The organism is Thalassolituus pacificus, assembly GCF_025318105.1.
Taxonomy (GTDB): Bacteria; Pseudomonadota; Gammaproteobacteria; order Pseudomonadales; family Oceanobacteraceae; genus Venatoribacter; species Venatoribacter pacificus.
The window spans coordinates 314,525-372,195 of record NZ_JAOANI010000019.1; the positions used below are offsets into that span (position 1 = coordinate 314,525).

Here is a 57,671-nt window from a genome sequence, read left to right on the forward strand (position 1 = left end):
CCCGGCCGACCGGGTGATTGTGATGGGCGACATGAATATTTCACCGGAAGATACCGACATCGGCATCGGCGAACCGAACCGTAAGCGCTGGCTGAAAACCGGTAAATGCAGCTTCCTGCCGGAAGAGCGCGAATGGTATCAGCGCTTGCTGGGCTGGGGCTTGCAGGATACCTATCGCAAACATTACCCGGCCAGCAACGATACGTTCAGCTGGTTTGATTACCGCTCCAAAGGTTTTGATGACGAACCCAAGCGCGGACTGCGTATCGACCATATCCTGGTGACGCCAGCGGTCTATGAAGAATGCACCGCCGCCGGTGTCAGTTACGATATTCGTGGATTGGAAAAACCCTCAGACCATGCACCGATCTGGGCGACCTTTTCCTGAGGAGGCTTTGCCTCGGGTAATAAAAACGGCGCTTTATGCGCCGTTTTTTATTTAAATCCGCATGACCAAGATTAGCCCGGATACTGCTCCAGCGCATCCAGGTATTCCAGCCATACCCGAGCATTGGCTGCAACGTCGGCCAGTGTCAGCGCTTGCTGAAAATAACGCCGGGCGGTCGTGTAGTCGTTCAGTTCGTAAGCACAGCTGCCAGCCAGCATGAGCGCCCGCGGTTTATCCCGTTCGGACAGGCCTTTTTTCAGCGCGGCTTCAGCATCGGTCAGGGCTGTTTGGTATTGGGCATTTTGCTGCTGCATTTGCGCTGCGCGATACAGCAGGCTGCCATCATCCATAAATGTGCTGGCTTCGCGCATAGCCGCAACAGCCTTATCGCGCTCGCGCCCCTGCTGCCAGGCCGCGGCCAGTACCCGCCAATTGCGCTCGCTTAATTCGACACTCTGATCCTGTAAGTGCGCCTGTAAAATGCGTCCGGCGCGCTCGGGAATGTTTTCGCTGATTAACAGCTGCACCAGCAGCAGAATACTGTCGGGTTTTGTCAGATAGTCTGCGGCATACCCCAACTCCAGCGTACGCAACGCCAGCGCAGGTTGCTCCAATAGCTGATAAACCGCAGCCTGCTGCTGCCAGTAATCTTCTTTGCCAGGATTGATACGCAGCAAGTCATCGAGGACTGCGGCGGTTTTCGCATACGATTTTTGCTGATAATGACCGGCCATCAGCATCTGCAGCCAATTTTCTTTCGGTTGGTCGCCGCGACTGCGTGCCCGCTCAATACCACGGATCAGCCAGGGAACGGACGCTGCGTAGTTTTTTTCCAGCTGATACGCCGATGCCAGCGTAATAAAGCTCAACGGCTGAATCCAATCGACTGGCTTGTCGTCAGTGCCGCGTTTTTTGTCGCTGTTCTTGTCTTTTTCCAGTGACAGAATGTTATTCAGACGCGGCTCAAGCTCGGCAATAGCTGCGTTATTATTCTCAGCAGCCAGATGCAATTGGGCAATGGTGGTCGACAGTGCGGATTCCTGCGCCGGAGCCAGTACATTTAACGCCAGCGCCTTGCTGTACCAGAGCATGGCTTCTTTGTTTTTTTCCTGCAGCAGATTCAGCTGACCATGCAACTGGTAGGTCAGTGCCAGGCCGAAGCCTGGGTTTAAATCGTCTTCCAGTTCCAGTAAGGCTTCTTCGGCTTCGCGGTATTGCTGCGCCGCCAGTTGTTCCTGGATGGCATTAAGTTCTTCGTAAGTCGACGGCGACAGGCTGTTGTTCGCCGCCCAGGTCAGCGAGGTCAGCGTGCTTAGCAGCAGTGCAATAAGAAAACGCATCAGGAACTACCCAATTTAAATTCGATGGTCTGAGTTGCCTGCTGTGCAACCGGGCGGCCATCGGCCATTTTTGGCTTGAACTTGTATTTGTACAGTGCGCGAATGGCTTCACGTTCAAACACGCCGCGCGGTTCCGCTTCGATAATTTCCACATCGTCGACGGTGCCTTCCGGGTTGATCGACAAACGAGCAACCACATAGCCTTCGATTTTCTGCCGCACCGCTTTTTGCGGATACACCGCATTCATCCGCACCAGCGGGATAACGTCGGTGTCGCCAAAGCCCATACCGACCACGGCATCACCCAGCAATGAGCTTTGTGCCAGCGATAAATCAGGATTTACGTCCGGCATATTAAAAGGCAGTTGTTGCATTGGTGTATTTTGCTCAGCCACCGATTCTTTCGGCAGTTGTGGCTTTTTCGGCTTCGGCGGCTCCTGCTTTCGGCGTTCTTTCAGCTGGGTTTTGCTTTCCTGTTTTAAGCGCACAAAGTCGATGTAGGTGTTGTCGCGATGATCGCGCTTCAATTCACCCGGACCAGACACCATCTGGTGCATCGCCCAGAACAATCCGAGACTGACGCCGCAGGCCAGCAATAAGGCTATGGCCAGACGTGGCATCAGTTAGCGGCCTCTGCAGAAATGGAGATATTGCTGATGCCGGCCAGGCGCACCTGATCCATCACCTTCACCAGCAGGCCGGTCGGCGAGTACTCGTCAGCCTGAATGATCACGGCCCCTTCGGGATTTTCTGCTTTCATGCGTTCAATATTCGGGCGTACCGCGCGCACATCAATGGCGCGGCGGTCGATCCAGATTTCACCATTGGCGCGAATGGCGACCAGAATATTACTGCCCTTTTTCTCTTCCGCCGTTTGTGCGCTGGGACGGCTGACGGTTACACCGCTTTCTTTTACAAAAGAGGTCGTAACAATAAAAAAGATCAGCATGATAAAGACGATATCCAGCATCGGGGTGATGTCGATATCGTTGCCATCGGCTTCACTATCGGTGTGACGACGTGCCATAACTAATAATCCGTATAATTCAGTCGGTCGGTAGCCATTCGGCGAGCTGATGCACGCCGCGCTCACTTAAACGTTTAAACCGGGTGCGAAAGTACAAGCCGGTCAGAGCCACGACCAATCCGGCCATGGTCGGAATGGTTGCCTGAGAAATGCCCGATGCCATTGCCCGCGCATTACCGGTACCGGTGACGGCCAGCACATCAAACACGCTGACCATGCCGGTTACCGTGCCCAGCAAACCCATTAACGGGCAGATGGCGATCAGAATACCGACCAGTGATAAATATTGCTGTGTCGCTTGTTTTTGCTGACTGAGCCAGGCCGTTCGGATTTTGCGTGCCGTCCAGCTCTGGTGTTCGCTGCGCTGTGCCCAGCGCTCAGCCAGCGCCCGGTTAAGACGCGGCAGTTCGCGGTAGAAAAACCACAAGCGCTCAATGATCAGGCTCCAGAGCAGTACGCACAGCACCAGTATGCCGTAGAGTACCGGCCCGCCCTGGGCCATAAAATCCAGCAGCCACTGCATCTCAGTTGCCTTTTGGGTTCTGGCTGGAGCGGTTTTCCAGCGCCTGCGCAATCAGTCCGGCGGACTGTTCATCCAGCAGCTGAATCAGGGCTTTACTGCGTGATGCCACCCAGTTGTGTGCCAGCAGCAGAGGGATTGCAGCCAGCAGGCCCAGCACCGTCGTGATCAGTGCCTGGGAAATACCGGAAGCCATCAGCTTAGGATCGCCGGTGCCAAAGTTGGTGATTGCCTGGAACGTTGCGATCATGCCGGTCACCGTCCCCAGCAGACCCAGTAACGGGGCAATGCCGGCAAACAGTTTGATAATGGTCTGTCCACGTTCCAGTGCCGGCAGCTCGCGCAGAACCGCCTCATCCATTTTGGCTTCCAGCACATCCACATCCAGTGGCTGCGGCAGATCACGATAACTGGCCAGCACACGCCCCAGCGGGTTATCCCCGGATACAGTGTCGATGTTGTCCAGTTGCTGGCGCACTTTGCGTCCGATGCTGCCCAGTACCAGCAAACGCCAGCCGGATAATGCCAGACCAATCAGCCCAAGGCCGATAATGATGTAACCCACCAGAGCACCCTGCTGCACCCGCTCCAGCAAGTCCGGGCTTTCCAGTGACAGGTTCAGCAAAGCACCGCGGCTTGGGTCGAGGGCAAACGGCGCGACCGTGGCGTTTGCATTCAGCCAATCAGGAATCATGCCTGCCGCACCAGGTTGGCGACCCAGCATCTGCAGCTGTTTCAGTTCGGCGTCATAAGCCAGATAGCCACTGTCATCCACGGCATTGAATACGCCAAGACGGGTCACGTTGCGCGTCTGTGGCTTGCCATCGGCACCAATCACAACGCTCTCGAACGATGACACGGCACCGTTAATAGTCATCTCTTGCTGCAGGCTGAACCATAACGCTTCCAGTTCGGCGATATTGGGCAGTTCTTTGGCTTCAGCCAGTTTGTTCAGATCGGCTTTGCGCTCAGGAATTTCTACCGAGGTCAGGCTGTCGGCCAGTACGGTGTTCAGATCGTTGGCTACCTGACGCACTACGCCGAACATTTCACCCAGATTGCCCACCCGCAAACGCAACTCTTCTTCGCGTTCGGTCAGGGCCTGCTCGTTATTGTCGAAGCGTTCTTTAAGCGAGTCGGCCAGTTGCTGTTCACGCTTAAGGGCTGCGCGAGCATCGCTCAGCATGCGCTTCTGGGTATTCAGGTCGCTGAGGAATCTGGCCTCACGGGCCTTGTTCTGAGCGGCTTCTTCACGGCTGTATGTGCCGATCTGATTCAGCAGCTTGGCTAATGGGTCGGCCGCCGGAGTGGCAGGTGCAGCAGTGCCTTCCGCTAACACGCTGGCGCTGAAAGTGATCCCAAATAACACAGGGAGAGCAGCCGAGGACAGTAAACGCATCATTGTTGCGCCCCCTTCTGTTGAGCGGTGGGTATTGTCGTTACAGACTTAAGAGAGGCCTGAGTGGGTAATGGCAGCACCATCAGCTCCGGCGCAGCAATCTGCTGGGCCACTTTTAACGCTTTGCGCAGGTCTCGCATGTAGCCGTCATCCAGCGCCAGCCATTGGCTTTCACCCTTGTGCCAGAGCCAGGCATGCTGACCATCATTGCTGATGCGATACAGGGCCAGGCGGCCAACGCGCAGGAAGTCGTAGGAAATGCTATCCATCTGGCCACGATAGGCTTCGATGTTGCGGCCGTAATCCACTTCCACCTGATACGCTTCGAGCACGCGGCGGAATTTTTCCGACACGGTGACATCGGCACGGGTCAGTAAGTCTTTCAGCAACGCGATACGGGCGCTGCGCTCCTGCGGCAGAAACGGTGTATCCAGCGCCACAAACTGTTCCAGTGAATCAAGCATGCGGCTCATCAGCGGCAGAATGCCACGCTCAGTGCGCTCAATTTCGGTGATCTGACGCGCCAGCGATTCCAGTTCTTTGTCCTGGTTATACACAATGGCGGCCATCTGGCGGTTGTAGAGGCTCAGTTGCTCAGTTTCGGCACGTAACTGGCGATATTCAGTCAGTAACTGCTGAGTCTGATCATCCAGTTTTTCAACATTCTGCTGGCTGCTGCGGCCGCTTTGGTCGGTGGCGCTGATCTGCCCCTGGGCGCTGGTTAAATTATCAGCCTGGACGCTCAATGTGCTGCTTAACAGCAAGGCGGCGATGGTGTGCGGAGTTTTCATGACCGGTCGTTGTCCCTGTCAATGTGAAGTGGTATCTCGTGGGGAAAGAGTCTAACGGCGTTGTATTAACGTTAACTGAATGCCACTAAACGAGTTGAAGCAAAAAGCCGGCTGCATTATGCCGCCGGCTTGGCAATCAATCAATAATCATTCGCAATTAAACCAAGATTGCTGGCCAGCTTATCGCTGCCGCGGGGGGCAATAACGGCTTTACTGCCTGGCTGATTGCGCAGGTACTGCTCCGCCACGCGCTGTACATCGTGCCATTGGGTGGCCAGTACCCGTTCACGGAACTGCTGTCGCAGCGCTTTGCTGCGTCCGCTTTTGTCCTGATGAAAGCTCTGCTTGGCTTCGCCTGCCGGTGATCCCGGACGATCCATGCCGCCGATCAGGCCCAGTACCGATTGTTCAATCAGGTCATCCCCACTCTTGCGCGCCAGCAACCAGTCAATGGAGGCGGCGAAGTCTACGAACGTGCCTTCCACCCGTGGGTCGCGGTAGGAATAGAATTTAAAGCAGGCCAGTGCCGAATCCTGTGTCGCCCCGGCACCGTAGGCACCACCGCGCTCACGGATGGCGGTATGCAGGAAGGCATTACGCAGCAGCCCGGCCATAACCGCCAGCGGTGCAGCATCGGCGTGATCCATGGTGACGGTGGGCAACGCCCAGGCGCAGAAATTCACCTGCGAATCGACCATCCAGTAAGTAGCGGTTTTTGGCATATCCCAGCTCAGCGCTGATGCCGGTGCAGTGGCCTGTGGCGTCCAGCAACTCTGCAGACTGGCCAGGTGCGCTGCTGCGCCCTGTTCGTCATGCACCAGCAAAGCCTGTTGTGGCTGGGCAATCTGCTGATAAATATCCTGCAGCGCGTCAGAAAGGAAACCCGCGCCTTCTTTCTGTGCTCGCTGCAGGCGTTCTTTCAGGCGTTTTACCTGCGGCAGACCGCCGAGTCCATTGGAGACATTCGCCGTGCGGTTCAGTGGTGCCGCCGCCAGAGACATGGCCAGGCCATGGCCGCTGCCGGTAATGCCCTGCTCACGGCGGGATTTGGCCTGCGTCAGCAGATCCAGCAGGCGGGTCTCTTCGGTAAAAGTGGGGGCCTGCCAGGTTTCCTGCATCAAAGCGCTGAATTCATCGGCTTTAGCGGTCAGTGCCTTGCCGCTCATCACCAGATAGCCTTCCAGCTGATTGGTGTCATCCACCTTGCCTTTCAGGCTGGCGTAGGCTGAAAGGCTGCCTACTACTGCAGTCTGCTTCTGCTGCTGGTACAGGTAATCGTTGCCACCGGCACCGACCTCACTCCAGGCCTGGGTGAAGAATGGCACCCAGCTCAGCTGCTCGGCACTGAAAGCCGGCAGGTCCGCCAGTAACTGCTGATAGATCAGGCCGTTGGTGCCAGCCACGTATTCCGTTGCTGGCAGTCCGTCCTGATGTTGCTGACTTGGCGCCACGTAACTGACTTGCGGGCGCACGTCAGCCAGTGTCACCTGCGGCAGCAGACCCGGATCATCTTCCTGCTCCTGACGTTCTTTTAAAGCCTGCGCCTGATCCAGAATGGCCTGAGTCTGCTCGGCGCTCAGATTGGCTTTGATTTCGGCCAGACGTTGTTCTTCCAGGCGTTTCATTTCATCGTTCATGCCACTGTCCGGACGCAGGGTAAAGCGCACCCGATGGCGGTTGTTCAGCAACAGACGCTGCACCGCCTCCTGCATAAAGCCTGGCTGGCTGGCTTTACTGCGCAGCCGTTCCAGTGCCGGATCAAGGTTCAGCAAGGCGGCCGGATCGCCGTAATGGGTTGCCGCAGGTAATGAATTGAAGATAAGTTGCAGGCCATACGGGTAGTGATCACCACCGATTTCACGCTGATGCAGTTCCAGCTGATGCAGCGCGGCATCGATCATGCTTTGCTCCACGCCGTTATCGGCCACCGCCTGCAGGGTGTCGAGAATCAGCTGCTCGGTTGCTTCGGCATGTTCCGGTTCGCTGCCTTCGATGCCGCACATAAAACTCATTTCGCGGTTGGAATCTTCCAGCCCGCACAGCGGTGACGGTGAGCCGCCCAGATCGGTTTCTTCCAGCGCGCGGCGCAGTGGTGAGGCGCTGTTGTCGAGCAGCACCTGACTGACCAGATGGGCTTCCAGCTGGGCATCCAGATCGGTGGATTCCCCCAGCAGCCAGCCCAGTACGTGGTGGGTCTGGGCGCTCAGGTCTTCGCTGTCGATGCCATAGCATTGCTCAACTGCCAGAGGCGCGGCGTAGCGTTTCTCCGGCTCCACGCGCCATTGTTTATCCTGACGTTCAAAGCGGCTCAATGCCTGGCTTTCAAGGGTGTCGTGCAGTTCGCTCACATCCATGTTGCCGAAGGTCATAAAGATGGCGTTGGATGGGTGATAATGGGTTTTATAGAAGCTGACCAGTTGCTCATAGGTCAGGTCGGTGATTTCCGCCGGCTCACCACCGCTGTTGTAGTGGTAGGTTGTGGTCGGAAACAGATAACTGCTGATGCCCTGCCACAACTGGCTGACGGTGGACGACATCGCGCCTTTCATTTCGTTGAACACCACGCCTTTGTATTCCAGTGGCGAATCAGCATTGCCCTCTTCGCTGAATTCAATGCGATGGCCTTCCTGGGCAAAATCCAGCTCATGCAGACGCGAGAAAAACACCGCATCCAGATATACGTCGAGCAGGTTTTTGAAGTCTTTATCGTTCTGGGACGCAAAGGGGTATGCGGTCCAGTCGCTGCTGGTCATGGCATTCATAAAGGTATTCAGCGAGCGGCGCGTCATCATAAAAAAAGGATCGCGTACCGGGTACTTCTCGCTGCCGCACAGTGCGGTATGTTCCAGAATGTGCGCCACCCCGGTGGAATCGTGAGGCATGGTACGCAGGGCGACCATAAAGGCTTTTTCATCGTAGTCGGTAGCCAGATGATAATGCACCGCGCCGGTGGCGATGTGCTCATAGTGAAGAATATCGATATTCAGCGATTCAACGCGCGTGCTGCCGAGGTGACGAAAAGCGTTTGATGATGACATACAGCTCTCTGTTATCCTGATGTGTAAACTCAGGTATGTTATCAGTTGTCTGACAGGCACAGAACCTCAGTCGCGCAAAGTGCTTGCACCAGCCTGTTCTTTCTGTGCACTAATCAGCCAGCATGCCGACCACAAACCGCAGGAGCCTTATGAATACCGAACCGCGCTGGGACGATGAATTCCCGGTCAACCACGAGTGCCTGTATCTGAATCACGCCGCCGTTGCGCCCTGGCCGGAACGCGCGCGGATTGCTGTCAGCGATTTTGCCGCCGAAAACACCGCCCTCGGCGCCAGTCGCTATCCGCACTGGAGCGCAATGGAGGCTGGCCTTAAGCGCAACCTTGAGACATTAATTGATGCCCCGAAGGGCTCTGTCGCGCTGGTGAAAAATACGTCCGAAGCATTATCGTTCGTGGCGAATGGCATCGACTGGCAGCCGGGCGACGTGGTAGTGATCAGCGATCAGGAATTTCCATCCAATCGCATCGCCTGGGAAGCGCTGGCGTGCAAAGGCGTCAAGGTTATTGCCGTTGCTTTGCCCTGGGATGACCCGGAATCCCTGTTGCTGGAAGCCCTGGCGCAGAAACCACGATTGTTGTCGATCAGCGCCATTCAATATGCCACGGGGCTAACGCTGGATCTGGTCCGGTTGGGCGAAGCCTGTCGGGCGGCGGGCACCCTTTTCTGTGTTGATGCCATTCAGGCGGTGGGCGCCCTGCCGTTTTCGGTTCAGGCGATTCAGGCCGATTTCGCTATGGCCGACGGCCACAAGTGGTTACTTGGCCCGGAAGGTCTGGGGTTTTTCTATGTCCGCCCGCAGGTGATGGATCAGTTGACGCTGTCAGAGTACGGTTGGCACATGGTGGAAGACATGGGCAATTACGATCGGAAAGACTGGCAACCGGCAGCCGATGCGCGTCGTTTTGAATGCGGCAGCCCCAATATGCTGGCAGCATCGGCATTGAAAGCCAGTACTGATCTGCTATTGGAAGTGGGTATGGATCAGGTAGCTACCCGCGTGGTAACTAACGTGCTGTATCTGAAAGAATTGCTGGACGACAAAGGTGCCACCTTTATCAACCCACTGCTGCATCAGCGTCCGTCCGGCATTCTGACTTTCCATTTTATGGGGAAAGACAGCGCACAGCTGTACAAACTGCTGATGCAGGCAGGTGTCATCTGTGCCAATCGTGGTGGCGGCATCCGCTTCTCACCGCATTTTCACACCACTCAGGAAGTGATGGAAGACGCCGTAGATGCCGTGGAGTGCCTGATCGAAGCGCTCTGAATACAAAGATGACAGGCACAAAAAAGAGCGCCTGAGCGCTCTTTTTGTGCCTGCCGAATGGCTATATCGGCCATCTGGCTACATCGTATGGGTAATGCGATCCGACTTCAGGGCACCGGCCAGGTAGGTTTCGATCTTGTCGCGAGCCATGCTTTCGTCGCCGGTAAACTGCACGCCAATACCGGCGACTTTGTTGCCTTGTGCACCTTTCGGCGTTACCCAAATGACTTTGCCAGCCACCGGGATTTTCTCGGCTTCATCCATCAGCTTCAGCAGCATGAAGACTTCATCGCCTAACTGATACTGTTTGTTGGTCGGAATAAACAAACCGCCTTCTTTGATAAACGGCATATAGGCGGCGTAAAGAACCGATTTATCTTTAATGGTCAGCGACAAAATGCCGCTGCGGGCACCTAAATTGGCGGTCATGCATGCTCCCCGCGATGACTGTCCTGAACGATCTGCTGCCAATCCAGCAACAGGGATTCAAGCAGCAACTGCTTATTATAGTTACCGCCACCGGACAGCAACTGCCCGAGTACGGCCTGAACTTTATGCTGCAAGGTTATCAGCTTTGCCGGATTCAGGGTAGCGCACGGCAGCAACTGAAAAACCTGATCGGTAAACACCAGTTGCTGCGCGCTGATACCCAGTTTCGCCTTCAGACAGTCCGACAAAATTGAATAAAACCAGGAGGTTACATCCTGAAACTCAAGCTTATTCCAGCCTTCTGCAGCGGCTTGTAGTGGAATCTGGCCCAAGCTCCACTGGCGCAGCAGATCAAACCAGCGCTGCTGCTGGGTGCTTTGCTCGCGCGTCAGCCAATCCAGTGCTTTTAACGGTGCCTGATGATTCATGCGCAACGCCGGCTCTGCCACGTCAGCGGCAAAACCCTGCTGCTGCAGCCAGCTCAGCGCTTCAGACTGTCCCGGCGGACTGAGCTGCAGGCGCTGACAGCGACTGCGGATGGTTGGCAGCACCGAGCCGAAACGCTCGGTTTCTAACAACAAAAAGCTTTCACCGGCCGGTTCTTCCAGAGTCTTCAGCAGTGCGTTGGCGGCGTTGGTGTTCATCACTTCAACCGGACGCAGGCTGACCACCTGACAGCGACTGATCTGCGGTGTCTGGGCGAGGAAGTTATTGATTTTACGAATGGCATCAATGCGGATCTGGCGACTGCCGTCTTCCGGCTGGCACAGCATAAAGTCCGGATGACTGCCGGCTGCCCAAAGCTGGCAGCTGTGGCATGCGCCACAGGGTTCGGCTTCATCGCGCAGGCATAACAGCCATTGCGCGGCATGCAAAGCCAGTTGATGCTTGCCGATGCCTTCAAGGCCCGTCAGCAATAGCGCATGGGGCAGCCCGCTGCTTTGCTGGCGGCGCACCAGTTCATGCCATACGTCCTGATGCCAGGGTTGCACGCTCATGAATCAGCTCCGGGTAACAGCGTTAGCAAAACCTGTTCGATCTGCTGCTGCACCGCCGTTAATGGTTGTGCGGCATCAATACGGCGGAAGCGTTCATGCTGAGTGGTCAGCCAGTCAAAGCCCTGCTGTACGCGCTCAAAGAAATCCAGCTGCTCCTGCTCAAAACGATCAACCGCTTCGCCGGCCTGGTCAGCACGGCCACGGGCGCGCCCCATACCCACGGCGAGTGGCGCTTCCAGCAGCAAGGTGCAGTCCGGTTCCAGCCCCTGCTGTACCAGTGCTTTCAGCTGTTCAATTTGTGCCAGTGGCAGCTGGCGACCAAAACCCTGATAAGCAATGGTGGAGTCGGTAAAACGATCACACAGTACCCAGGCACCGCGCGCCAGCGCCGGTTGAATGAGCGCCTGCAGATGCTGAGCACGGGCTGCAAACACCAGCAGCAGCTCAGTCAGGGGTTGCATGGTTTCAGCGTGATGGGCTTTTAACAGCCGCTCACGGATGGTTTCGGCGATTTCAGTACCGCCCGGCTCACGGGTAACGACGACTTCAATGCCACGGGCGCGCAGCCACTCAGCACAGAAGGCGATATTGGTGGATTTACCCACCCCTTCTCCGCCTTCAAAGGTAATAAACAAGCCTGGTTGCGGCTTTGTCATACGGGATGTTCCTGCTCAGGATTCTGGCGCAGCGGCTTCTGCCGGCGCCGATCGGTAATCTTTTTTGCGACGGAAAATCTGATATTTCCGCACTGCTTTGTTGTGCTCTTCCAGCGTTGCCGAGAATTGATGGCTGCCGTCGCCGCGGGCCACAAAGTACAATTCATCGCCTGCGGCCGGATTCAGCGCCGCATCCAGTGCGGCCCGGCCCGCCAGTGCAATGGGTGTTGGTGGCAGGCCTTTCTGGCGGTAGGTATTGTACGGATTTGTCCGGTCCTGCAGATGTTTTTTACGCAAATTGCCGTCAAATTGTGGGCCCAGACCATAAATAACCGTTGGATCGGTCTCCAGACGCATGTTTTTCTGCATCCTGCGTACGAATACACCCGCAATCACCGGGCGCTCGGCAATGACCCCGGTTTCTTTTTCCACGATGGAAGCCATGATCAGGGCCTCGTAAGGACTGTGGTACGGCAGGTCGGCAGCGCGTTGCTCCCAGGCCTCCGCCAATTGCCCGCGCATGCGCTGGTAAGCCTGACGAAGAACCGACGACACCCCTTCGCCACTGTGATAAACGTAAGTGTCGGGGTACAACCAGCCTTCAGGGTTCCCTTGCAGGCCGAGCACCTCCGCCACCCGCTCCGGCGTTAGTGGGGTCAGATCCTGGGTCAGACGCGGCGCCTGTGCCAGAGCCGTGAGAGCATCCCGTAACTGCAGCCCTTCAATCAGGCTGACGCGATACGTCACCGGGCTTGCGGTTGCGAGAAATGACAACAATTCACCGCCGCTCAGTTCTGGCGGAATTTCGTACTCGCCAACCCGCAACACCCGCTCCTGCCCGGTCAGGCGTGCCTGAATGCGCAACAGCAGCGCCGAAGGCAGCCAGCCATCGGCCTGCCAGCGTCGGCTCAGACTACTGATGGTATCGCCACTGACCACTTCAATGCGCACCGGTTGCTCGTTATTGGTCGGCAGTTGCCAGATGGCCAGCAACGTGGCGCTGAGTAATAAAAAGGTAAGGGAGGACAAAGCCAGCAGGCGTTTGCTCAGACTCATGCGTAAAGATTCTCCAGATCCTGCTGCAGCGCGGCAATCTGCTGTTGCGCTGACGAATGTTCGAATGCCTGCCCGTTAATCTGGGCGGCGCTGATAATGCCCTGCAGGCTATTGCAAAAAAACACAGCGTCCGCTGCCAGCAGGCGCACCCGGTCAATCGTGGTGACCGTAACATTGTACTGACTCAACAGCCAACGCCGGACGACGCCATTAACGCCGCTGCCGCTCAGGTCGGGGGTGATTAACCGGCCCTGCTCCAGCAGAAACAGATTACTCATGCAGCCTTCAATAACCTGTCCTGCGGTATCCAGCATGACCGCTTCCTGCCAGTCAGATTCAAAGCGTTGACGGGCCAGCACCTGCTCCAGCCGGTTGAGGTGCTTAAATCCGGCCAGTGCGGGCTGAATCGCCAGTGCAATATCACTGAAGCCGGCGGTTAAGCCTTGTGGCAAGCGGTGACAGGCCCAGTCCTGTGGCACAAAAGGTTGCCATTGAATCAGCAGTTCAGGCGTGGCCGGTGGCGCATAACCACGTGGGCCACAGCCACGGGTAACGATCAGTTTTCCAGCTTGCAGTGGAGAGTCTGACGCAGCGTCCGGCCGCTGCGCCAGGGTCTGCTCTATTTGCTTCAGACTGTCGATGGGGAAGTTCAGTGCACACAAGCCCTGCAGTAAACGCTGTCGGTGGTATTTCCACAGCGGAATATGGCCACCGGGCGCAAAGCGGATGGTCTCAAACAGACCATCGCCGTACTGTAAGCCGCGATCGGTTGATGGCCAGTGGGTTTGCCACTGACCATCAACCAAGGCGTAAGCGCGGGCAGACTCAGGCATCGTAACGGCGAAATAACAAGCTGCCGTTGGTTCCGCCAAAGCCAAAGGAGTTGGAGATGGCGGCGCGGATGGGCATGTTGCGCGCTTTATGCGGCACATAGTCCAGATCACAGCCGTCAGCAGGATTGTCGAGGTTGATGGTCGGGGGGGCGATGCCGTCACGTACGGCCAATACCGTAATCAGTGCTTCCAGCGCACCGGCAGCACCGAGCAGATGCCCGGTCATGGACTTGGTGGAAGAGACCGCCACCTGAGCAGCATGACTGCCAAACAGATCTTTAATGGCCTGAGTCTCCGCGATGTCGCCAACCAGGGTCGAGGTGCCATGGGCATTGATGTAATCAATATCCTGCGGCTGCAGACCGGCATCGTTGATGGCGTTGGCCATTGCCATGCGCGCGCCTTCGCCATTTTCCGGTGGACTGGTGATGTGATGGGCGTCATCACTCATGCCAAGGCCACTGAGTTCGGCATAGATAGTAGCGCCACGGGCTTGCGCGTGTTCGAGCGATTCCAGTACCAATACTGCTGCGCCATCACCGAGCACAAAACCATCGCGGTCTTTATCCCATGGGCGACTGGCTTTTTGCGGCTCGTCATTGCGGGTACTCATTGCGCGCGCAGCGGCAAAACCGGCGACACCAAGAGGCGACGATGCCATCTCGGACCCGCCGGCAATCATGACATCGGCATCGCCATAGGCAATGGTGCGCGCCGCATAGCCGATATTGTGCGTGCCCGTTGTGCAGGCGGTGGTGATGGCAAAATTAGGCCCGCGCAACTTATGGCGGATGGCGATATTGCCCGAGGCCATGTTGATCACGGCTGCGGGTACCAGAAAAGGTGACACGCGGCGCGGGCCGCTGTTCTGCAGTTGCTGATAATTCTGCTCTATTGTGGTGATACCACCAATGCCTGAGCCAACCGCTACGCCGACGCGATCACGATTTAACGTTTCAGGAAACCCGGCATCGGTAATGGCCTGCTCGGCGGCCACCATGGCGTACTGCAGAAACAAATCCATTTTGCGCGCGTCTTTTTCACTCATGACGCAGGTTACGTCAAAGTCTTTCACCGCGCCGCCAATACGGGTGGCGTAGCCCTCGGTATCAAAATGCTCAATCAGGCCAATACCACTGACGCCCGCGCAGACTGCACGCCAGGTGTCTGCCACGTTCAGACCGAGCGGATTGACGCTGCCCAACCCTGTTATTACTACACGTCGCTTCGTCATATTCCGTCTTTCATCCCTATCGTCGCAAATACGGTGCAAATATGGTCACAAAACAGGCATAAAAAAAGCCGCGTCAGAAGAGGCGGCTTTCAGACTCGCAAATCTTACAGATTGGCGATGATGTAGTCGATGGCTTCCTGGACGGTGGTCAGCTTCTCAGCATCTTCGTCCGGAATTTCGGTTTCGAACTCTTCTTCAAGAGCCATTACCAGCTCTACAGTATCCAGAGAATCCGCGCCCAGATCATCAACGAAAGAGGACGAAGCCTTAACGTCTTCTTCTTTAACGCCCAGTTGTTCACATACGATTTTCTTTACGCGTTCTTCAATGTTGCTCATGGTTTTTTCCTACCGTTTCAAGTTTCCTGGTGGTCTTAATGACCTCAGCCCATGTTCATGCCGCCATTCACATGAATGGTCTGGCCTGTAATGTATTTCGCGTCGTTTCCGGCCAGAAAAGCAACCGCACCTGCGATTTCTTCTACCTGTCCGAAGCGCTTGCCTGGAATGGTGGCTAGGATCGCCTCTTTTTGCGTTTCAGGCAAGATTTCCGTCATATCTGTTTGAATAAATCCCGGCGCGACACAATTCACCGTGATATTCCGGCTGGCAATTTCCTGCGCCAGAGAGCGGCTGAAACCTTCCAGGCCCGCTTTCGCGGCGGCGTAGTTTGCCTGCCCGCCATTACCGGTCGTGCCGATAATGGAACTGATATTAATAATGGCGCCAGCCTTCTGCTTCAGCATCGGCTTAACCATGGATTTGCACACGCGAAATACGCCGGTGAGGTTGGTGTTGATCACCTCATCCCACTCGTCATCTGACATGCGCAGAAACAGGTTGTCGCGCGTGATTCCGGCATTATTCACCACAACCCGTGGCGTGCCGTAAGTCTGCAGAAAATCTTTCAGGGCGCCGTCTGTTTGCGCCGCGTCGGCAATGTTCAGTACCAGTGCATCGTTATCGCCGTCGATCTGCTTAAGCGCTTCACGAACCGAAGCGGCTCCGGATTCGCTGGTGGCCGTGCCGATAACCCGGTAGCCATCACGTGCCAGACGCTCTGCAATCGCACGGCCAATACCGCGGGAAGCGCCGGTCACCAGGGCGAGTAATTTTTCACTCATATTCAGGATCCTTGAATAAAGGCAATGGTTGCCTGTAAGGAAGTGGCATCCCCCGTATTATGGGTTGCCAGGGTTTTATCGATGCGTTTATTCAGGCCGCTGAGCACTTTGCCCGGACCGAATTCAATCGCATTATCGGCGCGTCCGCGACAGGCTTGCACGGCACCGGTCCAGTTAACCGGGCTGTACAACTGCGCCAGCAGGCGCGATGGAATTTCTGCCAGAGTTGCCACCGCATTATCAACGTTGTGATACACCGGGAATGCCGGTGCACGAAAGGAAACCGCATTCAGTGCTTCGCCAAATTCTTCGGCTGCGGCTTTCATCAGGCTGGAATGAAACGGACCGCTGACCGCCAATGGCAGTGCACGCTTGGCGCCTGCAGCCTTGGCCAGCTCAATGGCTTTTTCCACGCCACTCATGGCACCGGCAATAACGATCTGGCCAGGTGCATTAAAATTCGCCGGCTCAACCACACCGGCAGCAGAGGCTTCAGCACACACGGCGCGGATCTGATCTTCTTCCAGACCCAGTATGGCGGCCATACCACCCTGTCCCGCCGGTACAGCCGCTTCCATCAGTTCACCACGCTTTTTCACCAGACGCACGGCATCGGCGAAGTCGATGGCATCAGCCGCAACCAGTGCGGAATATTCACCCAGAGAGTGTCCGGCACCCGCTACAACATTCAGCGCCGGACAGGCTTCCTTCAGTACACGCCATAAAGCAACGCTGGCCGTCAGTAATGCTGGCTGAGTGTTATAGGTCTGATTCAGTGTTTCTGCCGGACCGTCCTGACACATAGCCCAGAGATCAAGATGGATGGATTCAGACGCTTCTGCAAAGGTGCTCTGAATCTGAGGATATTCGGCCGCCAGATCCGCCAGCATACCAACCTGCTGCGCGCCCTGACCGGGGAAGAATGCAATTACATCGGTCATCACTTGCCCTGTATTCACGGTAAAAATCACTGTTGTACGAATTCTGAATAACGTTTCTGAATACGCGCTATCAATTGCGTTCCAACATCAGTGCCGAAAGCCGGACACATAATATGGAGAGCAATTGTTACAATAAATAGTTAACAATGCACAATATTATTGAATCAGATTCACCGGTCAGTGATTTTGCAGACGATTAAGCTCCGCCAGCAGGCGGGGTTTGTCGAAACGCTCGACTTTTTGCAGCAGGTATTCCAATGCGTGACGATAAGCGCGTTCATTGGATTTGCCGTGGGTTTTGACCACCACGCCATCCAGACCCAGCAGCAAAGCGCCACCATGACGGGCCGGTGATATGCGCCGCTCGATACGGGCAATCGCCGGCGCCCAAAGGAATGACAGCCAGCGCAAAAACCAGGTATTGCGAAATTCACTGTGCAGCTGCTCACTCAGCCATTCAGACAATCCTTCGCTGGCTTTCAGGGCGATATTACCAGCAAAGCCGTCGGTAATCAGAACATCCAGCTCGCCACGATAGAGATCGTCGCCTTCATAAAAGCCAACATAGTAATCCGGCATGATGCGTTGCAGCTGCTCCGCGGCCTGACGGACATTATCAGTCCCCTTGGTCGACTCACGCCCCACATTCAGCAAGCCAAGGCGTGGCGCCGCAGCGCACTGAACTTTGCTCCAGGCGGCACCAATGCAGGCAAACTGCACTAACTGATCGGCACTGACACCCAAATTGGCACCCAGATCAAGCATAAGCAGTGGTTTTTGGCGGGTAGGCAGAAGCGTAGCCAATGCCGGACGATCCATGCCGGGCAGCGTACCCAGTAAGTGCCGGGCAAGCACCATTAATGCCCCGGTATTGCCGACAGAAAGAATACCCTGCGCCCGCCCTTGCTGATGCTCACGCAAGACTGCCGCCATGGTGGACTTTAATCCCTGGCGCAACATTTGCGCGGGCTTGTCCTGCATGGATATCTGGGTTTCACAAGGAAGAATGCGTACCCGCGATTTGCGGGAAGCAAAGAACGACTCCGCTTCGTCAGCGAAGTCCTGAGTCACCGCCACAATCAGATGAACATCCGGGCGCGACTTAAGGAATTTTTTGCAGGCCTGAAACGCAACGCGGGGACCTAAGTCCCCGCCCATTACATCTACCGCAACGGTAAACATATTAGTTGTTGCCAGTCTCCACGACTTTTTTGCCACGGTAGAAACCGTCAGCGCTTACGTGGTGACGACGGTGAGTTTCACCGGTAGTCGGATCGGTAGACAGTGCCACTGCTGCAGTGTCCAGAGCATCGTGTGAACGACGCATACCACGTTTGGAACGAGTTACTTTGTTTTGCTGAACCGCCATTTTAGGCTCCTAACTATTCGCTATTTCTGTTTGAGCTTAGCTAAAACGTCAAACGGATTGGGTCGTTTGTCGTCTGAATCTGTTGTTTCCGGCTTTGACCCAGGTTGCTTAAACTGACAATCGCCTTCCGGGTGTGTTGGAAACATGGGCAGTGCTAACAGCACTTCATCTTCCATCACAGACCACAGATCCAGTTGACCATTTTCATCAACTTCGACCGGCTCAAACCGTTTCGGTAATTGCTTGGCCTGATCATCATCAAATACAAGTCCCAGCTGAAAGCTGCTTTCTACGGGAATGGTGACATTCCCAAGACAGCGCTGACAGATCATGACAACACTTGTATTACAGCTACCCTGCAGTAACCGGTGCTTTTCCTGATCACGCTCAAAACGAATTTCGCAATGAACAGGAGCAACGCAGTCTTCGACTGCCTCACTAAGCCTGGTTAGCTGTTTGCTGTCGATATCCGCATTAAATTGCTGACTGACCGTCACCAATTTAATCGCATCAACACGCTTGGGAAGCTGAGCCTCTGCCATAGTGCGCGACATCATAGGTACGCAAAGCTCCTCTGTCAAAATTATTTAACGCAGACTCAGTGTCTGCTCAGTCAGCAGCGTAGCGAAGCCACGCCCCATGCTTGCGCCAAAACGCTTAACCAGTTCATCCCATGGGCTTGGCTGGTAAGTGAAGTTCACCAACTCTTCTGTATTGAGCTTGTCGCGGGCAATCTGGCTACTGGATGCCAGGCCGTCAATCAGACCCAGATCAAGGGCTTGTTCGCCCGACCACACCAGTCCGGAAAACAAATTCGGATCTTCCTTCAGGCGATCACCGCGTCCTTTTTTAACCTGTTCAATGAACTGGTTATGGGTAACCTTCAGAACGCTCTGCCAGAAGGCTTTCTCTTCAGCATTTTCCGGCAGGAACGGATCAAGGAAGCCTTTGTGCTCACCCGACGTATACTGGCGACGCTCGATGCCGAATTTATCCATCGCTTTAACAAAACCAAAACCAGAACCCACAACGCCGATGGAGCCGACAAGGCTCGCTTTGTCGGCATAGATTTCATCCGCTGCCGCTGCGATGTAGTACGCACCGGAGGCGCCCAGATCCATAATGACCGCATAAACCGGGAAGTCAGGACGGATTTCTTTCAGGCGCTTAATTTCGTCATAAACATAACCCGCCTGAACCGGGCTGCCACCAGGGCTATTGATGCGCAGAATAACTCCCAGAGCCTTCTCATCATCAAAAGCATCACGCAGCGCACCGATCAGTGCATCTGCACTGGCATCCTGATCAGCCGCAATCACACCGTTCACTTCGATCACAGCCGCGTAATTATCTTCCGGCAGCATGTCTGCGCCATGCTCACCCGGCATGCGCAGCAACCAGACAATGGCAAACAGGTAAATAAAGGTGAGCGATTTAAAAAAGATCCCCCAGCGACGGGCGCGCTTCTGCTCGCCCTGCATATCCATAAGAACCTTCTCGATCAGCTTCCATTCTTTGCTGTTGTCTTCCGGGCGCGCAGGCTGCGAAGTCAGCGGTGAACCCTGATTGATATTTTCGTTATCCATTAATACGTATCCAGTCGTTAAGTTCGTGAATGCTATGGCAGATGGTCAGCGGACCACAAGCCAGCAATACATCATCATCATGAGCACCATGCCCCATCGCCACCGATGCCATGCCTGCAGCATTGGCCATATCGAGATCATACGTGGTATCACCCACCATCAGTGCTTCATCTGGCGCAACATTTAGTTCGCTGAGCAATTCTTTTAGCATCAGCGGGTGCGGCTTGGAGCGGGTTTCATCGGCGCAACGGGTTGCGGCAAAGCGATGACCAATTTTCAGGTCGCGCAACATCCGGTCCAATCCGCGACGACTTTTACCCGTCGCGACCGCCAGCAAATAGCCCTGCTCAACAAGACCCGCCAAAAACTCCGGAGTTCCGGGGAAAAATCCCATCGCCACCTGGCTGTCGGCGACAAAGTAGCGTGCGTACACCTGAGTCATGGCTTGCAGCTGAGGTTCATCAATAACAGGCCAGACGGTGCGCAACGCTTCCGGTAAGCCAAGGCCGATAATATTCTGCACGGCGGCATCCGCAACCTTTGGCAAGCCCACCTCAGCCGCCGCCTGCTGCATGCTGTCAACAATGCGCTGGGTGGAATCGACCAGTGTGCCGTCCCAATCAAAAATAATCAGTTTAAAGCGCAAATTCACACCCCGCCTTCTTTAACATGCTGCTGAATTCTTTGTCTGGCAATGCACTGACCTGTAATCGCTCGCCGGTATCCGGATGGCGGAACGACAACTGCCAGGCATGCAAAAACAAGCGTTTAACCCCTTGCCGCTTATCAATTTCCTGCTGCGAACGATCGCAGTACTTCACATCCCCGGCAATGCTGCAGCCCTGATATTGGCAATGCACGCGAATCTGGTGAGTCCGGCCGGTAATGGGCTCGGCTTCTATTAAGGAGTAATTAGCCCCCTGAGCTTTCAGTGCGGTTTTGGTCAGAGAGGTCTTCCCTTCCGGACTGACCATTACCATACGCTCACCCGACTGACGTTCGAAGCGCAGCAAGGGCTCGCGCACTTCCGTGATGGAGGCCGGCCACTGACCATGCACCATGGCCAGATACTTTTTACTGATGCCCGACTTATTCGCCAGCATGCGCTGCAGGGCGGTCAGAACCGAGCGTTTCTTGGCAATCATGATAACGCCAGAGGTGTCGCGATCGAGACGATGAACCAGCTCCAGAAAACGATGATCCGGGCGCATTTTACGCAGCGCTTCAATAAGCCCCAGGCTGACTCCACTGCCGCCATGCACAGCCAGCCCATGAGGCTTGTTAACCACCAGAAGACCGTCATCTTCATGCAGAATGGCATTCTGCAGAATATCCTGCAGCAGCGGCGACACCTCCGGTGTCTCATCACGTTCGGCGATGCGCAATGGCGGCACACGTACCACGTCGCCAACGGCCAGTCGCGTATCCGCTTTCACTCTTCCTTTATTTACCCGCACTTCGCCTTTGCGGATGATGCGATACACCAGCGTTTTAGGGACGCCCTTCAGAACAGAAATAAGAAAATTATCGATACGCTGACCATCATTATCGGCGGTCACCGTCAGCAGCGATACTTTACCGGTATCGATTTCGTGATTTGACATAAATTCAGAGCAGCTCAGGCGGCGGATTTATTTGTGGTATGGCATTTGCGGGGCGCAACCAATGTTGCTATATTCGCCCACGGCCCTGGTCGGCACAGAGAAAGCGTACAACCCAGCCGACGATCAAGATCAGCCGAAAGGCCAGGCCAAGCCGATTAAGCGGCAGAGTATAAGGAAGAAGACATACTGTTAAAACTCTTCCTGACGAATAATTACGGCGAGCGCAGGCCCATGGCCGCCCGCCCAGTGAGATAAACCACGCAGCGACCTGCGGGCAATCTCGCATTATCAAATTATGGACAGTGTTGGTGCACGACAAACCAGAGGCACCACTGCTAGACAGGTCAGGCGACCCGAAAACGGCGCTGACAACTGCTGCAAAGCACCCATAAATATTTTGGTAGTGGCCGGAATGATCCGGCATTGCCAGCCGGTACGTTGCCAGAACGAGCTTAACGTACAGCATGAAAAGAATGCTTATCAATGCAACTCAACCCGAAGAGTTGCGTGTTGCCCTAGTAGATGGCCAGAAACTCTACGATCTGGATATTGAGTCAGGCTCCCGCGAGCAAAAGAAATCCAATGTCTATAAAGGTAAGATCACCCGCATCGAACCCAGCCTGGAAGCGGCTTTTGTCGACTTCGGCGCTGAGCGTCACGGCTTCCTGCCACTGAAAGAAATCGCCCGCGAATACTTTGTTAAAGACCCAGGTTCAGGCCGCATCAACATCAAAGATGTTCTGCGCGAAGGCCAGGAAGTTATCATTCAGGTCGACAAAGAAGAACGCGGCAACAAAGGCGCAGCCCTGACCACTCAGGTATCCCTGGCTGGCCGTTATCTGGTATTGATGCCGAATAACCCACGTGCCGGCGGCATCTCCCGTCGCATCGAAGGCGATGAGCGCACCGAACTGCGCGAAGCCATGAAAGGCGTGACCGTACCGGACAAAATGGGCGTTATCGTCCGTACCGCGGGCATTGGTCGCAGCGCCGAAGAACTGCAGGCTGACCTTAACTATCTGGTTCACCTGTGGGACGCCATCAAGCGCGCCTCCGATGAACGCCCTGCTCCGTGCCTGCTGCTGCAGGAAAGCAACGTCATCATTCGCGCCATTCGCGATTACCTGCGCCAGGACGTCGGTGAAGTACTGATTGATACCGATGCCGCCTATGAAGAAGCCCTTGGCTTTGTGCAACAGGTGATGCCGCACTATCAGAACAAATTCAAACGCTACACCGACGCTGTGCCACTGTTTAATCGCTATCAGATTGAAAGCCAGATCGAATCGGCGTTCCAGCGTGAAGTGAAACTGCCGTCCGGTGGCTCGATTGTTATTGATCCGACAGAAGCCTTGGTCTCCATCGACATTAACTCGGCACGCGCCACCAAAGGTGCCGACATCGAAGAAACCGCGCTGAACACCAACGTTGAAGCCGCCGACGAGATTGCCCGCCAGTTACGTCTGCGCGACATGGGTGGTCTGGTGGTGATCGACTTTATCGACATGCTGTCCAGTAAAAATCAGCGCGAAGTTGAAACCCGCCTGAAGAAAGCACTGGAAGTGGATCGCGCGCGCGTCCAGGTTGGCCGTATTTCACGTTTCGGCCTTATGGAAATGTCGCGTCAGCGTCTGCGTCCATCCCTGGAAGAAACCAGCGGCCACGTGTGCCCACGCTGTAATGGTACTGGTGTTGTGCGTGATATTCAGTCCACGGGCCTGTCTATCCTGCGCCTGATCGAAGAAGAAGCCGCCAAGGAAAACACCGGACAAATCCGTGCCATCGTGCCGGTGTCGGTCGCCACCTTCCTGCTGAACGAGAAGCGCACCCTGATTGCTGGTATCGAAGCGCGTCATGGCAGCAAAGTGGTGGTTCTGCCGAACCCGAATATGGAAACACCGCATTACGAAGTACTGCGCCTGCGTCCGGATGACAGCCTGATCGGCGAAGTCAGCTACGAACATAAAATGGAAGAGGAAGAGACTGAATACGGCCTCGACCTGACCATTCGTGAAAGCACTAAAGTGCAGCAAGCGGCAGTAAAAGCCGGTGCTCACAGCGCGCCAGTCAGCACACCGGTTGCGGTAGCAGAAACGACGGTTGCAGCATCGGCCAGCAAAGGTCTGTGGGGCAAAATTGGCAGCGCCCTGTCCGCCCTGTTTGACGGTGGCGAGAAACAGGAAGAAAAACCTGCGCCGAAGCAAGCACGCGAGAATGGCAGCGGCCGTAACGAGCGTAACGATCGCAGTCGCAACAATGACCGCAGCCGTAACAACGACCGTAACCGCAATGATCGCAGCCGCAATCGCAATGATCGTAATCGTGACGACCGCAATGACGGCGATAACGAACGCGGTAATCGCAACGAAGCCCGTAACGACAGCCGCAGCGAAGGTCGTAACGACAATCGTGCAGAGCGTTCCGGCCGCAACCGCAACGACAATCGCAGCGAACGCCCTGCCCGTAACCGCAACGAAAACCGCGACAACGAGCGTAGCGACAACCGCGCCGAGCGCCAGGAAGCCGAGGCCAGCAATGAGCCACGCGCGCCGCGCCGTGATCGCAGCGGCAACCGTGCACCGCGTGCCGAGCGCAGCGAAGCCCGTGTTGAGCGCAGTGATAAAGTCGAACTGCCGGAAAATGCAGCAGCCAGCGAAGCTGGTGACAATGCAGCGCGCAGCGACGCTCGCCCTGAAGGTCGTCGTCGTCGCAGCCGCAATGATCGCAGCGAACGTCAGGCTGATCGCACGGCAAACACCAGTGATGAAGAAAACAGCAATGTAGTAACTGCTGAAGAATCTCCTGATGTGACTGACAATACGACGGATAACAGCAACGACAACAGCGCTGACAATGGCAACGATGAGAATGGTGAGAAAACCACCCGCCGCTCACGCAACAGCCGTCGTCGCAACCGCAATCGTGACGAACGTCCGGCGAAAAGCAACAACGCCGCAGCCGACAACGACACGACTGAGAATACGGCTGACAACGTAACGGCAGAAGCCGCCGATGGTACTGACGCAGCAACGACAACCGTTGAAAACACGGACGCTACTCACGCTGCAAGTCACTCAGAAACACCGGTTTCGGAAGTGCCTGAAGTTGCTATCGCCGAGGTCGCTACTGCTGAAGCCAGCTCCGACGAAACAGGCAATGCGGAAGCAGACAACACGAAAGCAGACAGCGCGGAAGCCAAACCTGAAGCCGTAGCGAGTGCGCAAGCAGCAGAGCCAGCAAGTGACGCGGTTTCTGAAGAGCAGGCAGTAGCATCGGCCGAGCAGGAGTCAGACAAGCAGGAAAAAGCTCAGACGCGCCGCAAGGCCCGTCAGCAAGCCAGCGAGAAGTCTGCTGCAGCAAAGAAAGCCGCCAAACAGGCGGCCGCTGAAGCGCAAGCCGAAGCTGCTGCTAAAGAACCTGTTGAGGCACCTGCTGCTGAAGCCGTCGTTATTGAAAACGCCGCCGCAGAAGACAACGCTGATGCCGAAGTGACAACGTCTCAGGAAGAAGTCGCTACTGCCACTCAGGGTAATGATCGTGCATCACGTCGTGGACGTCGCCGCACTCCGGGTGGACGCGCTCCCAATGACCCGCGCAACCGTCGCAATACCGGCAACGAGCAAGCAACTGAACAAGCTGCAACGGAAAATAACGCTTCTGCTACCATAGAAACCGTGACCTCTCCTGCTCAGGCTGAGACCGTAGCGGCTGAAGCTGCCAGCGACAGCGATACACCAAACAAGTAATACGGACGGCGTGCGCCGACACCTATTACTGACCTGAAAACCGCCTCCGGGCGGTTTTTTTATGCCCGCAACACCATCGCCATTACTGACTGGAGAGACAGTTATCAGTAATATGCGCACTTTCGGCCGCTATTATTTTCGCAAGGACGACCCATGCCCAACGCTCCCATCCTCTCCCGAACGCCATCAGCACTGATCCCTCTCGCCCTGCTGCTGTTATTGCTGAGCAGCGCAATGTACAGCCAGTCAGCCACAGCGGCAGCCATGACGGTCGTCCGGGAATACACCTACAACGCCAGCGAAAATGACTCCAAAGTGTCGGCGCGCAAAGCTGCATTACAACAGTTGCAATCATTATTAATTGAGGAAGTCGGCGTGCAGGTGCAATCCAGCTTCAGTAATACTGAAACACTGGATAAAGAAGAATTCAGCCGCACCGTACAGGCCAACTACCAGACCTTTGCTCAGGCGCTGACCAAAACCAAAATTCTTGAAGAAAAATGGGATGGCGAAAGCTTTTATCTGAAAGCCGAAATTGAAGTTGATCCTGATGGGTTGAGCTCTCAGATTGCCACCATTGTTCATGGCGGCGGTAAAAACCCCTGCGACGCCATGCGCGAGCAGGTAAAAATCTCACTACAGAAAGCCCCAAGCCCGGATAAAAATGCCGAGCTGGTCGCGTTTGCGTTAAAAGCGCCTTTCGATAACGACTGCAATGACTGGCAATATAACGTACTCTACTCCCTGACCCAGAGCCGCCACCCCGCTGCCGATTACCGGGATTATCTGTTTGTGCAACTGGCGCAGATCGCACCACATAACCTGGCTGGATATCTTCCGGGCATCGTAAAGTACGCCATCATTAAAGATAACGGCATCACCCCGACCGAATGGGAAGCCATGCTCAGCAGCCTGCAGCGTCTGCCGGAAGACCGCCTGCAACTTCTGCTGTCAGCGTTATCTAATTACAGCGATAAGTCACCCGATGATACACGCAGCGGCAAGCCCAGCTATCAGCCGCAGACGGCACTGCAACTGAAAAATCAATTACAGTCACTGATTCAGGCAGCAGGTAAAGGAAAAGTCGGCAGCCCCGCCCTGAGCGCCGGAGAACTGACCGCACGCATTATTAAAGCTACGGCTTATCGCCAGCCGGCTATCGGCGCTGAATTATTTCAGCAATACAGCGGCGAGCTGCCGGACATTAATGACGTGGTTAAACCCATTACCGAGTTTTATAAAAACCAGCTGAAGGACGGCAGCGAGCTGGAACTGGCCATCAACAGTTTTAACCTGCTGCTGGAAAAGCTGAACGAGCAAAAAGACATCCTCAACGACAACAGTGCCAAGCAGCTCTATTATCTGCTGACAACACTGGAACGTAACGCTGAAGAAAATCAGCAGCAGGCTGCACTCATCGAGAATATGCTCGGCCGCTATCCGAAGTTATTTGCCCAGATAATCAAAGGCCAGCGCATTAATGAGGTGCAGAAGAACCTCTGGTTTATCCGTTATAACCTGCCGGATTCTGACGCCTGTACGCCGAGAGAATGTGCTGACCGGTTATTCAGTGACGGCAATGCCATGGAACTGAATGCCTATGGCGAATATCTGGTGGCTTACGGAGCGCGCGCTGCGGCTGCAGAAGACCTCGTGATCCGTAAACTGGAACGTGTGCGCGTACAGGCCAGCGGCCCTTACCGCACCACGATGAAACGTCATCTGATCACCGTACTGGGGAACATCCGCACCCAGGATTTACGCGCGCAGGAATTATTAATAGAGAGTCTCGGCGATCTGGATCATAAAATCCCGGAAGAGGCACAAAACGCCCTGATTAAATTAGGCAGAGGTGTACAGGAAAAGATGATGGCGATGATTTCAACTTATGAGCCACTGGTGCAGCGCCGCATGGTTGAAACTTTAGGGAAAATGCAGCCGGATACTGACATTGTGAATTTTCTTAAGCGCGTCCCACAGAACGATCAATATATGCGCTTTGCTGTTGAAGATGCTCTGCGCGATCAGCAGCGGGCGCTCTGACGGCGAATGTATAAAATAAAAAACCGGCCGCTGGCCGGTTTTTTTATAGCAGCAACATCAGCTATTAATCAGAAAGTATCGGCCGGAATACGAACATTACCTTCCATAATCACCCGCGCACTACGGCTCATAACAGCCTTGGTTGCCGTCCATTCGCCATCAACCAGCGCTGCCGCCGCACCGACCCGCAGGGTACCGGACGGATGACCAAAGGTCACGGCGTCACGTTCAGTACCACCGGCTGCCAGATTCACCAGCGTACCAGGTACTGCCGCCGCCGTTGCAATGGCCACCGACGCTGTCCCCATCATCGCATGGTGTAATTTCCCCATGGATAACGCACGTACGCAGACATCGATATCGGCTGCAGAAATCTGTTTGCCACTGGATGCTTCGTAATCCGTTGCTGGTGCCACGAAAGCAATTTTCGGCGTGTGCTGGCGCGCAACCGCTTCGGAAATATCGGCAATCAAGCCCATTTTTACCGCACCGTAAGCACGCATGGTTTCAAATTTCGCCAGTGCATCGGCATCGGAATTAATGTCTTTCTGCAGCTCGGTGCCTTTGTAACCAATATCCGCGGCATTGACGAAAATGGTCGGAATACCGGAATTAATCATGGTTGCTTTAAAGGTACCAATACCCGGAACTTCGAGATCATCGACGACATTACCGGTCGGAAACATAGAGCCTTCGCCGTCGGCCGGGTCCATAAATTCGATCACCACTTCCGCTGCCGGAAAGGTTACGCCGTCGAGCTCAAAATCGCCGGTTTCCTGCACTTCACCATCAGTGATCGGTACATGGGCGATAATGGTTTTCTGGATGTTTTTCTGCCAGATGCGCACCACGCAAATACCGTTGTGCGGAATACGATCAGCGGCGACCAGACCTTTAGAAATGGCAAAGGCCCCAACGGCGGCGGTTAAATTGCCGCAGTTACCTGACCAGTCCACAAAAGGCTTATTAATCGACACCTGGCCGAATAAATAATCCACATCGTGATCCAGCTGTTCGCTTTTCGCCAGAATAACGGTTTTGGAAGTGCTGGATGTTGCACCGCCCATACCATCGATCTGCTGACCGTAAGGATCAGGGCTGCCAATAACGCGCAACAGAATGTTGTCGCGTGCTTCGCCCGACACCTGAGCCGCTCCAGGTAAATCGGTCAGGCTGAAAAATACACCTTTCGATGTACCGCCACGCATATAAGTCGCGGGAATTTTAATTTGTTTGGACATAATTATTTCTCTTTCAGGACGCTACTGAAAACGTCGATGCCCTTAAAAGAAAGGTGGGCAGTGCCCACCCTACTTTGGATTTTTTAAAACGCCGCAAAACTGTATTTTGCGGCGTTTCGGAAGCGTTAACGAGGCAACCAGCTTCGTTATTCGCCCTGCAGGAAGTCCTGAGCGAACTTCTGCAATACCCCACCGGCACTGTACACATCCACTTCCGCGGCGGTGTCCAGACGACAGGTCATCGGTACTTCAACCACTTCACCCTCTTTACGGGTAATCACCAGCGTCAGATCACAACGCGGGCTCAGATCACCTTTCACGTCGTAGGTCTCAGTACCATCCAGGCCCAGAGTCTTACGCGTGGTGCCAGCCTTGAATTCCAGCGGCAGTACGCCCATACCGATCAGGTTGGTACGGTGAATACGCTCGAAGCCTTCGGCAGCAATCGCCTCAACACCCGCCAGACGCACGCCTTTGGCGGCCCAGTCACGGGAAGATCCCTGACCATAATCGGCACCGGCCACGATAATCAGCGGCTGCTTGCGGTTCATGTAGGTTTCAATCGCTTCCCACATACGCATCACCTTGCCTTCCGGCTCAACGCGCGCCAGAGAACCCTGCTTAACATTGCCGTTTTCATCCAGCACCATTTCATTCAGCAGTTTCGGGTTGGCGAAGGTTGCACGCTGGGCCGTCAGGTGGTCACCACGGTGGGTTGCGTAAGAGTTAAAGTCCTCTTCCGGCAGACCCATTTTGTGCAGATATTCGCCCGCTGCACTGTCCATCATGATGGCGTTGGATGGCGACAGGTGGTCGGTGGTGATGTTGTCCGGCAGCACGGCCAGAGGACGCATACCTTTCAGCGTACGTTCACCGGCCAGTGCGCCTTCCCAGTAAGGTGGACGACGGATATAGGTACTCATCGGACGCCAGTCATACAGCGGGCTGATGGCCTTCTCTTTGGCGCCCAGATCAAACATCGGGATGTAGATCTGACGGAACTGCTCCGGCTTCACGCTTTCTTTAACGATGGCGTCGATTTCTTCATCCGACGGCCAGATATCCTTCAGGCGGATTTCTTTACCATCAACGACCGCAAGCACATCCTTTTCGATATCAAAACGAATGGTACCGGCAATGGCGTAAGCAACGACCAGTGGCGGCGATGCCAGGAATGCCTGCTTGGCGTACGGGTGAATACGGCCATCGAAGTTGCGGTTACCGGACAGCACCGCCGTGGCATACAGATCACGGTCGATGATTTCCTGCTGAATCACAGGGTCCAGCGCACCGGACATACCGTTACAGGTGGTGCAGGCGAAAGCCACAATGCCGAAGCCCAGCTTTTCCAGCTCTGGCAGCAGGCCGGAGTCTTTCAGGTACAGCTCGGCGACTTTGGAGCCAGGTGCAAAGGAAGACTTAACCCATGGCTTGCGGATCAGGCCCAGTTCGTTGGCTTTTTTCGCCAGCAGACCGGCGGCGACCACGTTGCGCGGGTTAGAGGTGTTGGTACAGGAAGTGATGGCGGCGATGATGACCGCTCCATCCGGCATCAGACCTTCGGCTTCCTGCGCTTTGGCGGCATCCAGATTACCGGCAATGCCTTTAGCGGCCAGGTCAGCCGTTGATACACGGGCATGCGGGTTAGACGGGCCAGCCATATTACGGCCAACACTCGACAGATCGAAGCTCAGCACGCGCTCGTATTGTGCGGTTTTCAGTGCATCCGCCCACAGACCCGTTTCTTTAGCGAACTGCTCAACCAGAGCGACCTGCTCCGGCTCACGGCCAGTCAGCTTCAGGTAGTCGATGGTTTGTTCGTCGATGTAGAACATCGCGGCGGTGGCACCGTATTCCGGTGTCATATTGGAAATGGTGGCCCGGTCACCGATGGTCAGGCTGGATGCACCTTCACCGAAGAATTCCACATAAGCACCGACCACGCGTTCTTTACGCAAAAACTCGGTCAGCTCCAGCACAATATCGGTGGCGGTAATGCCAGGCTGACGCTTACCGGTTAATTCAACCCCGACAATGTCCGGCAGACGCATCATGGATGGCAGGCCGAGCATTACGGTTTCGGCTTCCAGACCGCCCACACCAACAGAAATAACACCCAGCGCATCGACGTGCGGGGTGTGGGAGTCGGTACCGACACAGGTATCCGGATAGGCTACGCCATTACGGGCCTGCACTACCGGGGACATTTTCTCCAGGTTGATCTGGTGCATGATGCCGTTACCAGCCGGAATCACATCGACGTTGTCGAATGCGGTTTTGGTCCAGTTAATAAAGTGGAAACGGTCTTCGTTACGGCGCTCTTCGATCTCGCGGTTTTTGGCGAAGGCATCCGGATCAAAACCGCCGCATTCAACCGCCAGCGAGTGGTCAACGATCAGCTGAGTCTGCACCACCGGATTGACTTTGGACGGATCTCCGCCCTTTTCAGCGATGGCATCACGCAGACCGGCCAGATCGACCAGCGCGGTCTGACCGAGAATGTCATGACACACAACACGCGCCGGATACCAAGGAAAATCCAGATCGCGTTTGCGCTCGATCAGCTGCGTCAGGGCATCGGTCAGCAGTTCAGGCTCACAGCGGCGCACCAGCTGTTCAGCCAGGATGCGGGAGGTGTACGGCAGGCCGTCGTAGCTGCCGGGCTTAATGGCATCGACCGCGGCACGGGTATCAAAATACTCCAGTGCAGTGCCGGCCAATTGTTTACGGAATTCGGTGTTCATGGGGTGTTCTCTCAAAAAAGCCGAACTGCCCGCAGGCAGTTCATACCAGGGCCTGTCGACACTAATTAAACAGGCCTGTTATTGGTTAAAAATTTCTCAGGCAAGGCGCTGAGAGTGTTGCCTAACGGGTTAAGCGAACGAACAGCAACGCAAGATGAGGGATTTTTAGCCATAACCCTTCGGGCTGAGGCCAGTTTTCCCCATTAACGTCGTCGCTCGTCATTCATTTAGCCCGCTAATATCACTCCTCTCTCCTCGTTCTGAGAAAAACTGGTTCTCAGCAGGCCTGATTCACTTAGTGTCGACAGGCCCTCGATTCTTAACGCTGGGAAATCGCCGGAACCGGACGGAACTCTTCACCGGTATATTCCGCGCTTGGGCGGATAATGCGGTTGTCGGCGCGCTGTTCCATCACGTGCGCTGCCCAGCCGGTCAGGCGGGAGCAGACGAAAATCGGGGTGAACAGCTTGGTCGGAATACCCATGTAGTTGTAGGCCGAGGCGTGGAAGAAATCGGCATTACAGAACAGTTTCTTCTCGCGCCACATAACGGCTTCACAACGTACGGAAATGTCGTACAGCGAGGTATCGCCGTTCGCATTGGCCAGCTTTTCAGACCATTCTTTAATCACAGCGTTACGCGGATCGGATTCAGAGTAAATCGCGTGGCCAAAGCCCATGATTTTTTCTTTACGCTCCAGCATGCCCATCAGCTTTTGCTCGGCATCTTCCGGGTCGTTCATGCCTTCAATCAGTTCCATCGCCGCTTCGTTGGCGCCGCCGTGCAGCGGGCCACGCAGGGAACCAATAGCGCCGGTTACACAGGAGTGCATATCACTCAGCGTGGAAGCACAGACACGGGCGGTAAAGGTGGAGGCGTTAAATTCGTGCTCGGCATACAGCGTTAATGACGCGTGCATTACCTGCGTGTGCAGCTCGGAGGGCTTTTCGCCATGCAGGGTCCACAGAAACTGCTCAGCGATAGAATCGGCAGCGGTTTCAACCTCGATACGTTTGCCATTGTTATGGCTGAAGTTGTACCAGTAGTTGATCATGCCCGGGAACAGCGCCAGCATGCGGTCAGTCGCATCCTGCTGCTGGTCAAAGCTTTCTTCGGTTTCCAGGTTGCCCAACATCGAGCAACCGGTACGCATCACGTCCATCGGGTGCGCTGAAGCCGGAATACGTTCCAGTACTTCTTTTAACGCCTGCGGCAGAGCGCGCATGGATTTCAGTTTGGCTTTGTAGGCGTCCAGCTCAGCCTGATTCGGCAGTTCGCCTTTCAGAATCAGATACGCCACTTCTTCAAATTCACATTGCGCGGCCAGATCTTTAACGTCATAGCCACGATAAGTCAGACCAGAACCGGATTTACCCACGGTCGACAGTGCGGTCTTGCCCGCTACCTGACCACGCAGGCCGGCGCCACTGAGTTGTTTTGCTGCTGCCATTGCTTTCTCCTGTCAGAACGGTCGGTGAAGTCAGGAACGCTTTTAAAAACAACAACCTACAACTATAAGTTCTGCTTTTTTATCAGCTGTGATTGACCCTGATGACCCCGCGGACGCTCTCTTTTTAGTGAAAATTGTAAAGTTATCGGTTTGCGTTAAAGCGCGCTGGCTTTATTTGTTTTTACCTTCCGCAAACAATGCATCAAGCTTCTGCTCAAAATCGTGGTAGTTCAGGTAGTCGTACAGTTCCATGCGGGTCTGCATGATGTCGACAACCTTGCGCTGATCGCCTTCAGCCAGAATGCTTTTATACACGGTTTCGGCGGCTTTGTTCATCGCGCGGAACGCACTCAGCGGATACAGCACCATCGCCGCACCCCACTCGCCCAGCTGTTCGCGGTTCCACAATTCGGTCTGGCCAAATTCGGTGATGTTCGCCAGCAGTGGTACATCCAGTGCTGCAGAGAACTTGCGGTAATCTTCTTCTGTTTTGATCGCTTCTGCGAAAATACCATCAGCACCAGCGGCTACACAGGCCTGCGCACGCTCGATGGCGGCATCCAGTCCTTCCTGCGCAAACGCATCGGTACGGGCCATGATAAAGAAGCTTTCGTCGTTACGGGCATCGACACAGGCTTTGATGCGGTCAACCATTTCGGCCTGAGAGACGATTTCTTTGTTCGGACGGTGGCCGCAGCGCTTCTGCATGACCTGATCTTCGATGTGTACCGCTGCGGCACCGGCTTTTTCCATTTGCTGGATGGTGCGGGTGATATTGAATGCACCGCCCCAGCCGGTATCGATATCAACCAGCAACGGCAGGCCGCTGGCTGAGGTGATACGACGCACGTCTTCCACGACATCGTTCAGCGAGGTCATACCCAGATCCGGCAGACCGTAAGAGGCGTTCGCCACGCCGCCACCGGACAGATAAATGGCCTGATGACCAATGCGCTCGGCCATCATCGCCGCGTAGGCGTTAATGGTGCCGACAATTTGCAGCGGTTTGTTATCCGCCAGTGCTTTACGGAATTTCTGACCTGGAGTCATGGATGACCCTCCTCTTCAGCTAATCGATTTTCCAGATTGGTCAGCGATGCCTGGATATGACGTCGCATCAGTAATTCAGCCAGCTCGGCATCACGCGCCGAGATAGCTTCAACAATTCGTTGGTGTTCCTGCAGGGCCTGCAGCGGACGCTTGGCGCTGGTACTGGTCTGATAGCGGTACATACGCACGATGTGATACAGCTCGCCGCACAGCATCTGGTGCAGACGGTGATTCTTACTGCCTTTGATGATGCGGTAATGAAAGTCGAGATCACCGGCCTTCTGGTAATAGGCCTGCCCCTGCTCGGCGGCAATGGAAGCTTCGTGTTCCTGCAGCAGACCATACAGCTCGTGAATTTCATCATCGCTCATACGCAGTGCCGCCAGACGGCAGGCCATGCTTTCCAGTTCAAGGCGAACTTCGTAGATATCCCGCAGTTCAGCCAGGCTCAGCGATACCACCCGGGCACCGGCATGGGGAATGCGCACCACCAGATGGCGGGCTTCCAGCCTCTGAATGGCTTCACGCATGGGGGCGCGGCTGCCGCCGTAACGCTCAACCAGTGTCTGCTCGGATAATTTGCTGCCCGGACGCAGCTCGCCCCGCACAATGGCGGTGGTGAGTTCCGAGAAAACCTTATCGGCCAGGGTTTGGTTGTCGCTCATTGGCTTTGTCTACAATATTCTTTAAGTGAGGCTAGGTTACGCCGTTCATATCATATTTCAAGCGTATTTAGACTAAGATTGTATACAATCCACAGTCTGAGCCAGAAAACCGCTGACGCTGACAACAACAGCTCTGGGATATGACCCATGTTTAGGCTAACCTCGGCGCAGATTTTCAGGCGCATCGTCAGAATACAGCTCAGGAACGCCCCGTGACCGCCCAGATACCCGTCATCACGCCCCATACAAATCGCCAGCGCATCGCCATTATAGGCTCTGGTATTGCCGGTCTGAGTGCCGCCTGGTTACTGAGTCGTGATCATGACGTTACCCTCTATGAGCGCGCCGAAAAACCGGGCATGGGTATCTACAGTGTCGACATCCCCTGGGCGGATAAAAGCACATCCATTGATATTCCCTTGCGGGTATTTACCCCGGCCTATTATCCCAGCCTGATGCGCCTCTACCGCGACGCTGGCGTACATACCGAAACCACCAATCATGCGGCGGCTTATGCCGACGCCGATAACCGCCTGTTTTTTCATTATGGCAATCTGCAGCTAGGGCGCCTCAGCCTGAGCTTTCCCAAACTGTTGAATGGCACGCTGCTGAAGCAGCACCTGCATACATTCCGCCGCCTGCAACAACACAAAAACAGCACCGCTCTGCAACAGCAACGTTTTGGCGACTTTTTGCTGCAGCACAACCTGCACAGCGACTACAGCCGCCAGATATTGCTGCCGGCACTGGCAACCGTCTGCACCTGTGACTATGACGATGTATTAGCGTATCCGGCAGACATTCTGGTGAACTATTTGACTTGCGGCGTGATGAAAGATGGCCTGATGCGCGCCAGCGGGGGCGTCGATGAGGTGGTTGCGCAACTGCTGGAATCTGCCGTTACCTTGCGTACTGCCACGGCTGTCGAGCGTATTGAAGAGCACCAACACAGCGTCAGCGTATTCAGTGCGGGCCAGCAAGACAGCTTTGACCGCGTAGTGATTGCCACCCAGCCCCACCATGCCCGCCAGATACTCAGCACGCTGCCTGCCGCCCGCCAGCGCTGTCAGCAGCTTGAACAGATTCCGGTAGTGGAATCGCGCATGCAGCTGCACACCGATCAATCCCTGTTGCCCGCCAGCCGGGTGCCGCTGGCGCCGGTCAGTTATTTCTTGCCCGGTGACGAGAACCGCCCGGAAGCCACCGTCGATCTGGCCAAAGCCATTGGTCATCTGCGCAACGGCCCGGCCATTCTGCAGGTGTGGAACCCGCTGCGTGCGGCCAATCCGCAAAGTGTGCTCGCCGATGTTACTTTCAGCCGGCCACTGGTGACTCTGCACAGCCGGCAGGCGGTACGCGAGCTGCGCCGCCAGGATGCCAGTCAACGTATTCTGCTGACCGGTTCCTACCTGTGTGATGGCATTCCGCTGCTCGACGGCGCCGTTGAAAGCTCGCTGCGCGTAGCTCACCTGATTGGCAGCTCGCGCGCCTGGTAGCTGGCCACAGCAATTGCCAAAAACAAAAAAAGCCGGCGTGATGCCGGCTTTCTTGTTCGCTCTCCGGTGCGCAGAGACAGCCTTATTCCGGCATGCTCAGCGTCTTACTCTGGCATGCTCAACGCCTGAGGAGACACGATAATGCCGTTGTTGTCGGCATACACAAAGTGACCCGGTACAAATTCAACACCACCGAATTTAACGGTAACGTTCACATCACCCAGACCGCGTTTGTCGGTTTTCAGCGGGTGAGTCGCCAGCGCCTGCACGCCCAGATCGGTCTGCATGATCACGTCGACATCACGGATGCAACCGTAAACGATGATGCCTTCCCAACCGTTTTTCGCCGCTTTTTCTGCCAGCATATCGCCCAGCAGCGCGTGACGCATGGAGGCGCCGCCGTCCACAACCATCACTTTGCCTTTACCGTCGGTATCAACCAGCTCTTTCACTTTGGAGTTATCTTCAAAGCATTTAACGGTGACGATTTCGCCACCGAAGGAATCATTGCCGCCGTAGTTGTTGAACATTGGCTCAACCACCTGAATCAGTTCAGGGTAGGCATCGCACAGGTCCGGAGTTACGTACTGAGTCATTTCTTTGTCCTTACTTGTGATGGAGGATAATAAAATTCTGTTGTCTGCCAGAGCCAGCTCAGGCTGCGGCCAGACGCTTAATATCGCGCACGCGATAGCGCGTAACGGATGATTCCTGATCCAAACCAGACGCCGCCGCAGAACCAGCCGCCGCCGCAACCATCGCACGGGCAATGCGTTCTCCAGGCAGCGCCTGCACATTGCCAAGCAGCGGCAGGCGTAATATCCAACCGCTCAGGTGTTCTGCCAGACGAAACTCTGCACGCTCGCCGATCAGCACAGAAGGCTGCCACAGATGCAGGCTCGGAAAGCCCAATTGCTCCAGCGCCTGTTCCATATCGCCTTTGACGCGATTGTAAAAAAATGGCGAACGGCTGTTGGCGCCCAGCGCACTGACCACCGATACCAGCTCAGCGCCCTGCTGTTTGGCCCAGGCCGCACAATCCACAACCAGCTGATAATCCACCTGACGCAACCCGGCTTTACCGGCTTTGGCCTGAGTCGTCCCCAGCGCGCAGAACATCAGATCAACGGCCTGTTGACTGGCAAACAGTTCGTCATAAGTCAGCACCTGAAGGCGCTCGTCCGCCGCCAGTTGCGGATATGCAGAGCACCATTGCTTTGACTGACGCACTGGCAACAATATATGCCCGGCCCAATCCGTCAGCAGCAGATTGTCCAGCAAGGCACGGCCAATCAGCCCGGTGCCGCCCGTCAGCAACAGGCGTCGTGTGTTCATTTCAGGCGTCAACCTGCTGGCCAAGCTTGCTGAGCCAGCCACTGATCCGTGGCCACACCTCAGTGGCAGCTTCTTTGCTCACCACCATATCAACATGACCGTAATCGCGACTGAAACCCTCAGACTTACCCAGCAGAACGCTGTCTTTTTGTACCCCGCCATACAGCGAGGCAAAACGCAGACAGGCTTTCGCCGGATCGGATTTATCCGCGGCGGCGGCCAGCGCAAGCAAAGGCAGCCCGGTGCCTTGCTTCCAGGCGGGCAATAATTTCAGCTTTTCGCTGCGGATTTGCCAACGGCCAAACAGACTGTGGCGCGCCAGGTATTCGTTCACCAAACCGGCCGGTTCATTCTCCGGGCCGATACCCAGCTTACGGCCATCCAGCTCGGCTTTGCTTTTAACCAACAGGCGCAGCACCAGACTGGTCAACGGCAGCCACAAATACCAGGGACGACGCACAATCTGTGTGCCCAGCAGCACCATGGCGCTGGCGTTGTCACCGTTCAGGCGTCCGGCCGCGACACTGCTGGAAATAATGACACCACCGAGCGAATGGCCAATCCATACCGGTTTATATCCGCTCTGCTCCTGCACAAAATCGTTCACCGCAGGAATATCGCTGAGCACATAACGTTCCAGGGTGTTGCGCACATAGTCCTGATTACGCGGTGACAGGCCATGGCCACGCTGCTCCATCAGCCAGACATCGAAACCCTGTTCCAGCAGATAGCGCGCCAGTCCCTGCCCCTTATCAGACAGCCAGAAACCACGATTGGTAAAACTGCCATGTAACAGCACGAGGGGCTGACCTTTGCGCGCAGAACGTGAACGCAGGCCAAGATGCGAAACCGCGATCTGGACGCTGCGGTCCGGATCGCGGTTATGTTTTACCAGATAGACGTCTTCGGTAAGATCGCCCAGAACATCCGCTCTGAGCAGGCTTACCGGAAATAATTCACTGCTGCTTTTCATTCAGGAATTTTTGTCCGCCAGGAAGAACCAGGTATCCATGACCGAATCCGGGTTAAGCGATACACTGTCGATACCGTGCTCCATCAGCCACTTGGCAAAATCCGGATGGTCCGACGGGCCCTGACCACAGATGCCAATGTACTTACCGGCTTTTTTACAGGCATTAATAGCATTTTCCAGCAACGCCAGAATGGCTTCGTTACGCTCATCGAACAGATGGGCAATGATGCCTGAATCACGATCCAGCCCCAGCGTCAGCTGAGTCAGGTCGTTGGAGCCGACAGAGAAGCCATCAAAAAACTCAAGGAACTGTTCCGCCAGAATGGCATTGGCTGGCAGCTCGCACATCATGATCAGTTTCAGATCATTCTCGCCGCGCTTCAGACCATTTTCTTCCAGCAGGTTAACGACCTGCTCGGCTTCGCCCACGGTGCGCACGAAGGGCACCATGATCTCGACGTTGGTAAAGCCCATTTCGTTACGGACTTTTTTCATCGCCCGGCATTCAAGCTCAAAGCAGTCGCGGAAATTTTTTGAGATATAGCGGGAGGCGCCACGGAAGCCCAGCATCGGGTTTTCTTCTTCCGGCTCATATAAACGCCCGCCAATCAGGTTGGCGTATTCGTTGGATTTGAAGTCGGACAGACGCACGATCACGCGTTTAGGCCAGAAAGCCGCCGCCAGGGTAGAAATACCTTCGACCAGCTTTTCCACGTAGAACTCTACCGGGCCGGCATAACCGGAAATGCGGCGCTCAACGGTCGGCTTTACTTCTTCCGGCAAATTGTCGAAATTCAGCAGCGCTTTGGGGTGCACACCGATCATGCGGTTAATAATAAATTCGAGACGTGCCAGACCGACACCGGCGTTCGGCAGGCCCTGAAAATCAAACGCCCGATCCGGATTGCCGACGTTCATCATGATTTTGAATGGTAAATCCGGCATCTGATCAACGCTGTTGGTACGGATATCAAAATCCAGTGCGCCTTCGTAAACAAATCCGGTGTCACCTTCGGCACAGGATACCGTTACGTCCTGACCATCCTGCAACTTAGAGGTGGCATCCTCACAACCAACCACCGCCGGGATGCCCAGTTCACGCGCAATGATCGCAGCGTGACAGGTACGGCCACCACGGTTGGTCACGATAGCCGCCGAGCGTTTCATGACCGGTTCCCAATCCGGGTCGGTCATATCGGCAACCAGTACATCGCCTTCCTGCACCTGATCCATCTGATCGATGCTTTTAATGACGCGCACTTTACCTTTGCCAATGCGGTGACCAATGGAGCGACCTTCAACCAGCACATTGCCGGTTTCTTTTAACAGGTAGCGTTCCATGACATTTTTGCTGGCACGACTTTTTACGGTTTCCGGACGCGCCTGGACGATATACAGCTGCTGGTCGTCACCGTCTTTAGCCCATTCGATATCCATTGGGCGGCCGTAATGTTTTTCAATAATCATCGCCTGACGGGCCAGATTTTCGATTTCCGCATCATTGATGGAAAACACCTGACGCAGTTCGCGATCAACCCGCTGGGTTTCTACCGATTTACCAACAGCCGCTTCTTTGTTGTAAACCATTTTAATGGCTTTGGCACCGAGGTTGCGGCGCAGAATGGCCGGGCGGCCAGCCGTCAGATTGTTCTTATGAACGTAGAATTCATCCGGGTTTACAGCCCCCTGAACCACGGTTTCGCCCAGGCCGTAAGACGACGTTACGAACACGACCTGATCAAAACCAGACTCGGTATCCAGCGTAAACATCACGCCACTGGAGGCGGTTTCTGAACGCACCATGCGCTGTATACCGGCAGACAGTGCCACTTTATGGTGGTCAAAGCCCTGATGGTCACGGTAGGCAATTGCACGGTCATTAAATAAAGAAGCGAACACGTCACGGATCGCATGCAGAACGTTATCAATACCGACGATATTCAGGTGAGTTTCCTGTTGGCCGGCGAATGACGCATCGGGTAAATCTTCAGCGGTGGCGGAAGAACGTACAGCAACGGCCATGGACTCATTGCCTTCCTGTAGTTTGGCAAACGCGGTACGGACATCGGCTTCCAATTGCGGCGGCAGCGGCGCTTCCAGAATCCAGTTGCGGATTTTGGCGCCGGTTTCGGTCAGTGCACGGATATCATCAACATTCAGATGATCCAGCGCTTCCTGAATGCGGACATCCAGACCTTCATGGCTTAAGAATTCACGGTAGGCGTCGGCGGTGGTGGCGAAACCGTTGGGCACGGACACTCCGGCGCTGGTCAGGTTGCTGATCATTTCCCCGAGCGAGGCGTTCTTTCCGCCAACCCGCTCAACATCGCCCATGGATACCTGATCAAACCAGAGTACGTAATCTGTCAACGTCTTTCTCCTGTAATGTCCAACGCCTGTGCACTGTTCTCGCCACACAGGGCATAATCACCTAAAATCGCCTGATGCGGCGAATGGCTGCGTAATACTAAGGGCAGAGGGAACAAATTTCCACATGAAGCGAACCGCCTACTTTATCTCCGACGGCACAGGCATCACCGCCGAAACGCTGGGTAACAGCCTGCTGGCTCAATTTGAAGCGATTGAATTTGAGCGCATTACCCTACCCTACATTGACTCGATCGAAAAAGCCGAGAAGGCCGTTGCCAAAATTAATCTGGCCGCAGAAAGCAGTGGCGCGCCAGCCATTGTGTTCGACACCATCGTCGACAAAAAAATACGCACCATTATTGATTCCGCCAACGCTCTTAAGGTTGATATTTTCGCTGCGTTTCTGGCGCCACTGGAAGCCGAACTGAAGGTTGAGTCGTCTTACAGTGTGGGAAAATCGCACTCATCAACCACCAGTACCAGCTATCTGGCACGCATTGATGCCGTCAACTTTGCGCTGGATAACGACGATGGTGCCCGCACCCGACAATACGCCGAAGCCGATATTATTCTGGTGGGCGTATCGCGCTCCGGCAAAACGCCAACCTGCCTGTACCTGGCGATGCAGTTTGGTATTAAAGCGGCAAATTATCCGCTGACAGAAGAAGACATGGCCGATCTTAAGGTGCCCGCGAGCCTGCAACAGCACCGTCATAAATTGTTTGGCCTGACCATCGACCCGGACCGACTGGCCGCCATCCGCAACGAACGCCGCGCCAACAGCCGTTATGCATCTCTGAAGCAGTGTTATCACGAGATTGATGAAGTTGAGATGCTGTATCAGCGTGAGCAGATTCCGTTCCTGAGCACCACTGACCGCTCAATTGAAGAAATATCGACGCGCATTATGGCTGAGACCGGCCTGCAGCGTCGCCTGCAGAGCTGAAGAAGGCCTGGCGTCGTCAGCCTTGCTGGCGACGCTCATTCATCACCTTGGCAATGGAACGTGGCTTGGTAAACACCAGACTGTGATCCGCATTCGCTACCACATGGCATTGCCAGTCGGCACTTTGCTCGGCCAGTAAACGATGACGCCCCAGCATGGTGGCGTGACTCAATCCACCGACAAAACTGACCCCTGGCCAGGGCGCTATCCAGCTGGCATAGGTTGAACATTCATCAAGCAAAACCTGACTGACCGCCCTTAACGCCTGCGCAAACCCAACACTGTTCTCCTGAAGGCGGGCAATGGTTAAGCGATCCACTTTTTCATTCCGTACCCGCTGTGGCGACACCGACTCGAGAAAATCTAAATACGCATCGGCATCCTGCGGATTGTGCTCAACCCGGTCTGCTACGGTCAGATAATCATCCGCCTTCTGCTGAGTTTTGTGGCAATCGGCGGAAAACAACATCGCTGGTTCCAGTAAAAAACACAAACCCCGTGCGCCAAATTGCTGCAGGTAACGCACAGCAACCATACCGCCGAATGAATAGCCGGCAATATCAAATTCTGTCCAATCGAGGGCCTCACACAGCTCGTGAATCTGGGCAACATAATCGCTCAGCCGTGGAGCGGTCTGGGCAAAAAATGCTGAACGCCCCATTCCGGCAAAATCCGGAATTAAAATCTCATCCCACTCACTGAGATAATTAGCGATGTACGTCCAGGTAACCTCACCCGGAACACCAGCGCCATGCAGCAGCAACAAACGCCGTGAGGCGGATACTTCGTGTAACGATGGGTACTGAAGCAACAAAGCATGCTGCTGACAGCTTGCCGTGCGGCAATTAATCTGATGTTTTTCCATAAACCCATTCTACCTGCAACGAAACGGAGGCGGGTGCGGATTGCGGAAAATAAATAATGAAAGCAGAGACATCGGCATCAAGAATATTGATCAGGCTTTCCTGATAAGCACTTGAACGCCAGGTCGATAAATAGCTCTGGGTAATTAGCTGCGGGATAAAATACAGCGGCTGCAATTGCTTATCTAAAGCGATTAAGGCTACCGGGGCCGGCCCCTGAAGGCCGTCATTATCGCGCAGATGTAATGTCAGCCTGCGCGGCTCTGGCGGTGATTTTTCCGACGATCTTTCCGACAACACAAGGGAGGACTCAGGCAAACGAAAATACCACGCTGCCTTGTCACCAGAACGTGTTTTAAACGGCACCGACAGCTGTACCTGCGAAAACAGTACCGACTTATATTCAGGAATAGTGTCTTTGAAAAAATGTTGGTAGCGCACACAACAGCCCGAATCGCGAATATTCGCCGCCACGCGCAATGGCGGCAGCAATGAGTGATCCGCCGACTGCAACTGCGAAAGCTCTTCAACTTCGATATTCAGCTGAGGGATTTCCTGGCTCTGCAAGCGCCCCTGGGCATCAATCCAGGTAAAGAATGGCGGATTATCTTCTTTATCTTTGGCCAGTTTTTTCTGGAATTCTTCTTCTGTTAAGAAATCATCCGCCTGCTGTTCGGCTGCAGGGGTTACCGGGGGTTTACTTGTCTCGGAAGCGGGCTTAACGGTGTTATGGATGCGACCCTGCTCATCCACCCAGGTGAAATACTCCTGCTCGGCCCTGACAGAAAATGCCAGAGCCAAACAGAGTACGATCAGAATTTGGTACGGAAGCTGATACCCGCTGCACCGATGGTCAGCTTGGTGTCTACATCCAGACCCGGATAAGGGTTGGTTACGGTACATGTCAGACAGTTACGGTTAATGGCATCACTGGAGTTAGGATATTCGCCGGTCGACTCAGCATTCTGAGGGTCGGCGAGAATGGTTTCTTTAGACTGCATGAAACTCAGTGATAAATCCACCACCGTATCCATGTCCCACTGGTAGCCCATACCCACACTATAAAGTTTGGCGAAGCCCAATGGAGCCTGAATGCTGCGTGCATCATCGGGAATAGAACTCTTACGTGGCTCATAGCCCAGGCGAAGTTTTACCCGCGAATTCAGGTCATACTGCATACCGAAGCCGAAACTCCACACACTTTTGTAATTCAGCGGCTGGCGTAAAGACGTATCGGTTACCAATGTTGGCGCAAGGGTTTTCGCCGTACTGAGAAAGCTCACCTGACGGTCAAATTCGAATTCAAGCGCATCCCATTTATCATAATCGGTCCAGCCTGCATCCATGTTTAACTGGTATTTGTCCAGAAAGCGGAATTTAACACCGGTTTGAAAATGCTGCGGATACGTCAGCTCAGTCGACACATGACCACTTTCTTTTTTCACACCGGTTGGCAGCGAGAAAATGGCTCCGCCAATGGCACCAATAATGGATGAACGAAAGGTGCGGAAGAAATCAGCAAACTCATCGGTGTACTCCAGGTCGTAAGTCCCTTTCAGATGAGATACTGCTTCACTCTGATAGCCAACACCGAAGGCGAACCAATCGGCAGGTTCCCATAAAAAGCCAAGGTTGAATGACGGTGACAGGCTTTCTTCGGTCACAATCTTCAGCGTGCCAACATCTTCATAAGGCCCGACCTTACCACCACACAGTGTAATCAATGGTGCCAGAGGATCATTACCCGTTGGATTACCATTATCATCGAAACATCCAAAAGCCGTCTGTAACTGCTCAAGCACACCAATCAGAACACTCGGCGCCCGAAGATCCTGCACGACAGCAACGGCCTGATGAGAAAACAAGAAGCTGGCACCTACCGAAAACTCATCCGTGACTTTATAGCCAAATGAAGGCGACAAATACGTAAAGCGCTGCAAAGCAACCTGCTTTGCCTGATAACGGCCCGGGTCGTTATCGTCTTTGGCAAAGCCCGCTGCCATTGGCGCATAAACGGCATTGGCAAAGGTAAAGCGCGAACCCGGCGGTTGAATAGAAACGCCACCGGTTGGCAGTGTCAGCACTGGCAAGGTCATCGGCATCAGACCAATACCCGGAATATAGGCCGCTGCCGTAGCATGACTTTCAGCGGTGCCATCACTGCCCAAAATAGGATCTTTGCTGACATCCAGCAAACCAGCATCGTCGGCATTATAATCATCCGGCAAGCTGAATTTTGCCTCCGACGAGAGCAAAATATTCATCAGCTGAATCTGAATCTGCCGCCCTTCAAGCTTGGTAAGACCCGCAGGGTTAAAATGAATATCCATAATCCCAACCGGGTCTGCTGTAACAGCATTACCCAGCGACATGGCCTTGGTATCCAGAAACAGGTTTTGAGCCAACTGTGCGCTGGCCAACCCTGGCACCAGAAAAATGAATAGGAAAAGAATGCGCATAATGCTTCGCCGAAACCCTGTTATTTTTATCGTTATAAAAGCCATAGCTCATTAGCTACCGGACGAAGGTTTTACACCCTCAATGTCGATCGGTAACGATAATCCAAGGATGATGTCGGGAGATAATTCCGTCATACCAAAACCAACGTTGATATTGGCAATGGTTTTAGGTGAAACACGTACACCCAGGGCAAAGTTCATAATGCCGCTCATCTGGCTGCCAGAAATAGAGCTCTGTGTCTCACCGGTACTCGGCGTGTACAACTGGAAGCGCGTACGATCGTTAAATGAGCCCTGAAAAGAAGCACTCAATGACACGTCATAAGAAAGCGAGTACGCAAACCCCATAGAGAACGACAGGCTGTTGCCAGGATGAACTTCTTCCAGAATGGAACTGCCACGCACCTGATTCAGACCTTTTTCCGGCACATTATAGCCGTAGCTACCGGACCCAAACAGCACAACCGGATCAAGTACTTTAGACACACTCAGGCCGCCACTCAGACTATAAGTACCAGAGCCGGTCGACAGATTCTTATCCAGATCAATTTCATAAGGGCTGTCGCCGGTTTTCAGCTTCAGCGAGCCAAATACGGTCTGGCTCATTTGCCCCGGAACATATTCATAAGGCTGCCAGCGCACCGAGCCACTGATATCGCCGAGGCCGTAAGCCGTAAGCTCATCTTCGGTTTCAAACTTGGCAACCAATGGCAATCGGGCACTCAATGTCAGGTTGTTGAATAAACCATAATCGAAGGTGAATGCGTTGGTAAACGTATGACTGGCAACCGGTGACACATCCGCATTACGGATGGTCGATGAGCCCGTGGGTTCATTATTACTGTCAAGGTTGGGTTCAATAACCAAGTCGATACGCTGATCACCGTAGTAACTGTAATCAACGTTGTAATTTAATGCCACGCCACCCCGCTTCAGCAGAGAGTAGTTTTTCTCGGCTGCCTCAAACACTTCTTCCAGTGCTTTTTCGGTATCGGCGTCATTGTCCTGTTTGGTCAGCGCTTCACGGGCTTTTGACAGATCCTGAGCCTGATCAGCGTGAACAGTAGCTCCCCATGCAAACAGCAGCGGCAGCGAGATCAGCGTGGTTCGAATAAACATGAATTTTCCTTAAATCCCGTATCGTTATTATTTTCTTCTGAAGCGCAGTTCTTTAACCAGGCTCTCATTAGGATTATCGGTGACCCTGACGTTGAATTCATCGGAATTCACACCATCAGCAGCATCTTCCAATTTAACTTCGTACAGCAAATTCCCATCTTCGTTGCGTATCGCCTTACCATTTGCATCCAGCTGCGGCACAAACGACGATTTAGCATTATTGCTCAGTGAGGCAATTTTATTACCGATGGCATCTTCATACTTCATGGCCATTAAAGGGAATTCTTTAAAGCTGTTTTCCGCGATAATAAAGTCCGATACGTAGCGCATGTCTTCTTCACGCAATTCCAGACCGCTGGCCGGCTTGTGACCGTTAGGGAAAACAATGAACAAAACATTATTGTCCCAGACCTCCAGAAAACGACTGAGGGTAAAACTGATATTACCCAACGCAGGATCAGCCAGATATACACGGTTTTCATAGACCGCACGAATAACCACAAAATGCTTAAAGCCGGCGTATTCAATCGGCGCAATGGCCGGGTGATCCAGCTCCAGCAAGTCCTTGGCTTCTGCTTTAAAACCACCGGAGGGATGCCCCAGTGCAGTCACCAGTCGCTTCATATCCAGCAAAGAAAAACCACGGCGCTGAACAATCCGCTCTGTTTCGCCAAAACGTAACAGACCTTCCATCACCTGACGCTCCTGGAAATTACGTCCCAGATAAAAGTCGAGCAAGGTGGTCAGTGCAGCCGAGCCGCAGGAGTAGTCGTACGCCTGGCGGACAACATTATTGAATTTTTTAACGGAGAGGGGTTCAACGTTAACCAGCTGATCATATTGATAAGGCTCGTTCACGGCCACGCGAACAAAGGCATCACCCTGCTGACGGTCGTTCACAATGGCCAGCTCGTGGACCATGGCAAACCCAATAATGGAACCTAGAAGAATGATAAACACAGATGATGGCCCGAGGCCCCTCCGACTTATTACTTTTTATTGTTATGGTGAGTCGAAGCTCATGTTACATAAAATCACACAAACGACCAACACAAAAAGTGTCAATTTCGTTTCTTTTACGGCCTTTTTGCACCTTTGAAACATAAAAAACCCGCCAAGGCGGGTTTTATCTCAGTCTATATTTTTTTCAATGACCATAAATACGCTGAGTCATTCCACTAAGATCAATACCGCTCACTTTGATTGCACCCAGCGAAGCTCCACCAACCTCCACCGCGGCAACATCAAGAGTCCCATCAAAGCGACCAATATTAATATAAACGCCGCCGCCATTAGCCGCATCACCACCTTTAGCCCAGATCGTCTGCTCAATTACAGCCTTACTGCCAACACCTGTCGCGCCATACAGCTTAAGACCGCGAACCTTTACCGCCGCACCATTGGCCAGACCGCCAGCCAGGCCAGCGGCACCAACAACAGCATTCGCATCATCAACACCCTGCTGAGCACCTGTTACAACACCTCCGGCAAGAATGACATCAGACGCTGCCGAATTAACAGCTGCCGCATCCGACGAATAGGCTGAGGATGCAATATCAATAACAGCATTCCCAGCATCACGAATTTCCTGAACCGACCCGTCAGCGGCAAATGCAACAGTAAAGCCATTGGCTGCAACTGCATTTTGCAATGTCGTCTGAGTAGAACCTAAAAGAGCCTGCACACTCCCCAGATTCATCTGAGCGGTAACAAGCTGACCCTGAGCCTGAGTCAAATCCGACTGCGCCGCGGCAGAAAACTGACCAATACTCTGCCCACCCAAATTAATACCCGCACGATCAGCGGCCTGTAGTGCGGTATAGCCGAAAAGACCCATATCAAAATTGGTGATTTCAAGCGAGCCAGACGAACGAATAGCGACAGACCCGGAACGCGCAGCCACAGGCAAATCCGCAATTAATGCAGCATTGCCCACTGTCTCGGCCATATTAATAATCGTGGTACTTCCAACACCCAGGTCAACTGCCAGTGCAATGTCATTCACCAGCTCCGCAACCTCACCAGCCGCACTCTTCAGTGCAACAGCGCTAAACTTTCCATCAGCATCAGCCGCAGTATCACCTACCAACAGCTGAACGCCTGCAACCTCGCCATGAGCAATAATTAAATTACCACTGGAATCTACATCGATGGTTTGAGTCAGATTATTTACATCACTGATCTGAATATTCTGAAGAATTACAGACCCTTCATCCTGGTATTCCACTTCGCCCACTGAAACACCCGAAGAATCAATATCAATTTCAATAGTGACACCAGCCTGCCCGGTAACACCAGACATCTGCTGATCAGTCAGTTCCTGCATTGCAGCGGCATAAACATGAAAAGGTAAACATAAAGATACAACCGCGAGGGCTAATTTATTTCTGAGCATCCTTACTTCCATTTATTGTTAAATTTATAAGGCAGATATTAAAAAAATAAATTTACAAAAGAAAGACAAAACGATAACAAGGCATAAAAAAACCCGCCGAAGCGGGTTTCTTTATTACAGCAACCTAAGCAGAACTTAGTGACCGTAAATACGCTGAGTCATACCAGCCAGGTTGATATCGGAAACTTTAACAGAACCGATTGAAGCGCCACCCATGCTGATTCCGGCGATATCCAGAGTACCAGCGATTTCACCCATCTGAATGTAAACGCCACCACCTTGAGCCACACTACCACCTTTAGCCCAGATCACCTGTTCCATAGTAGCTGCAGTACCAGCACCACCCGTACCGTAGAACTTCAGCCCAGAAACCTGAACCGCAGAGCCATTTGCCAATGAATCAGCAGTAGCTTGCTCAGCACCATCAATAACGCCGTTACCATTACCACCGTAAGCAGCATCATCAGCCCGAGTCTCTGCCTGCTGCACAGTATAACCAAAGGCACCAACATTCATGTCTGTAATCTCGATAGATGATTTAGACAGAATGGCAACGGAGCCTGAATTAGCGCCAGTCGGCAGAGAAGTACGGTTAAAAATAGCATTGCCGCCAAAACCACCGACATCAGTAAAGTCAACAGTATTGGTTCCTGCCGCAAGGTTCATAATTGCAGTTTTCGAGGCGCCCAGATTAACAGTCATATCCAGATTATTCACAAGCTCACTGGTCTCACCAGCATCGCTACGCAAAGCAACAGCACTGAACTGACCGGTAGTGTCAGCAGCAGTATCACCCAGAGCAATCTCCATACCTGTGACGCCAGTCATGCCAATAAGCAGGTTACCCTTAGCATCAACATCGATAGTTTGTGTCAGACCATTAACGTTATTAACAGTCAGGTTTTGCAGGGAAACAGAACCTTCATCGGTGTATTCAATTTCACCAACGGAGATACCTGAACCACCGATTTCAATTTCGATAGTCACACCAGCCTGACCGGTGGTTGCAGACATAGTAGCGTCATCCAGAGCAACCATTTCCGCCTGAGCAGAGAATGATGCTGCTGCAATAGCCGCGGCGAGAGAAGCTTTCTTAAGGAATTTCATGTGCACACTCCTGATTATTTTTCTTAGGTTTCCGGGCATTTTCCGTGCCCTATCACCGATTTCATACCGCCGGACTGTTACAGCCGCATCCGGTACAACCTCTGTGAATTTTTTTAAATTGGTTTCTGATTACAGTTTTCTTTATTCTTATTTCTGTTCAGGCAATTCGTAACTGCCCGGAGAATTGTTGAACAATCTATTATGGGGGTTTGGTGTTGTCCACCTCTTTTTTACAATTAATTACACGCGTTCACTCAACTACCTAACACCGTACTCACACTTTCTGCTAAAAGACCTGACATTTTTCAATAAAATCAAAGACTTAATAGCAAAATACACCCCTGAAAACTGGCACGAAATGACACATCAAAAACTCCCCTTTTCAGCACTGGACACCTTCCTTTCGGGCCATTTATTGGATAATCCAATACTGATGTTTTCCGGGGAAAACAGCGTGGGCCAGCTGACCAATATGGCGCACGAAGCCCAGCCCAGCACAACCCCTAACGGCAGTGCGGTGCTGGCTTATTCGCCAAAAGGCTATCTGAGCGCCTGTTGCCGCACAGAACTGGATCAGGTCCGCCAAACCATCCGCGAGTCGGCACGTATGTCGATAACCTGTGAAAGCCATGGACCGACGACTGCCAACCCGGAACCACCCTTTTGCAGCGGCTGGGCGGGTTTTATGAGTTACGATGCCGGAAAAACCCTGCAAGGACTGACTCCCAGTACAGCAGCACAGAATTCCGCCGGAGCACCACTGGCCGAGTTCTTTTATTACCCGCTGAGCCTGTATCTTGATTTTGCGGACAACAGTTGCACGCTACAAAACCCACAGCGCCTGCCGGAGGCCGTTACTACGGCATTTATAGCACGTTTAGAAAATGCCATTACGGCTTACAAAACGGCCACCACATTGACAGCAGAAATGACAAAACCACGTCAGTGGCAGTGCGCCTGGAGTAAAGAGCAATATCAGCAGGCCTTTACTAAAACCCGCCATTATCTGGCCGCTGGTGATTGTTATCAGGTGAACCTGGCGATGCCCTTTCATTGTGCCGACGACCTGAGGTCGATCAGTCCTGCGCCATTACTGCAAGCATTCAACGCCCCATTCTCGGCTTATCTGAAAACGCCGGCACAAACACTGTTCAGCGTCAGCCCTGAGCGCTTTATCCGTATTGATGGTGACCGTATCGAAACCCGGCCGATCAAAGGCACTATTGCCCGTGGAGAAACAGCAGAAACCGACGAAAGCAACCGCCAGTGGCTGGCCGACAGCGCAAAAAATCGTGCCGAAAATCTGATGATTGTTGATTTACTGCGTAACGATCTGAGCCGCAGCGCCGAGCCCTTCTCGGTACAGGTCACCAAGCTGTTTGATATTGAAAGCCACGCCAATGTGCACCATATGGTCAGCACTATCGTCGCAACCAGACGCTCCGATCAGCATGCGGTGGATGTGATCTTTGACGCCCTGCCCGGTGGCTCAATCACGGGCGCACCCAAGCGTCGGGCGATGGAAGTTATTGATGAACTGGAGTATCAGCCACGCGGGGCTTATTGCGGCGTTCTGGGATATTTTGACGACGCCGGACATGCTGACTTCAACATTCTGATCCGTACCATTGCGGCAGCAGAACAAGGCGCTACCTGCTGGGGTGGCGGCGGTATTGTGATGGATTCAACCTGGGAAGATGAGTGGCAGGAGATTCACAGTAAAGTCGGGCGCATTCTCAGCACCCCGCTCTGAATAAGCACCCCTTTCGGGAAAAGACGCAAATCCCATACAAAAATGCCGGCGATTGCCGGCATTGTTGTTTTTACTGCTTCTTAGCGTTTTCTGTTCAGAGAGTCAGATCACGGTTACTGGCCTTAATGAATTCCTTCTTCAGGTCTTCATAGGTGTGTACGGCCGGGAATTGCGGGAACTCATCAATCACATTCTGAGGCGCATGGAACAGAATGCCCGCATCGGCTTCCGCCAGCATGGTGGTGTCATTGTAAGAGTCGCCAGCAGCAATGGTACGGTAATAAATGGTTTGCAGCGCGCGGATCGACTGACGCTTAGGATCAGCCTGGCGCAGCTTGTAGTCGACCACTCGGCCGCTTTCATCGGTGATCAGACGGTGGCAGAACAGTGTCGGAAAGCCCAGCTGGCGCATCAGCGGCTGAGAGAACTCATAGAAAGTATCCGACAGAATGATGACCTGAAAGCGCTCACGCAACCAGTCAACAAACTCCGCAGCGCCTTCAAGCGGCTTCAGGGTGGCAATCACTTCTTGAATATCCTGAATTTTCAGGTTGTGCTCGTCCAGAATACGCAGGCGTTGCTTCATCAGCACATCGTAATCGGGGATATCGCGCGTGGTTGCCTTCAGCTCTTCGATACCGGTTTTTTGGGCAAACTCAATCCAGATTTCCGGAACCAGTACACCCTCAAGATCAAGACACGCGATTTCCATGAATACTCCACAATTAGACAGAAGACTGTTATCGGCGCGTACTCTAGCCATATGCATGCCGCTTGACAACATCCCTGCCACTTAGTCTTGTGCTGGCGGTATAATAATATTCTTTTTTATTATTATTTGAGCTAAAAATGCCGTGCTAACCTTCCCGGCAAACGATGTAAGGCGTCAGTCCGACACTCGTGCAAGGACCCATAAAAAACGCCGACAACCCGCAACCGATCAGGCCACAAACATGACCCAGGATTTTATCGCTCTGAATGAGCAGTTTGCCGACAAACGCCCGAAAGATCTGATTCGCCACGCCCTTGAGCATCACGACGCCATCGCTGTATCGTTCAGCGGCGCGGAAGACGTTGTGCTGATCGACATGGCGGTAAAAATCAAACCCGATGTTGAAATCTTTACCCTCGACACCGGTCGGTTACATGCTGAAACCTACGAATTTATCGAGGCGGTACGCAAGCATTACAACATCCGCATCGACATCCGCACCCCAGAGCAGGCTGCCCTGCAAGACTTTGTGCGTGAAAAAGGTCTGTTCAGTTTTTTCGAAGACGGCCATCAGGAGTGCTGCGGCGTGCGTAAAATTGCCCCTTTAAAAGCCAAGCTGGCGACACTCGATGCCTGGATCACCGGCCAGCGCCGCGATCAGAGCCCGGGCACACGCAGCGATGTGCAATTAATTGAGGCGGATGGAGCGTTCCGGGGCCGCAGCGGTGAGCTGACCAAGTACAATCCGCTGGCGTTATGGAGTTCAGCTCAGGTCTGGGAATACATCAAGGTATTCGATGTGCCTTACAACACGCTGCATGCACAGGGCTTTGTCAGTATCGGCTGCCAGCCTTGCACCCGCGCCACGCTGCCCAATCAGCACGAGCGTGAAGGTCGCTGGTGGTGGGAAGGCGCGGGCCACAAAGAGTGCGGCCTGCACGCCGGCAATATCATCAGTAAAGGCTGATGCCGGCAGAACCATAAAAAAGCCGCTCACTGAGCGGCTTTTTTATGCGCCAACACCGGTATCAATGCTGCGGTAAGGTTACGCCGGCAAACAGCTCTTCAATTTCCTGTTTGTTATGACACTGAGCAGCACGCTCAACCAGATCCCGCGTCAGATGCGGCGCAAAGGCGGCAATAAAATCAAACATGTACCCACGCAGGAAGGTGCCTTTGCGGAAACCGATCTTCGTGACGCTGGAAGCAAACAGATGGCTGGCATCCAGCGCAACCAGATCATCATCCAGATCTTTGTCGAGCGCCATACTGGCCACAATGCCCACCCCAACGCCTAAGCGTACATAGGTTTTGATAACATCCGAATCGGCCGCAGTAAAGGCAATGCGAGGCGTCAGGCCACGGCTTTTGAACGCATCATCAAGCTTGGAACGACCGGTAAACCCGAAGACATAGGTCACCAATGGATAAGCCGCCACCTGCTCCAGCGTAGGCCTTGGGTGCTGTGCCAGAGGATGCGTGCGTGGCACGAGAATGCTGCGATTCCAGCGGTAGCACGGCATCATAATCAGGTCACCGAACAGCTCCATGGCCTCCGTGGCGATGGCAAAATCAGTGGTGCCATTGGCGGCCATTTCTGCAATCTGCATCGGCGTTCCCTGATGCATGTGCAAAGATACATCCGGGTACTGCAGCATGAATTTTTCAATAACGCCCGGCAGCGCATAACGCGCCTGGGTATGCGTTGTTGCAATCGACAGGCTGCCTTTGGCCTCATCGCTGAATTCCTGCGCGACCTGTTTGATGCTTTCCACTTTGCGCAGAATTTCACCAGCAACCTGCAAAATCGCTTCACCTGCAGGCGTGATGCGCGTCAGATGTTTACCGCTGCGGGCAAAGATTTCGACCCCCAACTCATCCTCCAGCAAGCGGATCTGCTTACTGATGCCCGGCTGCGAGGTATAAAGTACCTGGGCTGTAGCCGACACGTTGAGATCGTGGTGTGCCACCTCCCAGATGTATCGCAATTGCTGCAATTTCATAATTCCTCCCTGCCCAACCTCAGTATTTGTTATAAAAATATAAACAAATATTCTTTTCCAGAATAGATGCCACCCTCTACATTAGCATCAATCGCCTCTCTTAGAGCCTCCTGTACTACTTTAGACCATATTTCATGGATATTTTGTTATATATAGCAGCTGGCGCTGGCGTTGGCTTGATTGTTGGCATGACCGGTATTGGCGGGGGCGCTCTGATGACGCCCCTGTTGCTGTTATTTGGCTTTCCACCCCAGGTCGCGGTCGGAACGGACCTGATGTATGCCGGCATCACCAAAGCAGGCGGTGCCTGGAGTCATCATCGCCAGAACCATGTGCGCTGGGCGCTGGTTAAGCTGCTCGCGCTGGGCAGTATTCCCAGTGCCCTGCTAACCGGTTTACTGCTGGAACACCTGTTCAAACACCCCGATAATTATGCCCATCTGCTGCGTAACGCTCTTGGCATCATGTTGCTGCTGACGGCGGTGGTGATTTTGCTGCGTAAACAGATTCAACATTGGGCCAGCAAGGCCAGCTCGCGCAATTGGGCCAGATGGCGTCCACAGGCAACGTTTATTATGGGCGTTTTTCTGGGCGTTTTCGTTACCCTGTCTTCTGTCGGTGCGGGAGCAATCGGCACCGCCATTCTGATGCTGCTGTACCCGGCTCTGCGCTCGACTCACATCGTCGGTACCGATATCGCTCATGCCGTCCCGCTGACGCTTTGTGCCGGTTTCATTCATATGTACCTGGGCAATGTTGACTTTGCTTTGCTTGGCGCTCTTCTGATCGGCTCTCTGCCTGCGATTCATGTCGGCAGCCACCTGAGCCGTAAAATGCCGGACGAGCTGTTAAAACCTGTTCTTGCCAGTCTGCTGCTGATGCTGGGGGCCAAGTACGCCTTTTTCTGAGCGGCAAGTAAATTATTGCAACCGTTTATGTCTTATCGGATTTTTCACCTGACATTCCCCTGTTGCGGCACCGCGGCCGCAAATACGGTCTAGTCTTAATGAAAAATACGGAGGGATAAATGTGAGCACATCGGAAAAACTATCACTGGAAAAAGTTGCTGAAATTCTTGAACTTAAAGCCGTCACGGTGAAACGTTACGCTCGCGAAGGCCTGCTTGATGGCGAAGAGCATCAGGGCAACTGGGTGTTTGAATCCGAAAAAGTGATGAAATTTAAGGAACTGCAAAGCAAACTACGCTGAGCCAATAGCCCGCGTTACACAAACAGATCCGCTGTCATACCGGCAGCGGGGTTTTTCACTAAACGGCCTCCCGGCCAATCCGCCATACTTCCCTGCCAAAACCTGACGATCTCTCGTGCAAATTCCGGACAATTCCGATTGCCGGCGGTATGCACAAAAAAATACGGCGAGCGCCCCTCACTCAGCCATTGCCGAATCTTCTGTCGCCATTGCTCCAGATAGCGCTGATTGTGCAGCCAGTCGGAATGGCCGATAAAGCGCACCACCGGATGATTCGCAGTCGCCAGCGGATGAACCGGCAGTCGCGGTTTTTTACCGCGCGCATGAATCACCGCGTCGTCCATTGAGCCATCCTGAAACAAACCCCGGCTGTCAAAGATAACGCGGTTAACATTCTGCCTGTTCAGCTCCTGTAACAGAGCAACCTCGTGCTGATCCTTAAGAAAAAAGCCCGGATGACGGCACTCAACCGCCAAAGGCAGATTCACCAACGACTGCAGCATGTCCAGCGTCTTAAATAATTCTGCACTGCGTTCAGGCGCAAACGACGCGGGCAATTGCAGCATTAAAACGCCAATGCGTTCACGTAAAGGCGCGATAAAATCACAGAGCTGGCGACCGTCATGCAGTAATTGCCGGGGAATGTCGGCGGCATGGCTGATGCTTTTCGGCACTTTGAAACAAAAGCGGAAATGCTCAGGCACCTGATGACACCAATGGCGTGCGCGTTCGACAGTCGGCAAACCATAAAAGGTAGTATTACCTTCAACCGAACTGAAGACCTGCGAATATTCACTCAGTGCATCTGCAGCATCGCAGCGGGCATTCAGCAGAGTGCCTTTCCAGCCGGACATAAACCACATAGGCAGGCCGAGATACAATTGCGCGGAAATGCGTGCATCTGTGAGCGGGAATGGATGTGCAAGCGGGTTATCATTTGTCATAATCGGACATCATTGTAACAGAATTACATTCGCCCACATTCGCCCACAATCAGGAAGCAGAATGACTGACAATCGCGTAGAAGATCTCAATATTGAGTCGATTGTTCCGCTGATTACTCCGGAACAACTGAAAACCGACATGCCCAGCAGCGAAGCCGCTGTTGCCAGCGTACAAAATGGCCGTCAGGTCGTGCGCGATATTCTCGATCGCAAAGACCACCGTATTTTCATTGTGGTTGGCCCCTGCTCCATTCATGACGTAGATGCGGCCAAAGAATACGCGGCCCGTCTGCGCGATCTGGCCGAAGAAGTCAGCGACACGCTGTATCTGGTGATGCGTGTGTATTTTGAAAAACCCCGCACCACCGTCGGCTGGAAAGGTCTGATTAACGACCCGTACATGAACGATACGTTTAAAATTCAGGACGGTCTGCACATTGCCCGCCGCCTGCTGATTGATCTGGCTGAGTTTGGCCTGCCTTTATCGACTGAGGCACTGGATCCTATTTCTCCGCAGTACCTGCAGGATCTGATCACTTGGTCAGCCATTGGCGCACGCACCACCGAATCCCAGACTCACCGTGAAATGGCGTCCGGCCTGTCTTCTGCGGTTGGCTTTAAAAACGGCACGGATGGCAGCCTGACCGTTGCGACCAATGCCCTGATGTCGGTTGCTAACCCGCACCGCTTCCTCGGTATTGATCAGGGCGGCAAAGTATCCATCGTCTCAACCAAAGGCAACCCATACGGCCATGTAGTATTACGCGGTGGCGGCGGCAAGCCAAACTACGATTCTGTGAACATCTCTCTGGCGGAACAGGCGCTGGCGAAATCCGACTTGGCACAGAACATCATGGTTGATTGCAGCCACGAGAACTCCAACAAAAACCCAGCGCTGCAACCACTGGTAATGGATAACGTAACCAACCAGATTCTGGAAGGTAATAAGTCCATTATCGGCCTGATGGTTGAATCAAACCTCAAGCATGGCCGCCAGAACATTCCAGCCAATCTGGATGATCTGGAATACGGTTTATCGGTAACCGATGGTTGCATCAGCTGGGAAGAAACAGAAGATGCCATCCGCAGCATGCGCAACAAGCTGAAAGATGTACTGCCTAAGCGCAACAGCTAGCCGCTACGGTTAAGCACACATAAAAAAACCCGCTGCGGCGGGTTTTTTTATGGCTGTTGCTGGCACCGTTTATTGATCCCAGTCATCGCCCCTATCTTCTTCGTCATCAAAATCATCGAAATCGTCAAAGTCATCACCGAACTCATCCTGCACCACGCCATCGTTGATCAGATATTCCCGGCGCTGCAGGTAGAAGCTGCGAATAAAGGTATAACGATCACCGGAGATCAACCCCTCAGAGGCAATTAAGTCCGCACGCAGGTCAACTCCACGTACCGTATAAAGCCCGACT

At 53.9% G+C, this 57,671-nt stretch carries 52 protein-coding genes and 1 pseudogene (2 of these 53 running past the window's edge); 11 read left to right on the plus strand and 42 right to left on the minus strand.

The annotated features are described in order from the left end of the window. Positions 1–388 carry the final stretch of an exodeoxyribonuclease III gene (xthA, locus tag NYR02_RS12060; RefSeq protein ID WP_260976603.1) on the plus strand. 425 nt of this gene lie to the left of the window's left edge, so 388 of the gene's 813 nt are visible here — the last part of the coding sequence; the start codon falls outside the window, past its left edge; the stop codon is at positions 386–388. A gap of 71 nt (positions 389–459) precedes the next feature. Here xthA and NYR02_RS12065 read toward each other — a convergent pair whose 3' ends face one another. The 7 genes from NYR02_RS12065 to NYR02_RS12095 all read right to left on the minus strand — a co-directional run bounded on the left by NYR02_RS12065 (position 460) and on the right by NYR02_RS12095 (position 8,503). Then, positions 460–1,728 carry a hypothetical protein gene (locus NYR02_RS12065; protein WP_260976604.1) on the minus strand — a complete coding sequence of 423 codons (1,269 nt, stop codon included), beginning with the start codon at positions 1,726–1,728 and terminating at the stop codon, positions 460–462. Next, positions 1,728–2,348 carry an energy transducer TonB gene (locus NYR02_RS12070; protein WP_260976605.1) on the minus strand — a complete coding sequence of 207 codons (621 nt, stop codon included), beginning with the start codon at positions 2,346–2,348 and terminating at the stop codon, positions 1,728–1,730. Before NYR02_RS12070 ends, NYR02_RS12065 begins: the two co-directional genes overlap by 1 nt. After that, positions 2,348–2,755 (minus strand): ExbD/TolR family protein, encoded by a 408-nt coding sequence (locus NYR02_RS12075; protein WP_260976606.1) that lies wholly within the window; start codon positions 2,753–2,755, stop codon positions 2,348–2,350. Before NYR02_RS12075 ends, NYR02_RS12070 begins: the two co-directional genes overlap by 1 nt. Before the next feature lie 19 nt (positions 2,756–2,774). After that, a complete protein-coding gene (locus NYR02_RS12080; RefSeq protein ID WP_260976607.1) occupies positions 2,775–3,278 on the minus strand; it encodes a MotA/TolQ/ExbB proton channel family protein in 504 nt (167 codons plus the stop codon). A gap of 1 nt (position 3,279) precedes the next feature. Then, the gene (locus tag NYR02_RS12085; protein ID WP_260976608.1) at positions 3,280–4,677 is read right to left on the minus strand and encodes a MotA/TolQ/ExbB proton channel family protein; all 1,398 of its coding nucleotides are present in this window, start codon (positions 4,675–4,677) and stop codon (positions 3,280–3,282) included. Next, positions 4,674–5,465 carry a DUF3450 domain-containing protein gene (locus tag NYR02_RS12090; RefSeq protein ID WP_260976609.1) on the minus strand — a complete coding sequence of 264 codons (792 nt, stop codon included), beginning with the start codon at positions 5,463–5,465 and terminating at the stop codon, positions 4,674–4,676. Before NYR02_RS12090 ends, NYR02_RS12085 begins: the two co-directional genes overlap by 4 nt. 140 nt (positions 5,466–5,605) lie before the next feature. Next, positions 5,606–8,503 carry an insulinase family protein gene (locus NYR02_RS12095; RefSeq protein WP_260976610.1) on the minus strand — a complete coding sequence of 966 codons (2,898 nt, stop codon included), beginning with the start codon at positions 8,501–8,503 and terminating at the stop codon, positions 5,606–5,608. A 149-nt stretch (positions 8,504–8,652) separates the two neighbouring features. Between NYR02_RS12095 and NYR02_RS12100 the strand changes: the two genes are divergently transcribed. After that, positions 8,653–9,792, plus strand: coding sequence for an aminotransferase class V-fold PLP-dependent enzyme (locus NYR02_RS12100; protein WP_260976611.1), 1,140 nt, complete (start codon positions 8,653–8,655; stop codon positions 9,790–9,792). Positions 9,793–9,870: 78 nt separating this feature from the next. Here NYR02_RS12100 and NYR02_RS12105 read toward each other — a convergent pair whose 3' ends face one another. The 15 genes from NYR02_RS12105 to rluC all read right to left on the minus strand — a co-directional run bounded on the left by NYR02_RS12105 (position 9,871) and on the right by rluC (position 21,621). Then, a complete protein-coding gene (locus NYR02_RS12105; RefSeq protein ID WP_225692736.1) occupies positions 9,871–10,221 on the minus strand; it encodes a PilZ domain-containing protein in 351 nt (116 codons plus the stop codon). Continuing rightward, positions 10,218–11,219, minus strand: a complete 1,002-nt coding sequence (locus NYR02_RS12110; RefSeq protein ID WP_260976612.1) for a DNA polymerase III subunit delta' — start codon at positions 11,217–11,219, stop codon at positions 10,218–10,220. Before NYR02_RS12110 ends, NYR02_RS12105 begins: the two co-directional genes overlap by 4 nt. Next, positions 11,216–11,875, minus strand: coding sequence for a dTMP kinase (gene tmk, locus NYR02_RS12115; protein WP_260976613.1), 660 nt, complete (start codon positions 11,873–11,875; stop codon positions 11,216–11,218). Before tmk ends, NYR02_RS12110 begins: the two co-directional genes overlap by 4 nt. A gap of 15 nt (positions 11,876–11,890) precedes the next feature. Beyond that, positions 11,891–12,931, minus strand: coding sequence for an endolytic transglycosylase MltG (mltG, locus tag NYR02_RS12120; RefSeq protein ID WP_260976614.1), 1,041 nt, complete (start codon positions 12,929–12,931; stop codon positions 11,891–11,893). Further along, positions 12,928–13,764 (minus strand): aminodeoxychorismate lyase, encoded by an 837-nt coding sequence (gene pabC / locus NYR02_RS12125; RefSeq protein ID WP_260976615.1) that lies wholly within the window; start codon positions 13,762–13,764, stop codon positions 12,928–12,930. The genes mltG and pabC overlap by 4 nt, the downstream gene beginning before the upstream one ends. Continuing rightward, positions 13,757–14,998, minus strand: a complete 1,242-nt coding sequence (fabF, locus tag NYR02_RS12130; RefSeq protein ID WP_260976616.1) for a beta-ketoacyl-ACP synthase II — start codon at positions 14,996–14,998, stop codon at positions 13,757–13,759. Before fabF ends, pabC begins: the two co-directional genes overlap by 8 nt. A 104-nt stretch (positions 14,999–15,102) precedes the next feature. Continuing rightward, a complete protein-coding gene (gene acpP / locus NYR02_RS12135; protein ID WP_145468776.1) occupies positions 15,103–15,336 on the minus strand; it encodes an acyl carrier protein in 234 nt (77 codons plus the stop codon). Positions 15,337–15,380: 44 nt separating this feature from the next. Then, positions 15,381–16,121, minus strand: coding sequence for a 3-oxoacyl-ACP reductase FabG (fabG, locus tag NYR02_RS12140; protein WP_260976617.1), 741 nt, complete (start codon positions 16,119–16,121; stop codon positions 15,381–15,383). Positions 16,122–16,123: 2 nt separating this feature from the next. Beyond that, positions 16,124–17,062: an ACP S-malonyltransferase gene (gene fabD, locus NYR02_RS12145; protein ID WP_260976618.1), complete on the minus strand. Its 939-nt coding sequence runs from the start codon at positions 17,060–17,062 to the stop codon at positions 16,124–16,126. Positions 17,063–17,239: 177 nt separating this feature from the next. After that, a complete protein-coding gene (plsX, locus tag NYR02_RS12150; RefSeq protein ID WP_260976780.1) occupies positions 17,240–18,244 on the minus strand; it encodes a phosphate acyltransferase PlsX in 1,005 nt (334 codons plus the stop codon). Position 18,245: 1 nt separating this feature from the next. Further along, complete coding sequence (gene rpmF / locus NYR02_RS12155) at positions 18,246–18,431, minus strand: 50S ribosomal protein L32 (protein ID WP_260976619.1); 186 nt, start codon at positions 18,429–18,431, stop codon at positions 18,246–18,248. 20 nt (positions 18,432–18,451) lie between these two features. After that, positions 18,452–18,988 (minus strand): YceD family protein, encoded by a 537-nt coding sequence (locus NYR02_RS12160; RefSeq protein WP_260976620.1) that lies wholly within the window; start codon positions 18,986–18,988, stop codon positions 18,452–18,454. A 30-nt stretch (positions 18,989–19,018) separates the two neighbouring features. Further along, positions 19,019–20,017, minus strand: a complete 999-nt coding sequence (locus NYR02_RS12165; RefSeq protein WP_260976621.1) for a S49 family peptidase — start codon at positions 20,015–20,017, stop codon at positions 19,019–19,021. After that, a complete protein-coding gene (locus NYR02_RS12170) occupies positions 20,010–20,669 on the minus strand; it encodes an HAD-IIIA family hydrolase (RefSeq protein WP_260976622.1) in 660 nt (219 codons plus the stop codon). The genes NYR02_RS12165 and NYR02_RS12170 overlap by 8 nt, the downstream gene beginning before the upstream one ends. Continuing rightward, positions 20,653–21,621: a 23S rRNA pseudouridine(955/2504/2580) synthase RluC gene (gene rluC / locus NYR02_RS12175; protein WP_260976623.1), complete on the minus strand. Its 969-nt coding sequence runs from the start codon at positions 21,619–21,621 to the stop codon at positions 20,653–20,655. Before rluC ends, NYR02_RS12170 begins: the two co-directional genes overlap by 17 nt. Before the next feature lie 464 nt (positions 21,622–22,085). On the opposite strand from rluC, the gene rne reads away from it, so the two are divergent. Together rne and NYR02_RS12185 are read left to right on the plus strand one after the other, a co-directional pair. Next, positions 22,086–25,367: a ribonuclease E gene (rne, locus tag NYR02_RS12180; RefSeq protein WP_260976624.1), complete on the plus strand. Its 3,282-nt coding sequence runs from the start codon at positions 22,086–22,088 to the stop codon at positions 25,365–25,367. A gap of 153 nt (positions 25,368–25,520) precedes the next feature. Beyond that, positions 25,521–27,410: a hypothetical protein gene (locus tag NYR02_RS12185; RefSeq protein WP_260976625.1), complete on the plus strand. Its 1,890-nt coding sequence runs from the start codon at positions 25,521–25,523 to the stop codon at positions 27,408–27,410. 68 nt (positions 27,411–27,478) lie between these two features. Here NYR02_RS12185 and prpF read toward each other — a convergent pair whose 3' ends face one another. From prpF to NYR02_RS12210, 5 genes are all read right to left on the minus strand, one after another. Continuing rightward, complete coding sequence (gene prpF, locus NYR02_RS12190; protein ID WP_260976626.1) at positions 27,479–28,651, minus strand: 2-methylaconitate cis-trans isomerase PrpF; 1,173 nt, start codon at positions 28,649–28,651, stop codon at positions 27,479–27,481. Between the two features lie 146 nt (positions 28,652–28,797). Continuing rightward, complete coding sequence (gene acnD / locus NYR02_RS12195; protein ID WP_260976627.1) at positions 28,798–31,395, minus strand: Fe/S-dependent 2-methylisocitrate dehydratase AcnD; 2,598 nt, start codon at positions 31,393–31,395, stop codon at positions 28,798–28,800. A 319-nt stretch (positions 31,396–31,714) separates the two neighbouring features. Beyond that, entirely contained in the window at positions 31,715–32,845 is a 1,131-nt protein-coding gene (gene prpC / locus NYR02_RS12200; protein ID WP_260976628.1) for a bifunctional 2-methylcitrate synthase/citrate synthase, read from the minus strand. Between the two features lie 171 nt (positions 32,846–33,016). After that, entirely contained in the window at positions 33,017–33,895 is an 879-nt protein-coding gene (gene prpB, locus NYR02_RS12205) for a methylisocitrate lyase (protein ID WP_260976629.1), read from the minus strand. Beyond that, positions 33,892–34,560, minus strand: a complete 669-nt coding sequence (locus tag NYR02_RS12210) for a GntR family transcriptional regulator (RefSeq protein ID WP_260976630.1) — start codon at positions 34,558–34,560, stop codon at positions 33,892–33,894. Before NYR02_RS12210 ends, prpB begins: the two co-directional genes overlap by 4 nt. Before the next feature lie 212 nt (positions 34,561–34,772). Between NYR02_RS12210 and NYR02_RS12215 the strand changes: the two genes are divergently transcribed. Further along, positions 34,773–36,056: an FAD-dependent oxidoreductase gene (locus tag NYR02_RS12215; protein ID WP_260976631.1), complete on the plus strand. Its 1,284-nt coding sequence runs from the start codon at positions 34,773–34,775 to the stop codon at positions 36,054–36,056. A 104-nt stretch (positions 36,057–36,160) separates the two neighbouring features. Here the strand turns inward: NYR02_RS12215 and rraA are convergent, their stop codons facing one another. From rraA to ppsA, 4 genes are read right to left on the minus strand one after another with little or no spacing between them, the layout of a single operon-like run. Beyond that, positions 36,161–36,652, minus strand: a complete 492-nt coding sequence (gene rraA / locus NYR02_RS12220; RefSeq protein WP_260976632.1) for a ribonuclease E activity regulator RraA — start codon at positions 36,650–36,652, stop codon at positions 36,161–36,163. Between the two features lie 58 nt (positions 36,653–36,710). Then, the gene (locus NYR02_RS12225) at positions 36,711–37,391 is read right to left on the minus strand and encodes an SDR family oxidoreductase (protein ID WP_260976633.1); all 681 of its coding nucleotides are present in this window, start codon (positions 37,389–37,391) and stop codon (positions 36,711–36,713) included. Position 37,392: 1 nt separating this feature from the next. Beyond that, a complete protein-coding gene (locus tag NYR02_RS12230) occupies positions 37,393–38,364 on the minus strand; it encodes a lysophospholipase (protein ID WP_260976634.1) in 972 nt (323 codons plus the stop codon). After that, positions 38,365–40,734, minus strand: coding sequence for a phosphoenolpyruvate synthase (gene ppsA / locus NYR02_RS12235; RefSeq protein ID WP_260976635.1), 2,370 nt, complete (start codon positions 40,732–40,734; stop codon positions 38,365–38,367). A gap of 124 nt (positions 40,735–40,858) precedes the next feature. On the opposite strand from ppsA, the gene ppsR reads away from it, so the two are divergent. Next, a complete protein-coding gene (gene ppsR, locus NYR02_RS12240) occupies positions 40,859–41,680 on the plus strand; it encodes a posphoenolpyruvate synthetase regulatory kinase/phosphorylase PpsR (protein ID WP_260976636.1) in 822 nt (273 codons plus the stop codon). Positions 41,681–41,696: 16 nt separating this feature from the next. On the opposite strand, the gene NYR02_RS12245 is transcribed toward ppsR, so the two are convergent. The 7 genes from NYR02_RS12245 to NYR02_RS12275 form a co-directional block, all read right to left on the minus strand. Then, entirely contained in the window at positions 41,697–42,545 is an 849-nt protein-coding gene (locus NYR02_RS12245; protein ID WP_260976637.1) for an alpha/beta fold hydrolase, read from the minus strand. Continuing rightward, complete coding sequence (locus NYR02_RS12250; RefSeq protein WP_260976638.1) at positions 42,526–43,446, minus strand: DUF4124 domain-containing protein; 921 nt, start codon at positions 43,444–43,446, stop codon at positions 42,526–42,528. Before NYR02_RS12250 ends, NYR02_RS12245 begins: the two co-directional genes overlap by 20 nt. Beyond that, positions 43,356–45,002, minus strand: coding sequence for an OmpP1/FadL family transporter (locus NYR02_RS12255; RefSeq protein ID WP_260976639.1), 1,647 nt, complete (start codon positions 45,000–45,002; stop codon positions 43,356–43,358). Before NYR02_RS12255 ends, NYR02_RS12250 begins: the two co-directional genes overlap by 91 nt. A gap of 51 nt (positions 45,003–45,053) precedes the next feature. Next, the gene (locus NYR02_RS12260) at positions 45,054–46,121 is read right to left on the minus strand and encodes a transporter (RefSeq protein ID WP_260976640.1); all 1,068 of its coding nucleotides are present in this window, start codon (positions 46,119–46,121) and stop codon (positions 45,054–45,056) included. A 27-nt stretch (positions 46,122–46,148) separates the two neighbouring features. Beyond that, positions 46,149–47,042, minus strand: coding sequence for a C39 family peptidase (locus tag NYR02_RS12265; RefSeq protein WP_260976641.1), 894 nt, complete (start codon positions 47,040–47,042; stop codon positions 46,149–46,151). Between the two features lie 226 nt (positions 47,043–47,268). Continuing rightward, positions 47,269–48,516, minus strand: a complete 1,248-nt coding sequence (locus NYR02_RS12270) for a DUF6160 family protein (protein WP_260976642.1) — start codon at positions 48,514–48,516, stop codon at positions 47,269–47,271. A 135-nt stretch (positions 48,517–48,651) separates the two neighbouring features. Next, on the minus strand, positions 48,652–49,623 hold the full coding sequence (locus NYR02_RS12275) for a DUF6160 family protein (RefSeq protein ID WP_260976643.1): 972 nt from the start codon (positions 49,621–49,623) through the stop codon (positions 48,652–48,654). Positions 49,624–50,077: 454 nt separating this feature from the next. On the opposite strand from NYR02_RS12275, the gene pabB reads away from it, so the two are divergent. Next, the gene (gene pabB / locus NYR02_RS12280) at positions 50,078–51,376 is read left to right on the plus strand and encodes an aminodeoxychorismate synthase component I (protein ID WP_260976644.1); all 1,299 of its coding nucleotides are present in this window, start codon (positions 50,078–50,080) and stop codon (positions 51,374–51,376) included. 94 nt (positions 51,377–51,470) lie between these two features. Here pabB and thrH read toward each other — a convergent pair whose 3' ends face one another. Further along, positions 51,471–52,088 (minus strand): bifunctional phosphoserine phosphatase/homoserine phosphotransferase ThrH, encoded by a 618-nt coding sequence (gene thrH, locus NYR02_RS12285; RefSeq protein ID WP_260976645.1) that lies wholly within the window; start codon positions 52,086–52,088, stop codon positions 51,471–51,473. A 232-nt stretch (positions 52,089–52,320) separates the two neighbouring features. Between thrH and NYR02_RS12290 the strand changes: the two are divergent. Further along, a pseudogene (locus tag NYR02_RS12290) lies at positions 52,321–53,055 on the plus strand (phosphoadenylyl-sulfate reductase); the annotation flags it as partial. Positions 53,056–53,116: 61 nt separating this feature from the next. Here NYR02_RS12290 and cysB read toward each other — a convergent pair. Then, positions 53,117–54,091 (minus strand): HTH-type transcriptional regulator CysB, encoded by a 975-nt coding sequence (gene cysB / locus NYR02_RS12295; protein ID WP_260976647.1) that lies wholly within the window; start codon positions 54,089–54,091, stop codon positions 53,117–53,119. Positions 54,092–54,225: 134 nt separating this feature from the next. Between cysB and NYR02_RS12300 the strand changes: the two genes are divergently transcribed. Beyond that, positions 54,226–54,999, plus strand: coding sequence for a sulfite exporter TauE/SafE family protein (locus NYR02_RS12300; protein WP_260976648.1), 774 nt, complete (start codon positions 54,226–54,228; stop codon positions 54,997–54,999). Between the two features lie 121 nt (positions 55,000–55,120). Beyond that, positions 55,121–55,300 (plus strand): MerR family transcriptional regulator, encoded by a 180-nt coding sequence (locus NYR02_RS12305; RefSeq protein WP_260976649.1) that lies wholly within the window; start codon positions 55,121–55,123, stop codon positions 55,298–55,300. 14 nt (positions 55,301–55,314) lie between these two features. Here the strand turns inward: NYR02_RS12305 and NYR02_RS12310 are convergent, their stop codons facing one another. Beyond that, complete coding sequence (locus NYR02_RS12310; RefSeq protein ID WP_260976650.1) at positions 55,315–56,244, minus strand: DUF72 domain-containing protein; 930 nt, start codon at positions 56,242–56,244, stop codon at positions 55,315–55,317. 61 nt (positions 56,245–56,305) lie between these two features. Between NYR02_RS12310 and NYR02_RS12315 the strand changes: the two genes are divergently transcribed. After that, positions 56,306–57,379 (plus strand): 3-deoxy-7-phosphoheptulonate synthase, encoded by a 1,074-nt coding sequence (locus NYR02_RS12315; protein ID WP_260976651.1) that lies wholly within the window; start codon positions 56,306–56,308, stop codon positions 57,377–57,379. A 69-nt stretch (positions 57,380–57,448) separates the two neighbouring features. Here the strand turns inward: NYR02_RS12315 and NYR02_RS12320 are convergent, their stop codons facing one another. Further along, positions 57,449–57,671, minus strand: the 3' end of a protein-coding gene (locus NYR02_RS12320) for an MlaA family lipoprotein (protein ID WP_260976652.1). 524 nt of this gene lie beyond the right edge of the window; only the last 223 of its 747 coding nucleotides appear in the window; its start codon lies off the right edge, out of view; the stop codon is at positions 57,449–57,451.

Coding starts and splice junctions, on each gene's coding strand:
- NYR02_RS12065 (WP_260976604.1), bottom strand. CDS start 1,728: ATGCGTTTTCTTATTGCACTGCTGCTAAGCACGCTGACCTCGCTGACC.
- NYR02_RS12070 (WP_260976605.1), bottom strand. CDS start 2,348: ATGCCACGTCTGGCCATAGCCTTATTGCTGGCCTGCGGCGTCAGTCTC.
- NYR02_RS12075 (WP_260976606.1), bottom strand. CDS start 2,755: ATGGCACGTCGTCACACCGATAGTGAAGCCGATGGCAACGATATCGAC.
- NYR02_RS12080 (WP_260976607.1), bottom strand. CDS start 3,278: ATGCAGTGGCTGCTGGATTTTATGGCCCAGGGCGGGCCGGTACTCTAC.
- NYR02_RS12085 (WP_260976608.1), bottom strand. CDS start 4,677: ATGATGCGTTTACTGTCCTCGGCTGCTCTCCCTGTGTTATTTGGGATC.
- NYR02_RS12090 (WP_260976609.1), bottom strand. CDS start 5,465: ATGAAAACTCCGCACACCATCGCCGCCTTGCTGTTAAGCAGCACATTG.
- NYR02_RS12095 (WP_260976610.1), bottom strand. CDS start 8,503: ATGTCATCATCAAACGCTTTTCGTCACCTCGGCAGCACGCGCGTTGAA.
- NYR02_RS12100 (WP_260976611.1), top strand. CDS start 8,653: ATGAATACCGAACCGCGCTGGGACGATGAATTCCCGGTCAACCACGAG.
- NYR02_RS12105 (WP_225692736.1), bottom strand. CDS start 10,221: ATGACCGCCAATTTAGGTGCCCGCAGCGGCATTTTGTCGCTGACCATT.
- NYR02_RS12110 (WP_260976612.1), bottom strand. CDS start 11,219: ATGAGCGTGCAACCCTGGCATCAGGACGTATGGCATGAACTGGTGCGC.
- tmk (WP_260976613.1), bottom strand. CDS start 11,875: ATGACAAAGCCGCAACCAGGCTTGTTTATTACCTTTGAAGGCGGAGAA.
- mltG (WP_260976614.1), bottom strand. CDS start 12,931: ATGAGTCTGAGCAAACGCCTGCTGGCTTTGTCCTCCCTTACCTTTTTA.
- pabC (WP_260976615.1), bottom strand. CDS start 13,764: ATGCCTGAGTCTGCCCGCGCTTACGCCTTGGTTGATGGTCAGTGGCAA.
- fabF (WP_260976616.1), bottom strand. CDS start 14,998: ATGACGAAGCGACGTGTAGTAATAACAGGGTTGGGCAGCGTCAATCCG.
- acpP (WP_145468776.1), bottom strand. CDS start 15,336: ATGAGCAACATTGAAGAACGCGTAAAGAAAATCGTATGTGAACAACTG.
- fabG (WP_260976617.1), bottom strand. CDS start 16,121: ATGAGTGAAAAATTACTCGCCCTGGTGACCGGCGCTTCCCGCGGTATT.
- fabD (WP_260976618.1), bottom strand. CDS start 17,062: ATGACCGATGTAATTGCATTCTTCCCCGGTCAGGGCGCGCAGCAGGTT.
- plsX (WP_260976780.1), bottom strand. CDS start 18,244: ATGTTTACCGTTGCGGTAGATGTAATGGGCGGGGACTTAGGTCCCCGC.
- rpmF (WP_260976619.1), bottom strand. CDS start 18,431: ATGGCGGTTCAGCAAAACAAAGTAACTCGTTCCAAACGTGGTATGCGT.
- NYR02_RS12160 (WP_260976620.1), bottom strand. CDS start 18,988: ATGATGTCGCGCACTATGGCAGAGGCTCAGCTTCCCAAGCGTGTTGAT.
- NYR02_RS12165 (WP_260976621.1), bottom strand. CDS start 20,017: ATGGATAACGAAAATATCAATCAGGGTTCACCGCTGACTTCGCAGCCT.
- rluC (WP_260976623.1), bottom strand. CDS start 21,621: ATGTCAAATCACGAAATCGATACCGGTAAAGTATCGCTGCTGACGGTG.
- rne (WP_260976624.1), top strand. CDS start 22,086: ATGAAAAGAATGCTTATCAATGCAACTCAACCCGAAGAGTTGCGTGTT.
- NYR02_RS12185 (WP_260976625.1), top strand. CDS start 25,521: ATGCCCAACGCTCCCATCCTCTCCCGAACGCCATCAGCACTGATCCCT.
- prpF (WP_260976626.1), bottom strand. CDS start 28,651: ATGTCCAAACAAATTAAAATTCCCGCGACTTATATGCGTGGCGGTACA.
- acnD (WP_260976627.1), bottom strand. CDS start 31,395: ATGAACACCGAATTCCGTAAACAATTGGCCGGCACTGCACTGGAGTAT.
- prpC (WP_260976628.1), bottom strand. CDS start 32,845: ATGGCAGCAGCAAAACAACTCAGTGGCGCCGGCCTGCGTGGTCAGGTA.
- prpB (WP_260976629.1), bottom strand. CDS start 33,895: ATGACTCCAGGTCAGAAATTCCGTAAAGCACTGGCGGATAACAAACCG.
- NYR02_RS12210 (WP_260976630.1), bottom strand. CDS start 34,560: ATGAGCGACAACCAAACCCTGGCCGATAAGGTTTTCTCGGAACTCACC.
- rraA (WP_260976632.1), bottom strand. CDS start 36,652: ATGACTCAGTACGTAACTCCGGACCTGTGCGATGCCTACCCTGAACTG.
- NYR02_RS12225 (WP_260976633.1), bottom strand. CDS start 37,391: ATGAACACACGACGCCTGTTGCTGACGGGCGGCACCGGGCTGATTGGC.
- NYR02_RS12230 (WP_260976634.1), bottom strand. CDS start 38,364: ATGAAAAGCAGCAGTGAATTATTTCCGGTAAGCCTGCTCAGAGCGGAT.
- ppsR (WP_260976636.1), top strand. CDS start 40,859: ATGAAGCGAACCGCCTACTTTATCTCCGACGGCACAGGCATCACCGCC.
- NYR02_RS12245 (WP_260976637.1), bottom strand. CDS start 42,545: ATGGAAAAACATCAGATTAATTGCCGCACGGCAAGCTGTCAGCAGCAT.
- NYR02_RS12250 (WP_260976638.1), bottom strand. CDS start 43,446: ATGTACCGTAACCAACCCTTATCCGGGTCTGGATGTAGACACCAAGCT.
- NYR02_RS12255 (WP_260976639.1), bottom strand. CDS start 45,002: ATGCGCATTCTTTTCCTATTCATTTTTCTGGTGCCAGGGTTGGCCAGC.
- NYR02_RS12260 (WP_260976640.1), bottom strand. CDS start 46,121: ATGTTTATTCGAACCACGCTGATCTCGCTGCCGCTGCTGTTTGCATGG.
- NYR02_RS12265 (WP_260976641.1), bottom strand. CDS start 47,042: ATGGTCCACGAGCTGGCCATTGTGAACGACCGTCAGCAGGGTGATGCC.
- NYR02_RS12270 (WP_260976642.1), bottom strand. CDS start 48,516: ATGCTCAGAAATAAATTAGCCCTCGCGGTTGTATCTTTATGTTTACCT.
- NYR02_RS12275 (WP_260976643.1), bottom strand. CDS start 49,623: ATGAAATTCCTTAAGAAAGCTTCTCTCGCCGCGGCTATTGCAGCAGCA.
- thrH (WP_260976645.1), bottom strand. CDS start 52,088: ATGGAAATCGCGTGTCTTGATCTTGAGGGTGTACTGGTTCCGGAAATC.
- cysB (WP_260976647.1), bottom strand. CDS start 54,091: ATGAAATTGCAGCAATTGCGATACATCTGGGAGGTGGCACACCACGAT.
- NYR02_RS12300 (WP_260976648.1), top strand. CDS start 54,226: ATGGATATTTTGTTATATATAGCAGCTGGCGCTGGCGTTGGCTTGATT.
- NYR02_RS12310 (WP_260976650.1), bottom strand. CDS start 56,244: ATGACAAATGATAACCCGCTTGCACATCCATTCCCGCTCACAGATGCA.
- NYR02_RS12315 (WP_260976651.1), top strand. CDS start 56,306: ATGACTGACAATCGCGTAGAAGATCTCAATATTGAGTCGATTGTTCCG.